Raw genomic sequence first — 57,671 nt, 5'->3', positions numbered from 1 at the left:
TCCCGACTTCATGAATTCCCGTATGTTGCTCAGTGCTGGCCGTGGAAATTTCACTGACGATCCCCGCGACCTTATTAACCGAGCTGACAATCTCGTTCATCGCCTGGCTGGCACGATCGGCTTGCTGCGAACCTTCAGCGATTTGGTTGACGGTGCCGTGGATCAGATTTTTAATCTCTTTCGCCGCCTGTCCGCTTTTTTGCGCCAGTACGCGGACCTCGCTAGCGACCACCGCGAACCCTTTACCCTGAGTGCCCGCCCGTGCAGCTTCCACCGCCGCATTCAGCGCCAAAAGGTTGGTCTGGAATGCAATACCTTCAATCACGCTGATGATGTTGATGATCTCCTTCGAACTGCCGGAAACATCACGCATATGCGCCTGCATACCGCTGACAATGGTGCCGCCCTGCAATGCCGTCTGCGACGTCGCATGTGCCAACTGGCTGGCCTCACGCGCATTCTCCGCGTTATGGCTGACGGTGGTGGTCAGGTTCTGCATATTCGCGCTGGTTTGTACCAGCGACGCCGCCTGCTCCTCGGTACGCTGCGATAAATCAATATTGCCTTGCGCAATTTCGCGTGCGGCATGATTGATCGACTCGCTACCGCTCATAATTTGATGAATGGTCTGGTTTAGTTGCTGACTCATGCTGCTCAGTGATGCCAGTAAACTGCCGTTATCACCGGGCTTAAGAATAATTTTTGTGGCCAGATTTCCCGACGCAATTTCTTGCATGATCCCCGCCGCATAAGCCGGTTCCCCCCCCAGTTGCCGGTTCAGATTACGCGCCAGCAGCAATGCCATCGCGACCGACAGCACCAAAGCAAACACCACCAGCACCAGGAATAGCAAGCTGGCGGTATGGTAATGACTGCGGGCCTGCACAGCGACCTGCTCGCTGTTGCTGATTTCATTTTTTACCAGCATGGCGAGGTCGGCCATCAGTTGTGTGCGATATTTTCGCGAGTTGTCACCGCTGATTTGAGTGGCTTGCTCAATATCATTGCGTCCCATCGCGGCAATCACCTGATCGTTCGCCAGTGAGAACTGCTCAAAGTTATGGATAATTTGCTTAAGCAAGTCCGACTGACTGCCACCGCTGTTCAGATTTTTGTAGGCGTTTTCAGCCGCTTTGAAATTGGCGACAGCCTGCATGATTTCAACCCGATGACCGTCACGCGGCGCCCCCTCTGGTGAGGCGATGTATTGCACTTGTTGTAGCCGCAACTCTGCCAGTGTGCCGCGCATCACGAGCGGATATTGAACGCCCGGCAGGCGGTACGCCCGGTAGTCTTCAATCTGCTGATTAATATTTCTCAACTGCCATGCCGACATCGCAGCCAGAACCAGCATTAGGGTAAGAACGATTGCAAATGCCCCCAACAAGCGGGCAAGAACAGAGAGATTGGTTATTTTTTTCATCAGGACACAACAAAGTGAGTGACAGGAAATAGAGATAACGGCAATAACCTGGATAACTTTACAAAAAAATGAAATAATATTTCATTTTGTTAATCATTGATATTATTGATGTAATTTTAAGGTTGCCAGACGAATTCAGAATGTTACTTAATGGGTGAACGTATAACGTCATCCACACTAAAATCATGTCAACACCCAACCGATTTACCTTGGCTGTAAATCCCAAAGCGGTCTAACGATTGCCATCAATCCTGGCGTTCCCGCCGCTACCGCCAAATCTCGAATATTTTCCGAACCAAAACTGACCACGGTTTCCAGCCCCGCTTCCTGACAGAGCACCGCGCCACCAGCAATATCCCACAGAGTGGTGCGTCGCTGCAGGTGGCCGTCAGTAATCCCTTTTGCGGCGAACACCATACCGACCGTGGTACAGCGGTAACATTGTACTGACCAGTCAGCGGCACGCAGTCCCTGATAAAATTGCGCGGCTTCATCGAGTTTGTCATCTGAACTGTCACCCAGCGACACAATCCGCACGTCACCAAAGCGGCCATCGCGCACGAAAGGCTGCCCGTTGCGAAAAATCCCTTTGCCACTTTCGGCAGCAAACTGTTCATTGAGCACCGGCAAAGCGACCACGCCAATCACCGGTTTTTTATGCTCCACCAGCCCGAGGGAAACGCCCCACAGCGGCGAGCCGCGCAGGAAATTAGAGGTACCGTCAATAGGGTCAATAACCCAGCATGCCGCATCCGTTAACACCCCACCCATCTCTTCGCCAATGATGCCATCATGCGGGAAATGTTTTGCCAGCTGAGCGCGAATAAACTGCTCGACGGCCACATCGGCCTGCGAAACAAAGTCCTGCACCTTTTTACTGCTGACCTGGATACCATCACGGCGATTAAAATAACTCAGCGCAAGTTCGGCAGCCTGCGCGGCAATCTGACTGGCCTTCACCAGACGGCTGGACATATCATTGTTGGTCATCAATTTTTCCTGTTTTGAAAATTCGCTAAAGCAGTCTGCTACCTAATCATGTCACTGAAATGACAAGGCAACATTCAAAACATTAAACGGTGGGTAACACTCTCATCCCCACTTACCGGTTCAAAACCAAGACGTTGGTAGAAGGCGTAAGCGGCTTGCGGCGCATGGGTATTCAGGTAATTGAAATAAAGGGATGCACCGTCGATCAGGTGCGCCATCAATAACTGCCCGATCCCCTGCCGACGCAAAGCATGGGTAACATACAAATGACGGATACGACCAGCACGCTGTTGATGACTGTAGGGATCAATATTACGCCCGCCGGTAGCAACCAACCGCCGTTGATGATGGTCATCCAGACAAAAAACGCCATTAAGCCTCTCTCCAGGCAAAGCGAAGCGATTCACCCCCGAATGCCAGTTGTCACGTAAGCGCACCAACATTCGCTGTCCCTCCAGCTTGCTCTCTTCCAGTAATGAGTCAAAGCTCGCAGTGAAAGGATCCAGTGGCGCGATTATTAACATAACGTTCTCCTCATTGATTTCTGAAAGCTTGCCAAAACAGTCCAAAAAGCTCTATATCGGTTGGATAATTATTTCTTAATCACCTGACTTTCAGCCGCTGGGCAGTGCGGATGCGACGTGTAGCACCTAAGTGATCTGCCGTTTAAAAAACAGTTTAATTCTAGTCACTTGATGCTGAAGTGTATCGTTATATAATCCTTTGCATAGCGAATCAGAGGATTTTTATCGTGCACATTTTCCCTTCCGTTTTTCTGCTCGGCATTACGCTGAGTTTTGCTCCCGTGTCGTCATGGGCTTCCCGGCAGGTCACTGACCAGCTTGGCCGCCAGGTCACCATTCCCGATAAAGTCGACCGCGTAGTGGTACTGCAACATCAGACCCTCAATCTGCTGGTACAGCTCGATGCCACGGACGACATCGTCGGCGTGCTGAACAACTGGAAAAAACAGCTCGGCGAGGGTTATGCTCGTCTGGCACCTTCGCTGGAAAATAAAGCGCAAGTCGGTGACCTGACCAGCGTCAATCTGGAAAGTCTGGTTGCGTTGCATCCGCAGGTGGTGTTCGTTACTCACTATGCGCCGCAGGAGATGATTGATCAGATAAGCCAGACGGGTATCGCCGTCATCGCCATCTCCCTACGTGAAGATGCTAAAGATCAGGCGGAAAAACTCAACCCGACACTGACTCATGAAGATAAAGCTTACGATGACGGACTAAAAAAGGGTATCAGACTGATTGGTGAAGTGGTAAACCGTCAAAAGCAGGCGCAGGCATTGATCAACTATACTTTTTCGCAACGCCAATGGGTGAGTCAGCGATTGAAAGACATTCCAGCGGATCAGCGCATCCGCGCATACATGGCCAATCCGGAACTGACCACCTATGGTTCAGGTAAATACACCGGTCTGATGATGGCGCACGCTGGCGCAATAAACGTGGCGGCAGCAACCGTAAAAGGCTTTAAAAAGGTGGCACTGGAGCAGGTGATCGCCTGGGATCCGCAGGTGATCTTTGTGCAGGACCGTTATCCGGACGTCGTGGATCGCATTAACCAGGATCCAAAGTGGCAGACGATCGACGCTGTAAAACATCACCGCGTTTATCTGATGCCGGAATACGCCAAAGCCTGGGGCTATCCAATGCCGGAAGCGCTGGCGATCGGCGAATTATGGATGGCGAAAAAGCTTTATCCGCAAAAGTTTACTGACATCAATATGCAAAAACAGGCCGATGATTACTATCAGCGCTTCTACCATACTCATTATATTGGTCAGTAGGAGATGATGCGTACAGGGTGTTTGCCTCACCCCTGACGCTACAAAGGTGAGGCGTCGTGGCGACCAGGAGTAATGATGACTAATTCGATAAAAGTACTGGCAGCAGGCAGTTTACGTCAAGCGTGGACACCGTTGTGTGAGGCTTTCCAGAAAGAAACAGGCTGCAAAATTTTAACCGAGTTCGGTCCCGCTGGGTTGCTGCGTGAACGTATCGAACAGGGTGAAAAAGTCGATCTGTTTGCTTCGGCTAACACGGCGCATCCGCTGGCACTGCAACAACAGGGTAAAGCCCTGTCCGTGGAAAAATTTTGCGGAAACAGCCTGTGTGTGACAGCGCGCAAAGGGCCGGAACTGGAGAAGTTGAACTGGCTGAGCGTTCTGCTCGACCCGCGTTTTCGGCTCGCAACATCAACCCCACGAAGTGATCCTTGCGGTGATTATACCTGGCAGATGTTCGAGTTGATTGAACGACGTCATCCTGATGCTGGAGCGACATTACGGAATAAAGCGTTGCGTTTGGTGGGCGGTAAAACATCGGCGAAGGTGCCGGAGGGTAAACCGGCGGCAGAATGGCTGATTTGTACCGGACAAGCCGACGTGTTTATCGGCTATACCAGTTATGCGACTCTGCTGCGGGAAAATGATGCGCTGGAAGTATTCAACATCCCGGCGGATTACAATCAGCGCGCCAATTATGCGCTGGCAACTTGCACTGATGACGCTAAGCCGCTGGCGGCATTTATTCTGTCAGAAGCAGGGCAGCATATTTTGCAGAACGCCGGTTTTTGTGGCCGCAATTCAGTCATGCGCGACTAGCCCTTTCGGACCACAACCGGCGTTTATCGCCACGTCAGTCGTTGAAGTCACGTTCCTTTAACGCACGCTGACGGTCATAGTACTCATCTTCTGCGGCGATGATCTCATCCAGCAGTGAACCCACGTCTGCTTTCGACGTGTCTTCAGCAAACTCGCCGGTCAGTACGCTTTCCGGCGTCAGTTTGCCATCTTCATACAGTGCCCAGATCTCTTTGGCAAAACGCGTTTCCAACAGTTCAGGCGCGAACTGACCGTAGTAACTGCGCATATTGTTCACGTCACGTTCGAACATCGATTCCGCATGGTTATTGGCGGAAGCATCGACAGCTTGCGGTAAATCGATGATCACCGGCCCATTAGCATCCATCAACACGTTGAACTCGGATAAGTCCCCATGCACGACGCCGGCACACAGCATACGCACAATATTGCGGATCATGGTGCCATGGTCGTCTATCGCCTCTTCCTTCGTCAGCATAACGTCGCTCAGACGCGGCGCTACCAGTCCCTCGGCATCGGTGATCAGTTCCATCAACAACACGCCATCAAGGCAAATATAAGGCTGTGGAACGCGCACACCGGCATTGGCCAGGCGAAAGAGTGCATCCACTTCAGCGGTTTGCCAGGTCTCTTCCTGCTGCTTCTTACCGAACTTCGAGCCCTTTTGCATTGCACGCGCGTTGCGAGTGTTGCGGACCTTACGCCCTTCCTGGTACTGCACCGCCTGTTTGAAACTGCGCTGGCTGGCTTCTTTGTAAACCTTGGCGCAACGGATCTCTCCACCGCATAACACGGTGTAAACGTCGGCCTCTTTGCCGCTTTTTAGTCGACGGACCACATCGTCTATCAGGCCGTCATCCACCAGAGGTTGGATTCTATTTGGGATTTTCATGCAGCCTTGTACCTTATTTACGCGCGCGAGGGAATCACCAGCTCAATATTCCCTTCAGGAACTTCGATGAAGACTCCTGATCTCATCCATTTATCGGCATCCGCTACGCTTACTGTAACACTCCGTGCGCTCTCATTTTTTGTGCGCACCTGTTTTACCCATCAGTTTATCTTAATGCAGAAGCAGTGCCTACTTCCTGCACAAAGCGGCGTGATTATGCCACACCCAAAACAGATCTCTGAGACTCAGCCTAACAAAAAACCACCGCAAGCAGACAAAGAGGATTTGACCGCTGTACTTCACTCACGCAGATAAAGCGCACATAAGCACCATAAAATTATTCCTAAGCCTGCTAATTTAAGCAGCGTCTACACCTGACGCCATTTTTATATAATTAATAAATACTCATTATTACCAGGTGTAAAAATGTGGTACTTATTATATTTATTCCTCCATATTTTCATCACTTTCGACATTTGTCACTCAATCTCGTTTAACCTCTGTTTATTTATCATCTGATTTGGTATACATGCGGTTTATAATTACAGTGATACTGTCCCGGGACTTTCTCGTTACAGGTAATCGTCATGCCAAATATTTTAATTACCGGCGCATCCGGTTTTGTCGGCGGCGCTGTGGTTGAACATATTCTTCGCCAACCTTTAGTAGACAATGTTCAATTACTCTTATTAGTCAGGGCAGACGATAAAGCGGCAGGTTTTAGCCGAATCATTAATAACCTGAAGAAATTTGAATTAAGTGAACAGCAGCTTGCCTTGATCACCGAAGATTCTATTTTAATTGGCGATCTTGCTGAACCAGAAAATTTCATTAATGACACGCGCCTGGATAATATTACACAGGTTATCAACTGCGCTGCCATCGCGTCATTTGGCAACAATCCCGTGCTGTGGAAAGTTAACGTTGATGGCACACTGATCTTTGCGAAACGAATGGCACGGGTAAAAGGCCTACAACGTTTTGTGCACGTCGGTACGGCTATGGCCTCAATGCCTGATAAAGGCAGCGTGTTCTATGAAGATATGCCCGATAATGACCACAATGAAGATCTGGTGCAGTACACTGCATCCAAACGCGCGATAGAAAAGCTGATTCGTCAGGAATGTCCGCTGATGCCATTTGTGGTTGCACGACCTTCTATCATCGTCGGTCATACACAATTCGGTTGCCGCCCATCCAGCAGTATTTTCTGGGTATTCCTAATGGCAATCAAACTGAAGAAATTCACCTGCACTTTCGATGCGAATATCGATGTTATTCCTGTGGATTATTGTGCAATGGTATTAGTGAACTTATGCCTAAACCAGGATATTCAGCATGACTTCTATCATATTTCTTCCGGTGAAGAGATGTGTACGCCATTCCATGAAATAGATACCTTTGTTGCTAAAGCCAGTAATACTAAAACAATTATTGACGAGTACAAGCAAACCTCCTATCAAGACTTCACCGGCATCAGAAAACAGTTCAAAAATATTCTGGGGCCATGTAATGATAAGATTATCTTACGTGCTATTAAATTGTATGGTGGGTTTGCCGAATTAGATGTCAAATTTGATAATCAGCGCTTAATGGATATGGGCATACCTAAACCTGCTCCATTCAGAAGTTATATTGATAAATGCGTCACGACAACACGTGGCCAGTCTATTTCAGAATTGATGATGGTAGATTTCAAATAAGCACGTTACCGTGAGAGATTGATGCCACGCAGCGAGACGGCGCAGAATTCATCATTCTGCGCCATTTTTTTGCGACCAGATAGCGACACATAACTTCGGAGCTCCCTGCAATAAAAATCACCGCAGGGCAATACCCACACCCTCGCAATAGGTTGCGTACCTTGCGGTGATCCTGCTGGATAATCGGGTCATGTTCGCCAGAAAAGCCGGGCTGAGCATGTTTCATCAAACCGAAACCATGCTGAATTGAGTCAGAATGCGAGAGCGGGGAAAATTCAGCTAGACTTTACTCCGTGAACTGTTCATACCTGACAGGCAACGCGCCGCAACGAAGACGCGCACTCTTTCGCATTCATTAAGTACTCTTTTAAGGACGTACCATGCCATTAGTTCGTGTTGATATGATTGAAGGCAAACCCGGCACCTTCCGCAAAGCTATCGGTGACGTGATTTATAACGCATTGATAAGCCACCTTAAGGCGCCGGAAAATGACCGTTTTATTATTTTTGCTGAGCACACGCCTGAAGAGATGATGATCTCGCCCGACTACCTCGGGATTGAGCGTACTCAGAACTGCATTGTGATACAGGTGACGCTGAACAGCGGCCGCACGCAAGAGATGAAGAAAGCCTTTTATCACTCGGTTGCCTATGGCCTTCACGAGCACACCGGCATGCGTCTCGAAGATGTTTTCATCAGTCTGGTCGAAGTGCCGAAAGAGAACTGGTCCTTCGGCAACGGTGAAGCACAGTACGCCTGAGGATAAAGCCTGAATGAGCATTGCGCGAGGATTGCCTAATCGAGATGAACCGGAGTACGTTGAACGATCGCTGACACATCCCGAGGCAAAGATACTGATGACCCTATCAACGGTTTTATTACATATTGGCAGCGAAGAGACCAAGGTGACGGTGCGCAAAGAAAACGGTGACGTGATAGAGCGGCTATTAACGCTGGGTTCCCAACTGACCTCGCTGGGCTATTTCCATCACACGCCGCCGACACCGGATGAAATGGAAACGGCCATTATGGTGGTCGAGGATGAGATCATGCGCATCCGTCATGACATTCCCTCAGCCGCCAGACTGGTGAGCAACGACAATGATATTCGCGCCATCGCCCGTTTGGCTGGCGTGGCAGAAAACGAAGCGATGCCGCTGTCAGTCGATGCCGTCGAACGCACATTCGATCGTCTGGCGCTGGTGATCAGCGGTCGCCCTGCGAGCTTCGAAGGCATCCCCAACGGTAACGACTTCGCCGCGACATTGTTGATTTTGCGTGAGTTTATGCATCATTTGCAGTTTGCACAAATTGTAGTGAAAGGGACAAAGTTTGTGATCTAAAATTCCGGGCTGAGGCTTTACAAGAGGTCAACCTGGCGCAATAAGTCAGTCTGGTAGGGCGTCGCGACACACCAGAAACACAAAAAGCCCCGCGAGGGGCTTTTTGTGTTTCTGACATTGATGCTCAGAGGGAAGCAATCAGAACGGGATATCGTCGTCGAAATCCATCGGAGGTTCGTTGCTCTGTGCTGGCGCGTTGTTTTGCGCAGCTGGACGAGCCTGCTGGCCACCGCTGAACTGATTACCACCTTGTGGCTGCTGAGGCTGACCCCAACCGCCTTGCTGACTGCCTGACTGGCCACCCGCTGCTGGCTGACCGCCACCCGCAGGTGCGCCACCACCGGCACGTCCACCCAACATCTGCATGGTGCCGCCAATGTTAACGACAACTTCGGTTGTGTATTTTTCAACGCCAGCCTGATCGGTCCATTTACGGGTTTGCAGCGCACCTTCAATGTAAACCTGTGAACCTTTCTTCAGGTATTCGCCTGCGACTTCGGCTAATTTGCCAAACAGCACAACGCGGTGCCATTCAGTCTTTTCTTTCTGCTCGCCGGTGGCTTTGTCACGCCAGCTTTCGGAGGTTGCCAGCGTGATGTTGGCAACGGCACCGCCGTTAGGCATGTAACGAACTTCCGGGTCTTGACCCAGGTTACCGATGAGAATGACTTTGTTTACGCCTCTGCTGGCCATGTGGATTCTCCTGATGAGGTATGTCGTGGTTGAAACCACAATTTGGGGTGTGAGGGATTCACTTCGCGTCATTATAACCACAAAACGTTGCCTTCGTACCACGGATGTAAAAGGTTGAAGCATTCTTTCCAGTTTATTCCGCAAACCATCCAGGGTTACATCGAGTACTGGATATACATTCAGGTTCCAGGGTGGCATAGACTGTGATTTGTGTCATAATTGCGCGTTACGTTCTTCTCTGTGCCCGATTCGTTGGCCGAAGTAATGCCAGATTTACCGACGGTCATCGGCACGGTGAGCTATCACGTCAATCCGGGAATAATGAATGGATAAGATCGAAGTTCGGGGCGCACGCACCCATAATCTCAAGAATATCAACCTGATTATCCCGCGCGACAAACTGATTGTTGTCACCGGCTTATCGGGTTCAGGCAAATCTTCACTGGCGTTTGACACGCTCTATGCAGAAGGCCAGCGCCGCTACGTAGAGTCGCTGTCTGCTTATGCCCGCCAATTTTTATCTTTAATGGAAAAACCGGACGTCGATCATATCGAGGGCCTCTCTCCGGCAATTTCTATTGAGCAAAAGTCGACGTCGCACAACCCGCGTTCGACCGTCGGTACCATCACCGAAATCCACGACTATCTGCGCCTGTTGTTTGCCCGCGTGGGCGAACCGCGCTGCGCGGAGCACGGTGTGCCGCTGTCAGCCCAGACCGTCAGCCAGATGGTGGATAACGTGCTGGCACAGCCAGAAGGCGCACGCCTGATGCTGCTGGCGACAATTATCAAAGATCGCAAAGGCGAGCACACTAAAACGCTGGAAAACCTGGCGTCACAAGGTTACATCCGTGCACGTATCGACGGCGAGGTCTGCGATTTGTCCGATCCGCCGAAACTGGAGTTACAGAAGAAACATACCATCGAAGTCGTGGTTGATCGCTTTAAAGTCCGCGATGACATCGCGCAGCGTCTGGCCGAGTCCTTTGAAACTGCACTTGAGCTCTCCGGCGGTACGGCCGTGGTTGCCGACATGGATGACCCAAAAGCGGAAGCGATGCTGTTCTCTGCCAACTTCGCCTGCCCGATTTGCGGCTATAGCATGAGTGAACTGGAACCCCGGATGTTCTCGTTCAACAACCCGGCCGGTGCCTGCCCTACCTGCGACGGTCTGGGTGTGCAGCAATTCTTCGATCCGGAACGCGTGGTACAAAACCCTGAACTGTCGCTGGCAGGTGGCGCCATACGCGGCTGGGATCGCCGTAATTTCTACTATTTCCAGATGCTGCGTTCGTTAGGCGAGCACTACAAATTTGACGTGGAAGCGCCCTATAACGATCTGAGCAGCGACGTGAGACACGCTATTCTGCAAGGTTCCGGCAAAGACACTATCGAGTTTAAATACATCAATGACCGTGGTGATACCTCGATTCGCCGTCACCCGTTCGAAGGTGTTCTACATAATATGGAGCGGCGTTATAAAGAGACGGAATCCAGCGCGGTGCGTGAAGAACTGTCGAAATATATCAGCAACCGCTCCTGCTCGTCTTGTAAAGGCACCCGCCTGCGCGAAGAAGCACGCAACGTATTTGTTGAAGAGACCACGCTGCCAGAAATTTCCGATTTCAGCATCGGTCACGCATTGGATTTCTTCCGCAATATGAAGCTCAGTGGCCAACGGGCACAGATCGCCGAGAAGGTGATGAAAGAGATTGGCGATCGCCTGAAGTTCCTGGTGAACGTCGGCCTGAATTATCTGTCGCTGTCCCGTTCGGCGGAAACGCTCTCCGGCGGTGAAGCACAGCGTATTCGTCTGGCGAGCCAGATTGGCGCCGGTCTGGTGGGCGTCATGTACGTGCTGGATGAGCCGTCTATTGGCCTGCATCAGCGCGATAACGAACGTTTGCTCGAGACGCTGGTCCACCTGCGCGACCTCGGTAACACCGTGATCGTGGTTGAGCACGACGAAGATGCCATCCGCGCCGCCGATCACGTGATTGATATCGGTCCCGGTGCTGGTGTACACGGCGGTCATGTCGTCGCCGAAGGGACCGTTGATCAGATCATGGCGGTGCCAGAGTCGCTCACGGGTCAGTTCCTCAGTGGCAAACGCGAAATCGCCCTGCCGGAACACCGCGTACCGGCTGACCCAACCAAAGTGCTGAAGCTTTCCGGGGCCAGAGGCAATAACCTGAAAGATGTCACACTGACGCTGCCGGTCGGCCTGTTTACCTGCATTACCGGCGTGTCCGGCTCGGGTAAATCGACGCTCATTAACGACACACTGTTCCCGCTGGCACAATGCGAACTCAACGGCGCGACGCTGGCCGAAGCGGCGCCTTACCGGGAAATTGACGGTCTGGCACACTTCGATAAAGTCATCGATATCGATCAGAGCCCAATTGGCCGTACACCGCGTTCCAATCCGGCGACCTACACCGGTATTTTTACGCCGGTACGCGAACTGTTTGCCGGTGTGCCGGAATCTCGTGCGCGTGGCTACAACCCAGGGCGTTTCAGCTTTAACGTCAAGGGCGGGCGCTGTGAGGCCTGTCAGGGCGATGGCGTGATCAAAGTCGAGATGCACTTCCTACCGGATATTTATGTGCCGTGCGATCAGTGCCGTGGCAAACGCTATAACCGCGAAACGCTGGAGATTAAATATAAAGGCAAGAGCATCCACGAAGTGCTGGAAATGACCATTGAAGAGGCCCGCGATTTCTTCGATGCCGTTCCTGCCCTGGCGCGTAAGCTGCAAACCCTGATGGACGTCGGTCTGACATACATCTGTCTGGGCCAGTCAGCGACCACGCTCTCCGGTGGTGAAGCTCAGCGCGTAAAACTGGCGCGAGAGCTGTCTAAACGCGGCACCGGCCAGACACTGTATATTCTCGATGAACCGACTACCGGCCTGCACTTTGCCGATATCCAGCAACTGCTGGCGGTTTTGCATCAGCTTCGCGATCAGGGTAATACCATCGTGGTGATTGAACACAATCTGGACGTGATTAAAACTGCGGACTGGATTGTCGATCTCGGGCCAGAGGGCGGCAGTGGCGGCGGCGAGATTTTGGTCGCCGGTACGCCAGAGACCGTCGCCGAGTGTAAAGAGTCACACACCGCGCGCTTCCTGAAACCTTTGCTTGAGCACCATAAGCAGAAGGCGAAGAAGTCGGCTTAACCGCCATGAAAAAGGCCTTCCCACCGGGGAAGGCCTTGGATTGCTGAAGTCACGCCACTTCCGCGGCATGACTTACCCATTATTTAAAAATCTTCTGCACAAACTCAGCATACGCCGGACGCCAGACATCCATCTCATGACCCAGATTCGGGTATTCGTGGTAATCGAACTTAATTTTATGCTGCTCAAGTTCTGACTTCAGCCCGGCGATATCGTTACCCGTTACCACATCTTTATCCCCCACTACTACAGTGAAGTTTTTCAGCTGCGCATTGATTTTCTGTGGCTCAGCGAAGCGTTTTTCTACCTGTTCATTCGGCACGGTCGTGGTACTGACGCCACTGAAAGTCGCCAGCCAACCGAATTTATCCAGGTGTGTCATGCCGCTGACCAATGTCTGATATCCGCCCTGTGAAAGACCGGCCAGCGCACGTCCGTCTGCATCGTCACGCACGCGGAAATTTTTCGCCACCAACGGGATAATATCCTGCATCAGCTCGCGATCAGCCGCCGCTGCGTTAGCAGGATAGAATGTCTGTCGGCGCTCTTTTGGCACAAACGCTTCCGGCACGATGTCTTTGGCATCCGTTTCCGTATCCGGGATCACCACCAGCATCGGCGTGATTTTTTTCTCCGCCAGCAGGTTATCCATGATTTGTGGAATTCGACCTTGGTCGATCGCAGAACGGCCGGTATCACCAAAGCCATGATAGAAATAGAGCACCGGTAGCGGCTTCGACACATCGCTGTAGCCCGGCGGCGTCCAGACGTAAATCTGCCGTTCGGCATTCAGCGCCTTGCTGTGATAGGTAATGGCACGCACTTCGCCGTGCGGCACGGCTTTCACATCCAGTATGCTGCCCGGCACCAGAATCAGGCTGGTATTCACCTGTCGCTGCGGCTTCGCCATGGCGCTACCGGTGTCGATTGAGCGGAAGCCATCAACGTTGAAAAAGTATTCGTACAGATTAGGTTTCATCACGGACGAGGTGAAGGTCCAGACGCCCTGAGGATCTTTGGTCATCGGATGGGAAACATAGCTTGGTGCTGTTGCACCCGTGACCACGTCGACCTGCCTGGCTGACGGTGCAAACAGCCGGAAAGTAATGGTTTTGTCAGGGTTCACCACAGTCAGATATTGATTGGCTACCTGCGCCTGATCTTGTTGCACCGGAAGCGTCTGCGCCATAACGGTGGCCAGCAACGGAAGGGGAACAGATAAAGACAGAATCAACAACGTAGCGCGATTAAGCACAGAACAATTCATTTCTTTTTCCTCAGTCAGACGGGTTGCACATCAACCCAGATGTCTGTCTGATAATGACGGATTATGCACGGTGGGTCTGCGACAGCTGACTCAATCTTTCCCACGCAAAGTCCCAGAAGGTTCTGACTTTTCTTGGGATTCGCTGAATATTCTGCACCACCAGTTGAACCGGCATCGGTGACGGCTCGGCCTCGGGCAGCAGTCTGACCAAGGTTCCGGCGGCCAGATCGTCAGCAACCTGATAACTCAGCAGCCGCGCTATACCATAACCCGCACGCACCGCTAGCAGTTGCGATTCGACATCATTGAGCAACAGGCGTGGCGACAACTTCACCCGCAGGCCATCCTCATTGGGGCCGAAGCGCCACTCATTACGTGGTGATCTCAGGGTACCAACAATGGTTTGATGTTGTGCCAACTCCGCTGGTTGTAAGGGGTTGCCATACTGTTGCAGATAGGCCGGGCTAGCGACCAGCATACGGGTGACCTGGCCCACTCTGCGCGCCACTTTGCCGGAGTCCTCCAGATGACCGATGCGCACCGCGAGGTCCAGCCCTTCGTCGATCAACTCCAAATTACGGTCATTAAGCACCATATCAATCTGTATATCGGGATGCAACCGCAGGAACTCCATCACCAGCGGCGCGACATGTTTACGGCCAAACTGCACGGGTGCGGTAATGCGTAGCAGGCCGCTAAGTTGGGTTTCAGTGGTGTCGAACAGCGCCTCTTGGTAATGGCAGAGCAGCACCTGTGCGTGCTCTGCCAGCCGTACGCCCGCTTCCGTTGGAGCCAGCCGTCGCGTGGTGCGTTCAACCAGCCGCGCACCAAAGCGCTGTTCGAGTGAGGCAATAGCGCGGGTAATCGCCGGGGCAGAACGCCGGGTTCTCCGCGCGGCTTCCGCCAGGCTACCGTATTGCAGGACGGCGACGAAAATCTCTAACTCATCCAAACGATCCATAAATTCTTCCACAAAACGAAATAGTCACTTTCAATCTTTACGGATTCGCTTCGTTTGTTGCAAGAGTAATCTGGGTGCAAATCGATAGAGGAGAAGACACATGCACCCTATTCAGCTTTATGGCACTCCGCTTTCCGGACACTGCCACCGCGTCGTTCTGTTACTCAACATGCTGAACTTGCCGTTTGAAGCCAAAGAGGCCCCGGCCAGCGTACGCCTCACCACCGAATTTCAACAATTCAGTCCAATGGGGCAAATCCCGGTACTGATTGATGATGGTCTGGTGCTGACCGACAGCAACGCTATTCTGGTGTATCTGGTGAAGCGCTATGCGCCGGACAGTCACTGGCTACCGGAGGATGCAGTACAGGCGGCGCAGGTGCAGCTATGGCTGTCGAAAGCCGCCGGAGAAATCCGCTACGGCGTGGCGGCTGCCCGCATGGTGGCACAGTTCAACGCGCCAGAAGACTACGATGCTTCCGTCGCGATCGCCGGCTTGTTCTTTCCGCATCTCGAACAGCATCTGAGTCAGCATGACTTTCTGGCAACCGGTCAGGTGACCATCGCCGATCTGGCTTGCTTCAGCTATGTTCGCGCAGCGCCAGAAGGTGGCCTCTCCCTGGAGCCCTATCCCGCCATCCGCCGCTGGCTGGCACGTATCGCAGCTCTGCCTGGCTATCAGCCTCAGCCCGAACTTCCGCTGCCGACCATCGCGCAATAGTTATCGGTATAAAAGGAGGCCGCATGAAAGACAGGGTATTTCATCCTGGTGAGCGACGGGCTCAGGCACTGGCACAGTTGGATATCGTCAGCGCCCCGATTCGCTCAGCCATGCCGGAGCAGCACCGCGATTTTTTTGCCGGTTTACCCTATGTGCTGGCCTCTACCCTCGATGAAAATGGTTGGCCGCTGGCGACGCTGCTCACCGGACAGCCGGGTTTTATCCGTTCGCCAGATGCCACCCATTTACGCATTAACGCCCCGCGCAGGCAGGATGATCCAGCTCTGGCGGCAATGCATTCCGGCAAAGAGATCGGTCTTTTGGGGATCGACTTTTCCAACCGGCGACGCAACCGCGTTAACGGCAGGATCGGCCGGATGGATAAAAACCGGATCGAGATCGTCGTCGATCAGAGTTTTGGTAACTGCCCGAAGTATATTCAGATTCGCGAACTGGTGGAGAGCACAAGGCAAAATCCGCTGCCGCTCAGAGAAGATCTGGTCACGCTGGACGATGACGCGCGCAGACTGATCGCCGGTGCCGACACTTTTTTTGTTGCCACCCACGCCCACGGCGATAAACCACAGGGCGGTGCTGATGTCTCACACCGTGGAGGAAAGCCGGGGTTTGTAAAAATTGAAGGCAACCGATTATGGATACCGGATTTCAGTGGAAATAACTACATGAACACGCTGGGAAATTTACTGGCTCAGCCGCGTGCCGCACTGCTGTTTCCTGATTTCGATAATAGCGATATTTTGCATCTGCAAGGCACCACTGAGATCCTCTGGCAACCTGGCGCACTGAACGGCCCCGACGGCGCACAACGCTATTGGTGTATGGATATCGCTCGCACGTGGCGCTTTCGTGGGGCATTGCCCTGGCGTGGTCTTCACGTGCAATATTCTCCCACGACGATGGCCACGGGAAGCTGGTGACCCGTTAAATGCCCAGCCCGTGGCGCACTGCCTCCGGCAGTGATGACACTACCATCTGATACGAACCATCGATCAAATAATAGAACTGCGAGTCCGGCAGTTCGCCATCAAGATAGATAGTATTCCAGTGGGTTTTGTTCAGGTGATCGCCGGGAATAATACAGCTGTGCTTAGCACGCAGATCGTCGGCAAGCTCAGCGCTGGTTTTGAGCGAAATCGCTTCCCGCCCATTGCATTGGCACAGCATGGCAAACATCACATCCGCCACTTTGATCTGATTGGCACCACGCTGGTTATTTTGCGTTTCCTCCGCGCCGGGCTTGGCCAGGCAATAATCAAGCAGTTCCGTACTGGTCATATTTCATTTTCTCCATTGAGGTGAGCAAAAAACAGACGTTTAATGTCTCAGCGTAGTTCAAAAAAGGCCAACATTGCTGTCAGCCCTTATTGGCATGATGAAGAGTAAATCAGACGAGAATATTACTGCACGGCGGCGAACGCATCGGCGACCTGTTTCACGTTGTGGTAATTCAGACCCGCCATGCAGACGCGGCCACTGGCAATCAGGTACACACCGAACTCTTCACGCAGACGATCGACCTGCGCCACGCTGAAACCGGTGTAGCTGAACATGCCACGCTGTTGCAGCAGGTAATCAAAATTGCGCCCAGGTAACGCGACTTTCAGGCTGTTAACCAGCGTCTGACGCATTTCCAGAATACGGATGCGCATGCTTTCTACTTCATCCAGCCATTGCGCTTTCAGATGGGCATCGCCCAGCACTTTTGCCACCACTTGCGCACCGAAATTCGGCGGGCTGGAGTAATTACGGCGCACGGTGGCTTTTAGCTGGCCCAACACACGGCCTGCGGCTTCGCTGTTTTCACAGACCACAGATAGCCCGCCCACGCGCTCACCATACAGTGAGAAAATTTTCGAGAAGGAGTTGCTAACAAAGCAAGTCACACCCGCAGCTGCCATGGCGCGAATAGCATAGGCGTCTTCGTCAATACCGGCGCCAAACCCCTGATACGCGATGTCGAGGAACGGAATTAAATCGCGTTGTTTGGCCACTTCAATCACTTGGTCCCACTGGGCTGGCGTCAGATCCGAGCCGGTCGGATTGTGGCAACACGGGTGCAGCAGCACGATGCTTTGCGCGGCAAGGCTTTTCAGGCTGTCTAACATTCCGGCAAAATTCACGCCCAGACTTTCGGGATCAAAATAGGGGTAGGTATGAACCTTGAAACCGGCGCCGCCAAAAATAGCCACATGATTTTCCCAGGTGGGATCGCTGACCCACACCTCAGAATTCGGGAAATAAAACTTGAGGAAATCAGCACCCACCTTCAGTGCGCCCGAACCGCCGACAGTCTGAATGGTCGCAATACGGTTTTGTTGCAGAGCCGGATGTTCCGCGCCGAATAACAACGTCTGAATAGCGCTGCGGTAGGCGGGCAGGCCATCCATCGGCAGGTAAACCGAGGCGGTTTGCGGCAGCGCGTTCATCTGATTTTCAGCCACTTCCACGGAGCTAAGTTGGGGAATAATACCTTGCTCGTCGTAATACAGACCGATGCTCAGATTAACCTTCTTGTCTCTTGGGTCATTTTTGAAACTGTCCATCAGCGACAGGATCGGGTCACCTGCGTAGGCATCGACATGTTGGAACACGGTATAAACCTCCTGGTTTGATTTCTGCAATACCGCGCATAGGCTGGCGCGGCTGTTGTTCGGCGGGTGATCAACATTACTTCACAGACTATCAAAGTTCGTTAAAAAAGATGACAACAATGTTGTGATTTCTCACGCAACCGAACGACATGAATATCAGACACTGTAACGCCCCGGACGATGGTTCATCGCGATAATCAGATTCACAATCACCGCGCCGAGAATCGAGGCGATCAGCATTTCGTAACTGACCACAAACAGCGATGCCAGCACAATGCAACAGTCCACGCCCATTTGCAGTTTGCCGGCGCGGATGCCGTACTTATCTTGCAGAAATAGCGCCAGAATATTCATACCCCCGAGGCTGGCTTTATGGCGAAACAGCACGATGAAGCCGATCCCCATAATGACGTTGCCGAACAGAGTGGCGTAAAACGGTTGCAGATGATCGAAGTGAATAAACAGCGGATGCAGATCGGAAAATATCGACACCAGCGCCACCGAGCTGAAAGTTTTTAGCGTGAACGGCCAACCCATGCGGCGAATAGAAAGATAGTAGAACGGTAAATTGATGATAAAAAAGGCCGTACCGAAAGACACTTGAGCCATGTAATGCACCAGAAACGCTATGCCTGCCGTACCGCCGGTCAGCGCCCCGACCTGACGCAGCATCACGACGCCAAAAGACACCATCAGCGTGCCAATGACAATCGCCAGCATGTCTTCAATCAACGTATGCGCGGTTCGTGGTGGTTCCACCGGTTTTTCAAAACTGTCGCAACTTGCCATAAATTCCAATTTCCCTGAAGAATGCACACCAAAAATCTTTTAGTGATAATTCATGAGATAGGAATACAAGGCAATATTCACGCACCTAATTTGTATTAAAAAGCGAAAATAAGATTTTCAGTCGCGTTAATTATTCTTTACATGCCAAAATCACGCATTCAAATTAATAACAATGCACTGTAAAAATGAATCTGCACCAAAACAAATCACCATAACAGTGCGGCATGAAATACCCCCCTTTTAATCCTCACGCCACTATTAATAAGCCTTTTTCTTTTCATCGGTTAAGTACGACTGACATTTTCACATGCGCGACATTTTTATAAACGGAGAGAATTTGGCTGTACAGGGTACTTTCCCTGTCGCTTTATTTTGGTTTGTCGTCATTTCACACTGTAAGGACTGTACCCTAAATAATTCAAGCTACAGGAAGACGGCAAGCGAGTGAGTCCCGATGAGCTTACACAAAGCAGTGATTTGGGTGATTGAGCGCCGCCAACGCACAATGCAGCTTTAAGTAGGCGGCTAAATACTTATCGGTTATTTTTTCTTATACTGGGCGAATTATAAACAAAGACGCATTACGCTACCCTACCGCTTGATATCAAGGAAAAGCTTCATGAAGAAAACGCTAATAACCCTGACGTTACTGGCCGCCAGCACACTGGCCGCTCACGCCGAAGGCACGCCTTCACACCTGGATCGCGTACTGCAAAAAGGGGCGATTAACGTCTGCACCACTGGCGACTATAAGCCTTACAGTTTTCTCAATAAAGAGGGTCAGTACGAGGGTATCGATATCGCTATGGCACAATCGCTGGCCACCAGTCTCGGAGTGAAGGTCAATTGGGTGCCAACGACGTGGAAAACGATGATGTCAGATATGACGTCGAACAATTGTGATATCGCCATGGGCGGGATCTCCGTCACCCTCGCACGCCAACAAAAAGCCTGGTTCGCTGAAACCCTTGATCAGGATGGTAAAATCCCGCTGGTGCGCTGTGAGAATGTGCGGAAATACCAGACGATTGCGCAGCTGAACTTACCCACAGTGCGGCTGATTGAACCTGCGGGGGGGACCAACGAGGCCTTTGTTCGCAGCCATCTCCCCGATGCCAAGTTGGCACTACACGACAACGTGACGATTTTCCAGCAACTGGTGGATAAGAAAGCAGACGTGATGATAACAGATGCGTCGGAAGCGTTGTTCCAACAAAAACATTACCCGAAACTCTGTGCGGTGAACCCGAAGAAGCCGCTGCAGTATGGCGAGAAAGCCTACATGCTGCCGCGTGACGACGTGAGCTGGAAGATGTACGTCGACCAATGGCTTCACCTGAGTAAAGCCAACGGCGATTATCAGAATCTGGTGAGTAAATGGTTAGCGGTAAAGAAATAGTCTTTGTCGCTATCGTCCATGTTGATGCGCCCTTGTCGACCAAAAGCATAGGGCGCAGCAAGCTGCGCCTATTCTCCTACATAAATGCGGACAACGCGTGAGGTCAGCTGGGTTATTAGCTCATACTGGCTGATTCCGGTCGCGGTGGAAACCTGTTCGACCGGTAAACCTTCCCCCCAGAAAATAACCTCATCACCCACAGCGTCACGAGCATCAGGACCGAGATCGACTGAAATCATGTCCATGGACACGCGGCCAACAATCGGCACAATTCGGCCATTGACCAGTACTGGCGTACCACTCGGGGCGCTACGCGGATAACCATCGCCGTATCCCATAGCGATAACACCTAATCGTGTTTCACGCTCACTTCGCCAGATCCCACCGTAGCCAACCGGTTCCCCAGCGGCATGGTCACGCACGGCAATCAGGCTGGAAGTCAGGGTCATGACGGGTTTTAGCCCATAATGCACGGCATCGTCGGAATCCAGCGGCGAGACACCGTATAAAATAATGCCGGGCCGCACCAGATCCATATGTGCGTCTGGCCATAGGAGCACACCACCTGAAGCGGCAATGGACGTCAGCCCCGGCTTACCCTGTACAAACTGCAGAAAAACGCGCAACTGGTTTGGCGTGGTTTCCGCGTCCGGTTCGTCTGCACGGGCAAAGTGACTCATGATATTCACCGGTTGCTGCACGTTAGGACAGGCACACAGACGCTGATAAAACGCCTCAGCTTCCGCGGGATGCACACCTAGCCGGTGCATCCCGGTATCCAGTTTCATCCACACGTTTAGCGGTTTAGACAACGTGGCTTGCTCAAGTGCGGCGAGCTGCTCGTGGCTGTGGACAGCCGTATCCAGCCCGTGCGCCACGACCTGAGGTAAATCCTCAGCGCTAAAAAAACCCTCGAGTAACACAATTGGCTTCACCACACCGCCTGAACGAAGTGTCAGCGCTTCGCTCAGGCGAGCCACACCATAACAATCCGCATCCTGCAAACTGTGAGCTGCATCGAGGAGGCCATGTCCGTAAGCATTGGCTTTCACCACGGCCATCACACGACTTTGCGGCGCCAAATGCCGCACCCGTTGTAGATTATGTCGCAAAGCGCGGCAATCAATCACCGCCGTAGCCGCTTTCATTTCTATTCCTTAATCTTCATCATATTGCGGACCGCCATAGTTATCAAAACGGGAGAATTGGCCATTGAAGGTCAATCTCACCGTGCCAATCGGACCATTACGCTGCTTGCCCAGAATGATCTGAGCAATACCTTTCTCTTCGCTGTTATCGTGGTAAACCTCGTCACGATAGATGAACATGATCAAGTCAGCATCCTGCTCAATAGAGCCAGACTCACGTAAGTCGGAGTTCACCGGACGTTTGTCAGCGCGCTGCTCCAGACTTCGGTTAAGCTGTGACAACGCGACGACCGGGACCTGCAACTCTTTCGCCAGTGCCTTAAGCGAGCGAGAGATCTCGGCGATTTCCAATGTACGGTTATCAGACAAGGCCGGCACACGCATCAGTTGAAGGTAGTCGATCATGATCAGACTCAGCCCACCGTGCTCACGGAAAATACGCCGTGCACGCGAGCGAACTTCGGTGGGAGTCAGCCCGGAGGAGTCATCGATATACATGTTCCGTTTCTCCAGCAAAATACCCATCGTACTGGAGATACGCGCCCAATCTTCGTCGTCAAGCTGACCCGTACGGATTTTGGTCTGATCCACGCGCGACATGGATGCCAGCATACGCATCATGATCTGGTCACCGGGCATTTCGAGGCTGAAAATCAGTACCGGCTTTTCCTGCATCATCGCAGCATTTTCACAGATGTTCATCGCGAAGGTCGTTTTACCCATCGATGGACGGGCTGCGATGATAATTAAGTCGGACTTTTGCAAGCCTGCGGTTTTTTTATTGAGATCGGCATACCCAGTGTCGACGCCAGTCACACCATCATGCGGGCGCTGGAACAGCTCCTCAATACGTGAAACAGTGCTTTCCAAAATGCGGTCAATGCTTTTCGGGCCTTCATCTTTACTGGCACGGCTTTCGGCAATCTGAAAAACGCGTGATTCGGCCAGATCCAGCAGATCTTCACTGCTGCGGCCCTGCGGGTCATAACCCGCATCGGCGATTTCATTGGCGACCGAAATCATTTCACGCACTACAGCACGTTCACGAACGATATCAGCATAAGCACCAATATTCGCGGCACTTGGGGTGTTTTTCGATAATTCGGCTAAATAAGCGAACCCACCCACGGAGTCTAAATCGCCCTTCTGCTCCAGGGATTCAGACAGCGTGATCAGGTCAATCGGCTTGCTCATTTCCAACAAGCGCTGCATTTCGGTAAAAATCAGACGATGCGGACGGCTAAAGAAGTCATTACTGACCACGCGTTCCGCTACGTTATCCCAGCGCTCATTGTCCAGCATCAGGCCGCCCAGAACGGATTGCTCAGCCTCCAGCGAGTGCGGCGGAAGCTTGAGGCCTTCCATCTGGCGGTCGCGGTTTTCGTTCTGTTGATTGGTCGGTTTTTTTGCTGCCATCAGTCGATTAATTCCTGGTCTAAGAGCCTGTTTTCAGAACATGCAATGGAAATGGGTTATCAAAATGGGGCATATGATAACGCGTCAGTATACGCAATTATATTTCCTTGTAATGCCTCATTTCCAATTGGTCTTAGCCGCGCTGGATTGTCTCAATTAAATAGCCTAGGGTTACCACTGGCCCGATAACGAGGAAGCAAAATGGCTAAGCGCATTCAATTTTCCGCCATCGGCGGACCCGAGGTTTTGCAATATGTCAGTTTTCAACCACCAGCCCCCGCAGCAGGCGAAGTGCAGGTCGAGAACAGAGCAATAGGGATAAATTATATTGATACCTATATGCGCAGCGGTCTGTATCCAACGGCTTCGCTACCGTCAGGCTTAGGGACGGAGGCGGCGGGGATAGTGAGTAAAATAGGCAGCGCGGTGACGGGCATTAAGGTCGGAGATCGCGTGGTGTATGCGCAGTCCGCACTCGGCGCGTACAGCGAAATCCATAACGTGCCGCAGGAGAAGATCGCCCTGCTGCCCGATGCCATCAGCTTTGAACAAGCTGCAGCCTCCTTTCTGAAGGGCCTCACAGTCTATTATCTGCTGCGTTTGACGCACACCGTTAAAGCGGGCGAAACCTTTCTGTTTCATGCCGCAGCCGGCGGTGTTGGGCTCATTGCCTGTCAATGGGCCAAAGCGTTGGGGGCTAAACTCATCGGCACTGTCGGCTCAGACGAAAAAGCCGAGCGTGCTAAACAGGCGGGTGCATGGGCGACGATCAATTATCAGAAAGAGGATATCGTGGCACGCGTTAAAGAACTGACCGCCGGAGAGAAAGTTGGGCTGGTGTACGATTCCGTCGGCAAAGATACCTTTGAGCGTTCGCTCGATAGTCTTAAGCCACGCGGATTGCTGGTCAGTTTCGGCAATGCTTCTGGGCCGGTGGAGGGCGTTAATCTGGGGATCCTCACGCAGAAAGGCTCGCTATACGTGACTCGTCCGTCGCTGAATGCTTACATCACCACCCGCGAAGAGCTGAAAACTGCCAGCGATGAACTGTTCTCTATGATCGCCAGCGGCGCAATCAAGGTCGACGTTAGCGAAGCACAAAAATTTCCGCTGTCCGAAGCCAGGCGCGCACATGAAACGCTGGAGAGCCGCTCCACGCAGGGTTCCAGCTTGCTGATCCCAGGGAAATAGTTAAGCCCAAGTTTATGAGCGTTACAGCAAGCCAGAATGAGAAGGCATCGAGATAAGTTGACTCAGGTAAGCGATTCCTGTGAATGAGTGCCGCTCACACCGTGGCGGCGTCAAGGGAAACGGGGATGATGGATGCAAAAAGGGCCTCCAATATGGAAGCCCTTTTATGCTGTCTGTCTCAGACGACCTCTGATTCAAGACGGGTACTGCTGTAGGGTACTACCTGGTAAACCCGAAAGGCGATGTCACTTCAGTGACTATTTTATAGCTTATCGGACTTGATGAATTCAGCGCTGCGGCCTGATAACCACGCATTGATTTCATCCTAACAGCCACCCATGTTAAAAAATATGATAAATACCGTTTTACCGCACATTCTGATCCAGCTTGTGATCGCTAGCACATAAGTAAAAGTTATAGATGTAACAATTACATTTTTATGTGCTCAGGAGTAGACCACTAACCATCTTAATTTCATGAAGTTATGATAATACTTTGGAGTCTACAACTACGGCAGGCGGCGGCGACGATATTTTGGCTGGTCCGGCTTAATAAACTTCCGGTAAACCCAGACGACGAGCACGGCAAAAACCAACCATGGCAACATTTTTATAACAATTGCCAAAAATCCACCAAACATCATCAAAGCAAATGCCACAATCAGTGCGGCGATCATCCCTAGCACTGAAATGCCGGTCAGTATCAGCATAAAGAAAAAACCAAGCACAAAGAGAATTTCCAGCATCGCATGCTCCTTACAAACAGCGAGAAAACGGAATCAGCCTGACAAGTGCCATTCTGAGGTATAGATGATGTTACAAGAAACATGCCAGAGCGGCGGGGAAATTAACTTATTGAAAAACAAGAATAATCATAACCGCCTCGGGGAATGAACCTGGCGGTTATGTAGTAACTCAGACTAACCTTTGGCGATTTTCACTACTTTACTCAGGCCTGAATCAGTGCCCTTTGTGCCTGGGTAACCCGTTGCAACGCCTGTTCAACCACATCGATGCCCGCTCCCGGCTTGTGAGCATTTTCGCTGAGATGGCGACGCCACTGCCGGGCGCCAGGTACACTCTGGAAGATCCCCAAAATATGGCGGGTTATATGCCCGAGATAAGTCCCTTTCGTCAGTTCCATTTCAATATAGGGATACATGGCACGGATGATGTCCGGCGCAGTGCGCGGTGGGGCATCAATACCAAACAATTCATGATCCACGTCCAGCAGCATACCCGGATTTTGATAGGCTTCGCGCCCAACCATCACACCATCCATATATTTCAGATGGGTTTTGGCCTCTTCCAACGTTTTAATCCCACCGTTAATAGCCATGGTCAGGTGCGGGAAATCTTTTTTCAGCTGATAAACGCGAGGGTGATCCAGCGGCGGGATCTCACGGTTCTCTTTTGGGCTGAGGCCGGAAAGCCAGGCTTTACGTGCGTGAATAATAAAAGTCTCGCAGCCGCCATTTTCAGCGACTTGCTGTACAAAGTCACAGAGAAATTCATAGCTATCCTGCTCGTCAATACCGATTCGGGTTTTGACGGTGACCGGAATCGACACCACATCACGCATGGCTTTAATACAATCGGCAACCAGCGAAGCCTGTGCCATCAAGCAGGCACCGAACATGCCGTTTTGTACGCGGTCAGATGGGCAACCGACGTTCAGGTTGATTTCATCATAGCCACGCTCTTCGGCAAGTTTAGCGCACTGGGCCAGATCGGCAGGATGACTTCCGCCCAGTTGCAGCGCCACTGGATGCTCGGCATCACCAAAGCCAAGGTAGTCACCTTTACCGTGGATAATCGCCCCGGTAGTCACCATTTCTGTGTATAGCAGCGCCTGGCCGGTCATCAGTCGATGAAAATAGCGGCAATGACGATCGGTCCAATCGAGCATCGGCGCGACGGAAAAACGTTGCGCGGAAAATGGCATAGCATGAGTTTTGGGATTTTGATTTTCTGACATCGACCTGAAATTCGCTGAAGAAGGTGTGCGGGACGCGCCTTCCAGCATTATGCCTGGAAGGGAGTTAATCGGTGATTATACCACAGAACAAAGATTAGGCACTCCGCCTCGCCAGCACCTCATGGAACAACGGAAAACCGACGCACACCAAACAATGACACACGGGAAAGACGGCGCATAATTCGTCGATTCCATCGAAGCATGATAAAATCCATCTTCGCCTTGTTCAAAGCGCTCAACCCAGCAGCGTACTCAGAGAACCTTTTATGACCCTGACCAATCCGGATCAATTACTTGCACAGGCCGAAAAACTTTGTGTGCAACGAAATGTGCGTCTGACGCCACAGCGACAGGAAGTACTGCGTCTAATGACGCAACAGCCTGGTGCCATCAGTGCTTACGATCTATTGGATTTATTGCGCGTCAGCGAACCCCAGGCAAAACCACCGACCGTTTACCGGGCGCTGGATTTTCTTCTGGAACAGGGGTTTATTCATCGTGTGGAGTCGGCCAATAGTTATGTACTTTGTCTCCACTTTGAGGAGCCCAGCCACACTTCGGCACTATTTATCTGTGACCGCTGTGGATTAGTGACAGAGAAAACGACTGATGGTATCGAAGAGCGGCTGGCAAAACTGGCGGCGGATTCCGGGTTTGAGTTACGCCATTCCGTAGTTGAAGCGCATGGCATGTGCGGCGAATGCAAGGTCGTTGAACAATGTGACAGCCCAGACCATTGCGAACATGACCACAGCATCGTCACTAAAAAACGCTAAAGTGTTTATGTTTTACAGTGAGGTATTTGAAATAGTGCGGGGAGCGAGGTAGCGTTACAAACTTATATCCTATGAAGAGTGGTACATCCCTGTACCATGCATCCTGAAAGCATTCCCGGGTAGGAGCAGCGTATTTCTCAGGACACATCATTGATGTGCAAGGGAAATGACGACTTACCAGTGATATTTGTTATCCGCTTCCCAAGACTTGAGTTCTTTCTCGGCTTCTTCTTTCTTATAGCCGTAACGTTCCTGGATTTTACCCACCAGCTGATCACGCTTCCCTTCCACCACCGTCAGGTCATCATCAGTCAGCTTGCCCCATTTTTCTTTCACTTTGCCTTTAAACTGCTTCCAGTTACCTTCGGTTTGATCCTTATTCATAACAAATTCTCCTATTACCTTGGGTTAGGTTGTCGTGCTTTATGAAACACTCTAATTGCTTACCACATGAATAAGAGTAGTTGATAATTTGGCTTTTACCTCAGATAACAGCGATACACGCCATGATTAGGATTATTCCAGAGTGATAAGTAACGATAACCGCTGGATAGTTAACTTAAGGCGGTAAAGGAAATAGTTTACCGCCGCAGGAAATGAGAGATGGGAATTGGAGGTGGGAATTAGATCTCGCAGATCAACAACGATAGGCTCAAAATCGCTATTTTCAGGCAGAAGCTGAACAATACTACCTTGTTTTTTCAAGCGTTTAACCGTCACTTCATCATCAATACGAGCGACGACAACCTGACCATTTCGCACATCCTGTGTTTTATGCACAGCCAGTAAATCACCGTCGAGAATACCAATATCGCGCATTGACATACTTGGCTTAAACATTGCGGGATCAACCTGATAATGCCCTTCAATATGTTGCTGTGCCAACAGAGGTTCACCGGCTGCGACGCGACCAATCAGTGGCAAACCCTCTTCTTCTTCCATCAACAAGCGAATGCCACGCGACGCACCAGAAACAATCTCAATAACACCTTTGCGTTGCAGTGCTTTAAGGTGCTCTTCCGCTGCATTAGGTGAGCGGAAACCCAAACGCGCGGCGATCTCAGCACGGGTTGGTGGCATACCGGTGGTGGCGATATGATCGCGAATGAGGTCGTAAACCTCTTGTTGTCTGACTGTTAAAGCTTTCATCCCGCCCCCTGATTTTTTATACAGTATTGCTGTGAGTATATACAGGTACTCTCTGAATGAAAACCTAAGAGTGAATAAAAACAGATGCTAAAGCAAAATATGGAATCTTGATTCCGCTTTAGAACCAACGCGGCCAAAACACGCTGACCCAGGTGAAAACCGCCAGTATAATAGTGAGCAGAACCGCCGCAGAGCCAATATCTTTGGCGCGCCCTGACAGCACGTGAAATTCGTGCCCAATACGGTCAATAGCACATTCCACGGCGCTATTTAATAATTCGACGATGATCACCAATCCCAGAACCCCGACTAACAGGATGCGTTCAATGCTGGTTACATCAAGGAAAAATGTCAATATGATGAAGGGCAGTACACCAATCACTTCCTGGCGAAAAGCCGCTTCGTGTTTCCATGCAGCGCTTAAGCCTTTGAGCGAAAAGCCTGCAGCCTTAGCGATGCGGGTTAACCCGGTAGATTCATTTTTCATGTGTTATTCGTCTTAACGGTAAAGTTGCGGCATTTTATACTTAAAAGCTCTCAGGTTGCAGCAGGACGGCAAAGGAATGACTCTCTAAAAACTTAATTAGGCAGGTGATTGAAGTGAGTGAGAGAAAGCAATGCCGCGGCAGCTTGAAGGATGAAGAGTATCACCACAGACCCCATACCCACTTTCTGGTATCCTTTCGACGAATTGCTAACAAAGAGGCTTCACGTTTTTATGTCAGGTTGGCGTAGACTTTATTATACCTTATTGAATTTACCACTAAAATTACTGGTAAAGAGCAAGGTCATTCCAACAGATCCGGTTACCGAGTTGCGCTTAGATCCAACTCGGCCGATCCTGTATGTTTTGCCTTATCATTCAAAGACAGATTTACTGACCTTGCGCACCCAGTGCCTGGCGCAGAATCTGCCCGATCCCCTTATTCCATTGGAAATTGACGGCGTACAGCTGCCTAGCCACGTATTTATCGCTGAAGGACCACGCGTATTTACTTATTACACGCCGAAACTTGAGTCGATCAAACTGTTCCACGACTATCTGGACTTGCATCGCAACAACCCACTGCTGGACATTCAAATGTTACCTGTATCGGTAATGTTTGGCCGTGCACCGGGTCGCGAAGGGCAAGATACACCCCATCTGCGCGTGCTGAACGGCGTGCAAAAGTTCTTTGCTGTGTTGTGGCTGGGCCGTGACAGTTTTGTGCGCTTCTCCAATACGGTGTCACTACGCTATATGGCAACCGAACACGGTACCGATAAAACTATCGCCCAAAAACTGGCCCGGGTCGCGAGGATGCACTTTTCACGTCAGCGGCTGGCCGCGGTGGGGCCACGTTTGCCGGTGCGTCAGGATCTGTTCAATAAATTGCTGGCATCCAAAGCCATTGAGAAAGCCGTCGAAGACGAAGCGCGCAGCAAAAAGATTTCCCACGAAAAGGCCCAGCAAAACGCCATTGCTTTGATGGAAGAGATTGCCGCTGATTTCTCCTATGAAGCCGTTCGCCTGTCCGATCGCGTATTAAGCTGGACCTGGAACCGCCTCTATAAAGGCATCAACGTCAATAATGCTGAACGTGTCCGGCAGTTGGCGCTGGATGGTCAGGAAATCGTGTATGTGCCCTGTCATCGCAGCCATATGGACTATTTACTGCTCTCTTACGTGCTTTACCATCAGGGGCTAGTCCCGCCACATATCGCTGCGGGTATCAATTTGAATTTCTGGCCAGCAGGGCCGATTTTCCGCCGTCTGGGCGCGTTCTTTATCCGACGTACCTTTAAGGGTAATAAGCTTTACGCAACGGTATTTCGTGAATATCTCGGCGAACTATTCACTCGCGGTTATTCGGTTGAATACTTTGTTGAAGGTGGACGTTCACGTACCGGCCGTTTGCTGGAACCGAAAACCGGCACGCTGGCAATGACCATTCAGGCGATGCTTCGCGGCGGTTCACGCCCCATCACGCTGGTCCCGATTTACATCGGTTACGAGCACGTGATGGAGGTCGGTACCTATGCCAAAGAGTTGCGCGGTGCGACAAAAGAAAAAGAAAGTTTTATGCAAATGATCAACGGATTGCGCAAACTGCGTAACCTCGGTCAGGGTTACGTTAATTTCGGCGAACCGCTGCATCTCACCACCTATCTCAACCAGAATGTACCGACATGGCGTGAGTCCATCGATCCTATCGAAGCCCACCGTCCAAGTTGGCTGACGCCAACGGTGCAGGATCTGGCGGGGAAAATCATGGTGCGTATCAATAACTCTGCAGCGGCCAACGCCATGAACCTGTGCTGCACGGCGCTGTTAGCCTCGCGTCAGCGTTCACTGACGCGCGAACAGCTAACCGAACAGCTCGATTGTTATTTGCAACTGTTGCGCAATGTGCCTTACACGGCTGATTCCACCGTGCCAAACCTGAACGCAGAGCAGCTCCTCGACCACGCACTCAACATGAATAAGTTCGAAGTCGAGAAAGACAATATTGGCGATATCATCATTCTGCCGCGTGAACAGGCCGTATTGATGACATACTACCGCAATAATATTCACCATCTCCTGGTACTTCCCTCACTGATTTCTAGCATTATCATGCACCATCAATCAGTCACTGGTGTCGAATTACTGCGTCAGGTCGCACTCATTTTCCCGATGATGAAAGCCGAACTCTTCATGCATCACAGCAAAGAAGACCTTCCTGTCGTGCTGGAAGTCCTTTGTGCTGAGCTGGCACGTCAGGGGCTGATCAAGCTCGATGGTGAAACGCTGTCGCTGAATCCGACGCGTATACGTCCGCTGCAACTGCTCGCTGCTGGTGTGCGTGAAACCTTGCAGCGCTACGCCATTACCCTCTCCTTACTGACCAACAACCCAAGCATCAGCCGCGGTGCGCTGGAGAAAGAGAGTCGAATTATGGCTCAGCGTTTATCTGTACTGCACGGCATCAACGCACCTGAGTTCTTCGACAAAGCCGTGTTCACCACGCTGGTTGGAACGTTACGTGCGGAGGGTTTTATCAATGATATTGGTGATGCTATCCCTGAACATACGCGTGAAATCTACACCATCCTCAGTGATTTATTGACTCCGGAAATCAAGCTAACGATCGAAAGCGCAGGTATGCCGTCTGAGCTTCCGCAGGCTTCTGCACCGCTCGCTGAACCGAAAGTAGATGTACGGGATACTGACCATTAGTTAAGCCTTTGGGGGGGTTAAAAACCCCAACTCACACCACGATAAAAATAAAACGCCCGGCACTCTTTACTGAGAGCCGGGCGTTTTATTTTATGAATAAAGTCAGCGTCAGAAACTGAAGTGCGACAGGCTCATCAGGATGCCGAGGAACAACACCAGCCCGACATAGTTATTCTGGCGAAAAGCGAGGAAACAGGCATCACGGTCGCGCTTAGCGGTGAGTTTATGCTGATGCGCAAACAGTGCCGCAGCGAGTAGCAACGACCAGTAGAACGGTGCACTAAGCTGTGCCAGATACCCCACCATCGCCATCAGCGCCAGCATGGCTAATTGCAGAATACCGTTGATAAGATTGTCAAAACGACCAAACAGGATCGCCGTCGACTTGACGCCTATTTTCAGGTCATCGTCACGATCGACCATCGCGTATTGCGTGTCATAGGCGACGGTCCAACAGATATTGGCGGCAAACAGCAGCCAGCAGCTAAGTGGTACAGATACACTCACCGCCGCATAGGCCATTGGAATCGACCAACCAAAGGCGGCTCCCAAGACCACCTGCGGCAAATTGCTCACCCGTTTAACGAACGGATAGATCCACGCCAGTGCTAATCCGGCCAACGATAACAAAATCGTCATGCGATTGAGGGTCAGTACTAACAGGAAAGAAGCCAGAACCAAACTGACAAACAAGATTTTGGCCTGTTTACTACTAATAGCGCCACTCGGCAGTGGGCGGTTGGCAGTACGTTTAACGTGACCATCAAACTTGCGGTCGGCGTAATCATTCACCACACAACCGGCTGCACGCATAAAGAACACGCCGAGTACGAAAACCAACATAATTTTCAGCGATGGCATAGCGCCACCCGCCAGCCATAGCGCCCATAGCGTCGGCCACAGCAGCAGCAGAGATCCGATGGGTTTATCGATGCGCATCAGGCGGCAGTAATCACGCCAATGTCCCTGAGAAAGGCTCGCAGACACCTCTTGATCCCCTTGTTGATTGGCCTGATTCATCCTTTCGGCACCTTGTTTTCGGGGCGATGAACAGGCGATTCAGGCAGAAAGATTTCGGTCAGTAGCAGGGGTTTGTCGGAAAGGCGCAGTCTGGAACGCCGAGCCCACAGATCACCCTGTTCATGCTGTAAGAGACCGAGATGAATATAGTCGCGGGTCAGTGTGTTACCACCGAACAGGTAACGACCCAGCGGCACCGTACCAAGATCCACCAGCGCCAGATCGGGACCCGTCAGTGTTTCCTCCGGGATCACCGTGCGCCCCAGCAGCCATGGCTCATCATCGCCAAATAGCACCACTTCGCGTACCCAATAGCGCTCACTCGTAGGTAACTGTTGGGCTTCGCTTTCGCCCAGCTCTTCACGGCTGACGAAGCATTCGCGCTTGGGTTGTACTGTTACGGTTACGCCTTGCTTTTCAAAACGGCGGGTCATGGAGCCCATTTCCATCAGCCAGTCGGTAACATCAGCAGGAACATGCTGCGGATCGTCAAACCAGTGAATGGGCGGCTGTGTGGGGGAGTGAGACTCAGACATTACGAACTCCGTGACGGGAAATATTGAACTCCCCTATTAATCATTAGCTTCGCATTCTAGCGCAGAATACGTCAGCAGCAATCAGCTTGCTGGCAACCCGTTACTCACGGCGCAGGCGTTCGCTATTAGCCATGAACAATGTGATCACCAGAACCAGAATTGCACAGGCATAAACCAGCGTATCGTACGGGCTTTTGTGGTCAACGATAATCAGCCGAATAATTGCCGTTATTCCTATATAAATAAAGTAACGCAGCGGGAAATGATACCCGGATGAAAAGTACTTAACAATCAGCGCGATAAACTCAAAATACAAGAAATAAATGACGATACCTTCAATCAATAAATAGGAGGATGACTGGTCATTATTGACGAACAGCACCATGGACAAATGGTAAGTTTCACGCCCCAAAAAGAGCATTAAGATCGCCGCCAGTCCCAATAAAAACATGTTCAAAATTCGCTGCATAATGACGGCTATCATAGTTCCACGTTTAGAACCTGCCATGTGATCTACATCCCACTTTTGTTATTAATACTCGCAGAATACCACAGTGCCAGCGAAGAAAAAGTGGCATTAAAAAAGGCTAGCCTGCAACGGCTAACCTTTTATTTTCGATGTATTACTCACGCTCTAATGCCCTAAATCATTCGAGTTGCATCAAGGTAGCAACTGAAAGAACGATGGAAGCACACATCAGTATGTGACCGGCGTTCTTAGCCAACGCAGAAGCGTCTCGAAAGATGATGAGAATTAGCGCCAGTTTTTGAAGCGATTAATGAGCCCATTGGTTGAGCTATCATGGCCAACCACGTCTTCATCGCCTTTTAGTTCTGGCAGAATACGGTTCGCCAGCTGTTTACCCAACTCTACACCCCATTGGTCAAAGGTGAAGATGTTGAGGATTGCACCTTGGGTGAAGATTTTGTGTTCATACATAGCAATCAACGCACCTAAGCTGTACGGCGTGATTTCGCGCAGCAGGATAGAGTTGGTTGGACGGTTACCCTCAAACACTTTGAACGGCGCAACGTGTTTTACGTCTTCAGGTTTCTTGCCCTGCTCCGCAAATTCTTTCTCTACGACGTCCAGAGACTTACCAAATGCCAATGCTTCAGTCTGTGCAAAAAAGTTAGACAGCAGTTTGGCGTGGTGATCGCCCAGTGCGTTATGACTGACAGCGGGAGCGATGAAGTCACAAGGGATGATTTTGGTGCCCTGATGAATCAACTGATAGAACGCGTGCTGACCATTAGTGCCTGGCTCGCCCCAGATGATCGGGCCAGTCTGGTAATCCACTGGGTTGCCGTTTCGATCGACAAACTTACCGTTAGACTCCATGTTGCCTTGCTGGAAGTAAGCAGCAAAACGGTGCATATACTGGTCGTATGGCAGGATAGCTTCCGTTTCTGTGCCATAGAAATCGTTGTACCAGATACCGATCAGTGCCAGCAGAACCGGCAGGTTTTTCTCCGCTGGCGTATTGGCGAAGTGTTTGTCCATAGCGTGTGCGCCACTGAGCAGTTGTTCAAAGTTTTCGAACCCCACAGACAGTGCGATAGACAAACCGATGGCGGACCATAAGGAGTAACGTCCGCCGACCCAGTCCCAGAACTCGAACATGTTGTCGGTGTCGATGCCGAATTCGCTGACAGCTTTACCATTGGTAGAGAGCGCGGCGAAATGTTTGGCAACGTACTTGTCTTCGCCCGCCGTTTTCAGGAACCAGTCACGCGCACTGTGCGCATTGGTCATGGTTTCTTGCGTCGTGAAGGTTTTTGATGCCACCAGGAACAGGGTAGTTTCCGGGGACAGGTCTTTCAGCGTTTCGGCGATATGCGTACCATCAACGTTGGAGACAAAATGCATATTCAGGTGGTTTTTGTATGGACGTAGCGCCTCGGTCACCATGAATGGGCCAAGGTCAGAACCACCGATACCGATGTTGACCACGTCGGTAATTGGCTTACCGGTGTAACCTTTCCAGTCACCGCCAATCACGCGCTCGGTGAAGCCTTTAATCTTCGCCAATACTGCGTTAACTTCCGGCATCACATCTTTGCCATCTACCACGATCGGCGTATTGCTGCGATTACGCAGGGCAACGTGCAGCACGGCGCGGTCTTCGGTGCGGTTGATCTTCTCACCAGAGAACATCGATTTTATTGCGGCCTGTAGATCAGTTTCTTTCGCCAGTGCCTGCAGTTTATCCAACGTCTCGCTGGTAATGCGATTTTTGGAGAAATCAACCAGCATCTGGTCTTCAAAGGTTGCAGAAAACTTGAAGAAACGGTCGCCATCTTCAGCAAACAGATGGCTAATCTGCACATCTTTCATCGTATCGAAATGCTGCTGCAGTGCTTGCCAGGCAGCGGTCTGAGTTGGATTGATATTTTTCATAGCAATACTCTTAGGCTGAGAATAAATTTGAGGTAACTATACCGATTGTATCCTGAACTTCCTGAGATGAGATGCCTTTTCTTGCGATAGGTCCGATCTGTGAAATCACAATGACAGATAACAAGATTAGATGAGAATTACTCAAAATGTGGCGTGATTGGCCGTCAGACCGTTGACAGACGGGCGATAACCCGTTATTCCTAAGCGCCTAACTCGCACGCGTGCTCATGCACGGTGTGTGAGCCAGAAGAGGCGCGTCGCCCAGGCAGTGTACCGGAGGAGCCGGATTCCTACGAAGGTGCATCAGGGGGAGCGACGCCGAGGTCAAACGCTGACGGCAGGCGAACGATCGACCACAGGGGCTGAATCCTCTGGGTTGTCACCGAGATATCTGCAAGGGTATCGGCAAGGTGGAGCGCTTCTGGGTGTATCGTAGCTTCTCTACGTCTGCTCCCGTTTCCCGCTCTTCCCTAGTGCCAATTCTTATGGAATAGATGGTCGTGTTTTTACGCGACCCTGACACGAGGTTTACCATGAATCACGCTGTATCCCGCAACGCCAACGCCCCTTCTAAGGGCACCACGGTTGTCGCCAAATTTGGCGGCACCAGCGTAGCGGACTTCGACGCCATGAACCGTAGCGCCGAGGTTGTTCTCGCCAATTCCGATGTGCGCCTGGTGGTACTTTCAGCCTCTGCGGGCATCACCAATTTGCTGGTTGAACTGGCTTTAGGCCAGGACGTCGAGCGTCGGATATTTCTGCTCGACGAAATCCGCCGCATCCAGACCGCCATCATCGACAGGCTTGATAAGCCGGATGTGATCCGCGATGAGATCAGCCGCATGCTGGATAACATCGGCATGCTGTCAGAAGCGGCGAGCCTGGCGACGTCAACAGCGCTGACAGATGAACTCGTCAGCCACGGCGAGCTGATGTCCACCTTGCTGTTTGTTGAAATTCTGCGTCAACACAATGCCCCGGCAGAGTGGTTTGACGTGCGTAAAGTCATGCGCACCAACGACCACTTTGGCCGCGCCGAGCCGGACACGGATGCCCTGTCTGAACTGGCTATTCAACAATTGCAACCCCGTCTACAAGAGGCACTGGTGATCACTCAAGGCTTTATTGGTAGCGAAGGTAAAGGCCGGACCACCACGCTAGGCCGGGGCGGCAGCGATTACACCGCCGCCCTGCTAGCCGAAGCACTGAGTGCTGCACGTGTTGATATCTGGACCGACGTCCCCGGCATATATACCACCGATCCTCGCGTGGTACCGGATGCCAAACGCATCGACCGCATCGCGTTTGAAGAAGCGGCTGAAATGGCCACTTTTGGTGCTAAAGTGTTACACCCAGCCACGCTGTTACCGGCAGTGCGCCGCGGCATTCCAGTGTTTGTCGGCTCAAGTAAAGACCCATCAGCTGGCGGCACATTAGTGTGCAATACCACCGACAACCCGCCGCTATTCCGCGCCCTGGCGCTGCGCCGCAAGCAAACATTGGTCACGTTGCACAGCCTGAGCATGTTGCATTCGCGCGGTTTTCTCGCCGAGGTATTTGGCATTCTGGCGCGTCACAATATTTCAGTCGATTTGATCACCACGTCAGAAGTCAACATAGCACTGACATTGGATACCACGGGTTCAACCTCTTCGGATGACAGCCTGCTCACGACATCGCTGCTGACTGAGCTGTCCTCACTGTGTCGCGTGGAAGTCGAAGAGAACCTGGCGCTGATCGCCATCATCGGCAACAAACTGTCACAAGCCTGTGGCGTCGGAAAAGAAGTGTTCGGCGTGCTCGATCCGTTCAACATCCGCATGATTTGCTACGGAGCAAGCAGCTACAATCTCTGCTTCCTGGTACCGGGCAATGATGCTGATCAGGTGGTTAAAACACTTCATCGCAACCTATTCGAATAAGAACGGGCGCGGTGCATGTCAGTGCCGGGCCTTTGTGCCCGGTTTTTTTATGCGCCCGGTTTTATGCTACACCCCAAATGCTATGGCAAAGCTTTACCTGCAACATCACATAATTAAAAACAACAAAGACCAATAAGGGATCCTCACCATGTTAGCCAAAATAACCCGCCTGTTCCCGCTGTGGGCCGTGCTGCTCTCCGTCGCCGCCTACTATACGCCGGGCACCTTTACGCCCATTGCCCCACACGTCGCGACACTGCTAATGCTGATCATGTTCGCGATGGGCGTCACGCTGGAGTTCGGTGATTTCAAACGCGTGCTGTCACGCCCGGCGCCGGTGGCCGCCGCTACGTTCCTGCACTATCTGATTATGCCGCTGGCGGCATGGGGGCTGGCTAAACTGTTTCATATGCCAGCAGATTTATCGGCGGGGATGATTCTGGTGGGCAGCGTGGCGTCAGGTACCGCATCCAACGTAATGATTTATCTCGCCAAAGGGGATGTCGCCCTGTCGGTGACGATTTCTGCCGTCTCCACTCTGGTCGGTGTTTTCGCCACCCCGCTGCTGACGCGCTTCTACGTCGATACCCACATTAAGGTCGATGTGGAAGGCATGCTACTGAGCATTTTGCAGATTGTGGTGATCCCGATTTTAGCCGGTCTGATTATTCATCATCTGTTCACCAAAACCGTGAAACGCATCGAACCGCTGCTGCCGCTGTTTTCTATGGTGTGCATTATCGCCATCATCAGTGCCGTCGTGGCGGGCAGTCAGGGCTTTATCGGTTCTGTCGGTCTGGTGGTGATTGTGGCCGTGATCCTGCATAACGGTATTGGTTTGCTGAGTGGTTACTGGGGCGGGAAACTGTTTGGTTTCGACGAAACCACCTGCCGTACGCTGGCGATGGAAGTCGGTATGCAGAACTCAGGGCTGGCGGCAACACTCGGCAAAATGTACTTCAGCCCGCTGGCGGCGTTGCCAGGCGCTCTCTTCTCGGTATGGCACAATCTGTCAGGTTCTTTGCTGGCCGGTTACTGGTCCGGTAAGCCGGTCAAAAAAGACTGATTTCCAGACTAAAAAGAATATGAAAAAGAAACGGGCGCCTTCCTCAGCGCCCGTTTTGATTCGTACTACACCCGTTGCACATCATCATTCGGTTCGCGCTGCTCATCTTCCTGCTCATCCTGATCCAGCACGTTATAGGCCACCGCACAGAACAGTGAGTTCAGACGTTTCATATCCCCCAGCAACCCGAGGTGCAGCGAGCTGGTTTCGATACTCTGCACATTATGCTGATGCAGGCGATCAACGTGCGCATGCGCATAACGGCGGTCGAGAATGCGGAAACGGTGTTTGGAGCGGCGCAGACGGCGCGCACTGGTCAGATCGTTCGACAGGAAAACGCCCAGACTCAGACGCAGGTTATCCTGCAATTTTTCATGTAAGCCATCCAGCTCCACCAGTCCTTCCGGCGAGAACGCGCGGCGCGTAGCGTGGGATTTGGCGGTGATATCGCCGGTCATGCGCTCGATAATGTCACCGGCCTGTTCGAGGTTCAGCGCCATTTCGATGATTTCGGCCCAGCGGCGGGAATCATCCTCGCCCAGTCCTTCCTTGTTGATTTGCGCCAGATACAGTTTGATGGCGGTATAGAGCACATCAACGTCATCGTCGAGACGCCGCACTTCGCGATCCTGCGCCAGTTTACCGTGCATCACTTCCCGGTTGAGAATCAGCATATGTTCGACCACGTCGCCCATGCGCAAGGTTTCACGGGCGGCATTGGCCAGCGCCAGCGTCGGGGTATCAATTGCGCTGACATCCAGATGGCGCGGACGCAGACGGGGATCATCTTCAGGTACATCGGCAATCATCATCTCGCAAACCTTCGCCATCGGCGCAGTCAGCGGCACCAGCGCCAGGCAACGGATCAGGTTGTAGAACATGTGGAAGTAGATCACCAGTTCTTCATCCGGAATGCCAAGCCGCGCCAGTTGCGTCGACAACAGTCCGACAAACGGCAGCACAATCACCAAACCAATCAGTTTAAACAGCGTGCTGCCGAGCGCCACACGTCGCCCCGCCGCATTCTGTTTACTGGCGTTAATCATTGCCAGCAGCCCGCTGCCGAGGTTGGCACCGATGACCAGACAAAGTGACACTTTAAGCGAAATCACGCCGGTCGCGGCAAGGGTTGCCGTCAGCAAAACAGCCGCCAGACTGGAATAGCTGATGATGGCAAACACTGCGCCGGTCAGGGCATCGAGCAGCACATCACCGGTCAGGGACGAGAATAAAACCTTAACGCCGGAGGCCTGCATGATCGGCGTCGCTGCGCCCACAATCAGCTCCAGCGCCAGTAAAATCAGCCCCAGCCCGATACCGACACGGCCCATTTGCCCCGCGCGGGTTTGTTTACGGCTGAGGAAGAACGCGACACCGACGAAAATCAGCAGCGGAGAAAGCCAGGAGAGATCGAAGGTCAGGATACGCGCCATCACGGCGGTCCCGACATCTGCACCGAGAATAATCACCAATGCTGGAGCCAGTGCCACCAGCCCCTGCGATACAAACGACGTGACCAGCAGCGCGGTAGCATTACTGCTTTGCACCAGCGCAGTAACGCCAATGCCCGCTACAAACGCTAGCGGTTTTTTCTCGACACTGTTACTCAGAACACGGCGCAGATTGGCGCCAAAGACACGCATGATGCCGGTGCGCACGATGTGCGTACCCCATACGAGCAGAGAAATAGCAGACAACAAATGTAAAAGGGTTAACACGAAAGAACAGCTCCATTAACGCCAGGCATAGACCGGCCATCCTGCCTGCCGGGCGTGTTGGTGCAGGATAGCGTCCGGATTGACTGCACACGGCTTGCCAACCTTAGTCAGCAAGGGCAGATCATTATGAGAATCCGAATAAAAACTGGCGTGCTGCAACTGTGAAACATCTTGATTAAGCAGTTCCATCAGCCGCGTGACTTTCCCCTCACGGTAAGTCATCACGCCTTGCGTCGTGCCCGTGAAAATTCCCTTTTCAATGCCAACACTGATCGCCAAAGTGTCGTTAACACCGAGATAACGCGCGATCGGGGCAACCAGATGAGCACCTGAGGCCGAAATCACCACGATGCGATCGCCGCGTGCACGATGCTGTTCCAGACATTCACGAGCATCATTATAGACGCGCGGAGCGATCACTTCCTGGATATAACGCTCGATCATTACTGCAACATCTAATTCACAGCGACCTTTCAGCGGTACCAGCGTACAGGTCATGTATTCCTGCATGTCCATCTGACCTGCGGCATATTGCTGCATCAGTAGAGTGTCGCGTTGCAGGAAGGCCTGCTCATCCGCTACCCATCCCTGTGCCACCATATAGGCAGACCACAGGCTAGAACAGTCGCCGTTAATCAGAGTTTCATCGAGATCAAACAGCGCCAGACTCATGCCACTTCCCGTAACGTAACAAGATCTAACTGAAGACCAATTTCAATGCCATCGGCGAGAAGAGAGGCTACAGATCGGTTTAATACATCCACTGACAGCTCAACATTATTCGCCAGCACGCGATAACGTACGACGTTGCCAAGCAGGCTGTGATGTAAGATTCGGGCAGGAATGCCCTGTTCAGGCGCACATATTACAATCGATTCAGGGCGAATTGCCACCTTACCACCGTAGTGCTGGCCGGTCAGCGCTTGCGCATCAGTGGCATTGAGTAAGTTATAACTGCCGATGAAACCGGCGGCAAAGGCATCAACCGGCTCAGTATACAGGGTTTCGGCATCCGCATTTTGTACGATTTTTCCTTTATTCATCAGCACAATGCGATCTGACATCGTCAATGCCTCTTCCTGATCGTGGGTCACGAAAATCGCTGTCAGGTTCATCTCACGCTGAATGCGACGGATTTGTTCGCGCAGATGTTTACGGATCCGCGCATCCAGTGCAGACAGCGGCTCATCCAGCAACAGTAGGCGTGGCTCAGTGACTAATGAACGGGCCAGCGCCACGCGCTGACACTGCCCTCCGGAAAGCTGATGCGGGTAGCGCTTTGAGTACTCATTCATTTCGACCAGCGCCAGCACGTCGCCGACTCGCCGATGAACTTCACTGGACGATAATTTCTGCATTTTCAGGCCGAACGCCACGTTGCCTTCCACCGTCATGTTAGGAAACAACGCATAACTCTGGAAGACCATACCGATGCCGCGCTGCTGCGGGCTGAGCGGAACGATATCCTGCCCCTGCAAAATAATCTGCCCACTGTCCACAGATGTCAGCCCAGCCAGACAACGTAGCAATGTCGATTTTCCACAGCCGCTGGGACCCAGCAGAGTAACGAATTCGCCCTCTCTGGCACTGAAATCGATGTTGTTGAAAATCTGCGTCTGACCATAATGCTTGTTGAGTTGTGTGACCTGCAAATAGGACATATCAGCTCTTTCCTTTATTCAGCACGTTAGCCATCCAGGTAAATGCCAGGACAACCACGAAATAGGAGATAACCAGTGCACTGGTGAAATGACCGCTACCGTTGCGCATGTTGTAGAGATAAACCTGCAACGTTTCATAGCGGCTGCCGGCCAACAGATTCGCGAACACGAACTCACCAATTAAAAATGAGAAAGACAGCAACACAGCGATCGTCATCCCCTTACGTAAGTTTGGCAAAACCACCAGCAAAGCCGCTTTCCAGGTACTGGCCCCGAGCAGGTGTGCGGCGTCCATCAAATCACGTAAATTAATCGCCTGCATATTGTTGGAGATAGCACGATAGATAAACGGTAGCGCGATAGTGAAATAGCAGCCGATGAGGATCCACGGCGTCCCGGTCAGCGCCAGCGGCCCTGACGAATAGAGCGACATTAAGCCGACAGAGGAGACTACCGGTGGCACGGCAAAAGGCAAAAGGATGAGCACATTCATTATCGCATCAAGTCTGGGGAAGTAGTAAGCGATCACAAACATCAGAGGCAAAATCAAGACCAGCGACAGCAACAGCGTACCAAAGCAGATCAACAGCGAGTGCCCAAGTGCGACCAGAAAGCGCGGATCACTCCACAGTGCCGTCATCCATTTAAGGGTGAACCCGCTGGGTAAAATGGTCGCTCCCCATTCGTTCACCAACGCATAAACCAGCGTGGCTGCCAGCGGCAACAGTAGGGTGATCATCAATACCCAGACAATCAGACGATGATATAAACCTTCAGCGCGTGACATGGGCCTCCTCCCGGCAATTAGCCAAATTTTCAGCGCACATTCAGATAGCTCCTGCGTAAAAACCACTGATGTATCAGCGTGATAAAGGCCATGAGCACCACCAGCAGCATCGCCAGCGCACTGCCCATGTTCGGATCGAGTGAAATATCACCGGACACCAATGCGGCAATTCGCACTGGCACCACGTTGAAGTTACCGGTAGTCAGGGCGTACACCGTGGCATAAGCCCCCAGTGCATTGGCCAACAGAATGACAAACGTCCCCATCAACGCAGGAAACAACACCGGTATACCAATATGCCGCCAGTAACGCCAACGCCCGGCACCAAGCAGCGCCGCCGACTCGCGCCAATCGTCACGGAGCGCATCAAAGGCTGGATAGAGCAACAGCACGCCGAGCGGGATCTGGAAATAGGTGTAAAGCACAATCAGTCCGTCTTTCGAATACAGATTGAAGCTTTCCATCAGCCCATACTTCTTCAGTAACAGTGTCAGACAACCGTTCAAGCCAAGTAAAATCACAAAGGCAAACGCCAGCGGGACACCTGCGAAGTTGCTGGTCATATTGGTAAAGGACATCACAAAGTCATGCAGCTTTGTCGGACCGAGCTGACGAAGTGAGTAACTACTTACCAATGCAATCAGTAATCCCAATAAACTCGACCAAACCGAGATATCGAGCGAGAAGCGCATCGCTTGTAAATAGAAGGGCGAAGTGAGGATATCGCTGTAATTTCCCCATCCCCAGGCTTCGTAGGTATCACTGTAAAAACTGCTGACCGCTACCCAAATTAGCGGAGCCAGCTGAAAAGCCGTAAAAAACACGGCAAACGGCAGCATGAATAACACGGCTATCCACTTGGCTTTCATCGGCACTCCTCAAAAAGTGGCAGGGTTCAGGCCAGCAATTCCGCGCAGTGCGGTTTATCGTGCGCAATGTTCAGCAGTTGACACAGTGTGCCGCATAGCTCAGTTTGCAGCGGTTCGGCCGCTTGCAAGCTGAAGGCTGATCCAAAGACAAACAGCGGGACCAGACGCTCTTCTGGCAAAATACCGCCGTGGCTACGGTCATCATTCATTCCGTGATCGGCGGTGACAATGACCTGATAACCCGCGGACAGCCAGTCGCCTAAATAGTGCGACAGGATACCGTCAGCTATGCGGGCTTTGTTGCGGTACTGTGGTGTGGAGAGACCGAATTTGTGACCGGCATCGTCGATATTCATCGAATGGATCAGCAGAAAATGCGGGTCATGGCGACGGCGCAGGCTCTCGGCGTCATCAAATAGATGCGAGTCGGGATAGCTGTCATCGTAATAGAAGTGCCCGTGTTGGATCGCCAGCGTTTCATCACTGGTATGGCGGTCGCGCGGCGGGTCAAACGGCGTGCGATTATACAGCTCGCTGACCCAATGATACGCCGCTGCCGCGGTGGACAGCCCCGCATCTCGGGCGTAGTGAAAGATGCTGCGCTGCGTTGAGAGTCGGTCAACCTGGTTGTGTACGATGCCACTCTCAACCGGCGTGATGCCGGTGAGGATGCATTCGTACAAAGGCCGAGACAGCGAAGGCAATGCGCATTCCAGTTGATACAAGCGGCCGCGTCCAGCAGCGCACTGTGCCTGTAAATATCCCATTGCATCACGAGCAACCTGATAATTCAGGCCGTCCAGTACCACTAGAATGCTTTTCATCAACGCTTCGCCTTTATCACTCAATTTTAGTTGTTATTGCTGCATGTTAATCATGACGTTTTCCTGCCACAGACGCGGCAGCGTTTTAGCGCTTTTATCCCACGCAGCAGTGTCAGCAATCGGATGGGCGTTTTTGTATTCTTCGGATGGCAGCAGTTTGACTTTCACATCATCAGGCAAAGTGATGTGATCAGCTCGGATTGGGCGGGCATAACCACGAGCGAGATTTATCTGACCGGCATCGGAGAAAATATATTCACGAGCCAGCTTCGCGGCATTAGGGTGTTTGGCAAATTTGTTGATAATAGTCGTGTAGCCGGAGGTGATGGTGCCATCTGAGGGGATGAGCACATCAAAGCGGGTTTTGTCGATCTTGTCGCGATAGCTCAATCCATTGAAGTCCCAGACCACGCCAACCTGCACTTCACCTTTTTCCAGAGAAGCAATCACCGGATCTGTCAGGCTTAAACGCCCGGCTTTCGCCAGCTTGGCAAAGTATTCCAGACCAGGTTTCAGATTCTTTTCATTTCCTCCCATGGCGTAAGTTGCGGCCAGTACGCCATTTGCCGCCTGCGCTGCAGTCCCCACATCACCGATGGTCACTTTATAGTGACTTTTCAGCAGTTCAGCCCAGCTATGGGGTTCATCTTTCACCTGAGATTTGTCGATAATGAAGGCGATAGTTCCTGTATACGCAAGCGCCCACATACCGTCTTTGTCTTTCGCCCAGTCAGGCACCTGATCCCACGTCGTGGGTTTATAGGCCTGGGTCACGCCTTTCTGGACAGCAATGGGGCCAAAAGCAGCACCAACATCACCAATATCTGCGCTGGCATTGTCTTTTTCAGCCAAAAATTTAGCGATTTCCTGCGCGGAACTCATATCAGTGTCGCTGTGTTTCAGGCCGTACTTCGTGTTCAGGTCACTCCAGGTACCTTTCCAGTTAGCCCAGTCATCAGGCATACCGACACTATTCACCGTTCCTTCAGCTTGGGCAGCCTTGAGAAGTGCCGCTGGAGGCTCAGCAGCAAAAGCCACTGAGGTCGAAAGAACGAGTGCACTGGTAAAGACAGAAGTGAACAACTGTTTCATAACGAATGCTCCAAATGGTAGTGTGAGAGGACTGGTCTAGTCCAGCAAGAACTAAGCCAATCTAGCGACCAATTGTGATAATTATATTACAGTGCGAAAAACCAGCATTTTTAAACCGAAAGCTGTTAATAAGCGCACACAAATTCAGCACAAGATCACCTTGGTGGTGCAAAAAATGCACTGTAATGAGACCTGTACCCATGAGCGAAGCCTTAACAACCGTTGCAGTGATTTGCCTGACACTGAGCGAAAAAATTGCCGCTGGCGTTTTTTCTGTCGAGGGACGTCTGCCTTCTGAGCGCCATCTGAGTGAATATTTTTCCACCACTCGCATCACACTTCGTGAAGCCCTGAGTCAGCTTGAGGGACAGGGTTTAATTTACCGGGAAGTCCGGCGCGGCTGGTTTGTTTCTCCGCCCCGCATTATCTATAACCCGCTGCAACGCAGCCATTTCCATGCCATGGTGCGTGAGCAAGGGCGCAGTGCCCGAACAGAAGTGATTGATGCAGCAGTGCTGACGGCCAGCGACACGGTGTGCAATAAGCTGGCATTACCACTCGGAAGTGAGGTTTATTGCATCCGCCGTTTGCGTTACATCGACGGGAGACCCGTGTTGTATGTTGAGCACTACCTAAATCCGCAGTTCTTTCCAAACATCCTCAATGCTGATCTGACCCAATCGCTGACCGACCTTTATTCAACTCAGTATGGCGTGAGCTACGGCCGGGTTCGTTTCGATATGGTGCCAACTCGCTTATCAGAGCAAGCCTCGTGGGCGTTGAAAGTCGCACCAGGTAACCCGGCGCTGTTCATCACTCGCGTTAACCGTGATCAACATCACCGGGTAATTGACTGTGACCTGGAGTATTGGCGCTATGACGCGTTACAGATTGATGTGGAAGTGAATTGATTAGGGACGAGGCCTGGAAAAAGGCCGAGTAATGTGGCAACTGCGGGAACGCCAGTCAGTGACTGGCGTTCGTGATGGTAGCCAACGCAGAGTCAGCGAGAAAGATGACAGGTATTAGTCTGCGTCGTAACCTAAGTTAGGCGACAGCCAGCGTTCGACTTCAGCTATTGGCATATTTTTACGTGCCGCATAGTCCTCCACCTGGTCACGCTGAATTTGCGCTACAGCGAAATATTTACTGTCAGGATGGCTGAAATACCAACCGGAAACTGCCGCACCCGGCCACATAGCAAACGATTCAGTAAGTTGCATACCAGTGTTCTTTTCCACATCCAGTAACGTCCAAATCTGGCCTTTCTCCGTATGTTCCGGACAGGCCGGATAGCCGGGTGCAGGGCGAATACCTTGATAATTTTCGCGGATAAGTTCTTCGTTACTCAAGTTTTCATTAGCAGCAAAGCCCCAGTATACCTTGCGCACTCGCTCATGCAGGTATTCAGCAAACGCTTCGGCCAGACGATCAGACAGGGCCTTAATCATGATTTTGTTGTAGTCATCATGTTGTTTGTCATAAGCATCGGCTAAGGCGTCCTCCTCCAGACCACCGGTTACCGCAAAAGCCCCCATATAATCTTTTTTACCGCTGGATTTAGGTGCCACAAAATCAGCCAAACAGTAGTTGGCAAAATCAGTTTTTTCAGTTTGCTGCCGCAGGTGATGGCTGACCACCAGCACCTCATTACGTCGCTCATCACTGTAGATTTCAATATCGTCGCCAACACGATTGGCAGGGAACAAGCCTACAACTCCGCGCGGGTTCAACAGTTTTTCACGCGAGAGTTTGTCGAGCAGGTCGTTGGCATCCTGAAATAAACGTTTGGCCTCTTCACCGACGACTTCATCTTCCAGTATTCGCGGATATTTCCCGGCAAGTGACCAGGTCATAAAGAACGGCGTCCAGTCGATATAATTACGCAACGTTTCAACACTGGCTTCCACTTTCTGGATACCCAAACGATGTACCGCAGGTGGTGTGTAGCTCTCCCAGTCGATGCTGGTAGCATTGTCCCGGGCTACTTCCAGGCTGACAGGTGGGGTTCGAGGTTTCTTGCGCCCATGCTGAATGCGTACAGTTTCGTACTCTTTGCGGGTACGCTCGACGAACGCATCACGTTGAGTGTCCGACAACAGTGCTGAAACGACGCCAACTGAGCGCGAAGCATTCTGCACATAGGTTGTAGAGCCGCTATAGTTTTGCTCTATTTTCACCGCCGTATGTGCCTTAGAGGTGGTGGCTCCACCAATCAACAGCGGGATGGTAAAACCACGTCGTTGCATCTCTTTGGCAACGTTCACCATTTCGTCAAGGGAAGGCGTTATCAGGCCAGACAGCCCGATAATATCGACCTTTTCTTCAATCGCGGTTTTAAGGATCTTATCGGTGGGAACCATCACGCCGAGATCGATAATTTCGTAGTTATTACACTGCAATACGACACCCACAATATTTTTACCGATGTCATGCACGTCACCCTTCACGGTCGCCAGCAGAATTTTACCGTTGGTTTTTCCTTTCTCTTTGCTGGCCTCAATGTAGGGTTCCAGATAAGCCACCGCCTGCTTCATCACACGGGCTGATTTCACCACCTGCGGCAGAAACATTTTGCCCTCACTGAACAGGTCACCAACAACGTTCATACCGTCCATCAGTGGGCCTTCAATGACTTCGATTGGGCGCGCCGAAAGCTGGCGAGCCTCTTCGGTGTCCAGCTCAATAAATTCGGTGATTCCCTTAACAAGGGAATATTGCAGACGCTTACGGACGTCCCAGCCGCGCCATTCCGCCTGCTGTTTGTTGGCTTCACCGTCGTCTTTAGTGCCACGGTATTTTTCCGCAATATCCAGCAGACGCTCAGTACTATCATCACGACGGTTGAGGATCACATCTTCAACGGCATCACGCAGTTCGGCGGAAAGATCATCGTAGATGGCCAACTGACCCGCATTGACGATACCCATGTCCAGGCCGCTGCGGATCGCGTAGTAGAGGAACACCGCGTGAATAGCTTCACGTACCGGATCATTACCGCGGAAAGAGAATGAGACGTTAGAAACCCCACCGGAGATCAGCGCATGCGGCAGCTCAGATTTAATATCAGCACAGGCCTCAATGAAATCCACCGCATAATTGTTGTGCTCTTCAATGCCCGTTGCCACGGCGAAAATATTGGGGTCGAAGATAATATCTTCCGGTGGAAACCCCACCTCTTCGGTGAGCAATTTGTAAGCACGACGACAGATTTGAATTTTGCGCGCACGCGTGTCCGCCTGACCCTCTTCGTCAAAAGCCATCACGACCATAGCTGCGCCGTAACGACGAACTTTGCGGGCCTGTCTAAGGAAAGCCTCTTCGCCCTCTTTCATTGAAATAGAGTTAACGATGCCTTTGCCCTGAATACACTTCAGTCCTTTTTCAATAACGTCCCATTTTGAGGAGTCAATCATTATAGGCACACGAGCGATATCAGGCTCACCGGCAATCAGATGAAGGAACCTCACCATGGCTGCCTCGGCATCAAGCATGCCTTCATCCATGTTGATATCGATGATTTGCGCACCGCTTTCTACCTGCTGGCGCGCAACGGCCAGGGCCTCAATATACTTCTCTTCTTTGATCAAACGCTTAAACCGGGCGGAGCCGGTGACATTGGTTCGCTCACCCACGTTAACAAACAGCGTACTGGCATCAATGGTTAATGGCTCGAGTCCGGCCAGACGACACGCGACTGGAATATCTGGCAGCTCGCGTGGGGCGACGCCTTCGACGACTTCTACTATTGCGGCAATGTGCGCGGGTGTCGAACCGCAGCATCCCCCAACAATGTTCAGAAAGCCGGAACGTGCCCATTCGCCAATGTGTTCCGCCATCTCTTTGGCATCCAGGTCATACTCCCCAAAGGCATTCGGCAAGCCGGCATTGGGGTGTGCCGTGACATAACATTCGGCAATGCGAGAAAGCTCAGCCACATATTGACGCAGCTCGTCTGGCCCCAGAGCACAGTTCAGACCGAAAGTGAGCGGTTTAACATGACGCAGTGAGTTATAGAAGGCTTCAGTGGTTTGCCCTGAAAGCGTTCGGCCTGATGCATCGGTGATTGTGCCGGAGATCATGACCGGCAAAATGACGCCCATGGCCTCAAATTCGGTCTCTACCGCAAACGTGGCAGCTTTCGCATTCAAGGTGTCGAAGACCGTTTCAATCATGATCAGATCAGCGCCGCCTTCAATCAGAGCACGCGTCGATTCACGGTACGCTTCAACGAGTTGATCAAAAGATACGTTACGAAACGCAGGGTCGTTAACGTCTGGGGAAATCGATGCTGTGCGGTTAGTCGGCCCAAGCACGCCTGCAACATAGCGCGGTTTATCGGGTGTGCGGGCGGTCCATTCATCGGCGCAAATACGTGCCAGTCGCGCAGCTTCGTAATTGATTTCGGCCGATATCGACTCCATGTGGTAATCCGCCATAGCAATGCGGGTGGAGTTGAAGGTGTTAGTTTCGAGGATATCGGCACCCGCTTCCAGGTAGCCATAGTGGATCGCGGTGATCACTTCAGGTTTCGTCAGTACCAGAAGATCGTTATTGCCTTTGAGATCACTTTCCCAATCGGCAAAACGCTCGCCGCGGTAGTCCTCTTCTTCCAGGCGATAGCTTTGGATCATGGTTCCCATGCCGCCGTCCAATACCAAAATACGCTGTGCCAGCTGCTTACGTAGCGCCTCAACTTGATTCGTCACTCTCACCTCTTCACCTGTCTCTCACCACCGGCAAACCCAACGCACAAGCCGGAAATCATGGTCAACATCCTAGCATACCTTGCTTAGTGGAAAGCTCAGCCCAACGTGAGACTTTTTCAATTCGGGAATACATCCCGCAGTCTGAATGCAACACATCGGATGAGCGAAAAGCCCCGTTGCGATCCATACTGTAGAAACGAAAATGAATTCCAAAAAAACTTTTATTCATCGCTAATTCGCGCATCTTACTAGGAAAAGGCCCATGCCAACGTCCACGTCAACCCCAGCCAAACGCGTTAAGAAAACCAAAGCCGCTGCCAACTCTGGCAGTGCCGCCACCGGACAGGTGCAGTCCCTGACCCGTGGCCTGAAATTATTAGAGTACATCGCTGAAGCACAGGGCAGCGTCGCACTGACCGATCTGGCGCAACAGGCAGGTCTGCCCAATTCCACCACACACCGCTTGCTGAGCACCATGCAGCAGCAGGGATTTGTTCGTCAGGTGGGGGATTTAGGTTTATGGACTATTGGTTCGCATGCTTTCGTCGTGGGGAGCAGCTTCCTGCAAAGCCGTAATCTGCTGGCAATGGTGCACCCGATGCTGCGGCGTTTAATGGAGGAATCAGGTGAAACGGTCAATTTAGCGGTACTGGATCACAGCGATTATCAGGCGATCATCATTGATCAGGTGCAATGTAATGCGCTGATGCGAATGTCAGCCCCGATTGGCGGCAAGCTACCAATGCATGCTTCAGGCGCAGGTAAAGCGTTTCTTTCTACGCTCCCGGAAGAACGGCTGGTAAAGCTGTTGCATAAAATCGGGTTGCACAGCTATACGCCGCTGACCAAAACCTCACCGGTGAACCTGAAGCAGGAGCTGGCGGAGACGCGTAAGCGAGGTTATGCCTTTGATGATGAAGAGCATGCACTGGGATTACGCTGTGTAGCGACATGCATCTATGACGAACATAACGATGCCTATGCGGCGATCTCAATTTCAGGCCCCATTTCCCGTATTACAGATGACCGCGTCACTGAATTAGGGGCACTGGTTATTCATGCTGCCAAAGAGATCACGCAGGCATATGGCGGTGGTAAAAATTAACGAGTCGTCATTGTTACTTCCGAGTGAGAGTCGCATCAACGGATGGGCTCTCATCAAGCCGCAGGCTGAAACGTTGTCTGCGGCGGTATGCGTAGACATCTTCGACATAACCGCCGAGGATACGACGTTGCACTGCCTGCCAGTAACTGGCTTCAAACAGATCGCCATGCAGTTTTTCAAATAAAGGTTTGAGCCGTTTATCGCTGCACAGAAAATAGCGGAACTCCTCAGGGAAGACATCGTTCGGGGAGATGCTGTACCAGGGTTCGCTTGCCAGCTCATCTTCCGGATAGCGTGACGCAGGAATATGGCGAAAATTCACCTCAGTCATGTAGCAAATCTCATCGTAGTCATAAAATACGACACGCCCGTGACGGGTGACACCAAAGTTTTTAAATAACATGTCGCCGGGGAAAATATTAGCGGCTGCAAGTTGCTTTATCGCGTTGCCATACTCTTCAATCACGTCATGCAATTGCTGGTCACTGGCCTGTTCCAGATAAAGATTCAGCGGCGTCATACGACGTTCGATGTACAGGTGCCGCAGAATAATATTGTCACCAGCCTGTTCAATTTTACTGGGAACTTCACGCATTAATTCCGCCATCAGTTCTGCGCTGATATGGTTCTTCGCCAGACTGAAGTACTCAAACTCCTGGGTATCCGCCATGCGTCCCACCCTGTCATGTTCTTTGACCAGTTGGTAGCAGGCCATAACCTGCGCTTCGGTTACCTCTTTTGGCGGAGCGAAGTGGTCTTTAATCACTTTAAAAACGCGGTCACTGCCTTGCAAGGTGAAGACCAGCATCACCATTCCTTTAACGCCAGGAGCAATAATAAACTGCTGGTCATTTTGTGCGATAAAACGCAGATGCTCGCGGTAACACTCTGTTTTTGCATGTTTCTGGCAACCGATGGCGCTATACAGTTCCGCTGTCGTTTTACCGGGCAGGATCTCACGTAGCCACTCCACTAACGCACCAGGCTGGGGTGCATAAACCATAAAGTAGGAACGGGCAAAACCAAATACAATGCTGGCGTCATTACGATCAGTCAAACAGGCGTCAACAAACAGCTGACCGCTTAGGCTACGGTGAATAGGTAAAAGAAACGGTAAAACCTCTCCGGCAATACGGATTTTACCGACCAGCCAGGCCGCTTTATTGCGATAAAAAAGTTCGGTGGCGACGTCAAAAACAGCAAGGGAGAGCTGCTCAGACGTAGCGATGGCTTGCAGGGCGTGACTGATATAGCGAGCATCACGTTCACTGTCCTCCCATTCAAGTCGCAGTGGGAGATCGGCCAGCAACATTTTTATCATTCGAAGAAGATTACCCTGTCCTTCATATCGGCGAAAAAGCGGACGGGGAAATATGCTGTGATTGCCGTCCGTTTGTTCACTGAAAATAAACAGTTTTTCAGCAGCTAAATCACGATGTTTAAAAATGCGGCAGTAGACGGAATTAAAAAAACTTTCGGCAATTTCAGCCCTTGGGTAATCAGGTAACAGCTCGCCGTAGGCGCGTTTAACCTTTGCCAGAAAGGTTGTGTCATAGAAATTAGAGCCGGTGATACATTTGAGTTGGGTAACGACCAACCCTACATGATGGTCGTACAAGTGGATCCGCTGTTTCATTGCCGTTTGCACGGCGACCCAGTCGGCTTGTTCAAATCGATGTTGAGCGCCTGAAGTGACCTCCAGAAAGCGTCCATACTGGGCATCAAACCCTTGCAAAATAGTCTGAGCGATCAACAATTCAATACGCATAGGCTGCGCTCCTAAACAGGAAACAGGCCTGGGGATACCAGACCTGTAGACATCAAACGCCGAATTGTTGTTCTTCAGTAGAGCCGGTTAACGCCGTCACTGATGAGCGACCACCCTGAATAATGTTAGTGACTTTATCAAAATATCCGGTGCCAACCTCCTGCTGATGAGAAGCAAAGGTATAACCGTGTTGGATAGCGGCAAACTCGGGTTCCTGTACTTTTTCAACGTAATGCTTCATACCTTCGCCCTGAGCATAGGCATACGCCAGATCGAACATGTTGAACCACATGCTGTGAATGCCGGCCAGGGTAATGAACTGATATTGATAACCCATCGCGGCAAGCTGATCCTGGAAACTGGCGATGGTTTTATCATCAAGATTCTTTTTCCAGTTAAAGGATGGTGAGCAGTTATAAGCCAACAGTTTGCCAGGGAATTTGGCATGAATGGCGTCTGCAAAATGCTGAGCCAGAGCCAGGTCTGGCGTGGAAGTTTCGCACCATACAATGTCAGCATAAGAGGCATAGGCCAATCCGCGGCTGATCGCCTGCTCTATTCCCGCACGAGTGCGGTAGAAGCCTTCGGGAGTGCGTTCACCGGTAATGAATGCGCTGTCATATGGGTCGCAGTCGGAAGTCAGTAAGTCAGCAGCGTCAGCATCGGTTCGCGCAACCAATAGAGTGGGTACGCCTAACACATCAGCCGCCAAACGGGCCGAAATCAGTTTATGGACCGCCTCCTGGGTAGGTACCAGCACTTTTCCGCCCATATGCCCGCATTTTTTTACGGCGGCAAGCTGGTCTTCGAAATGCACCGCAGCAGCACCCGCTTCAATCATTGATTTCATCAACTCAAAGGAATTGAGTACACCACCGAAGCCCGCCTCTGCATCGGCAACAATCGGTAGAAAGTAGTCGGTATAGCCTGCCTGCCCAGGCTCAATACTGTTCGACCACTGGATCTGGTCAGCGCGACGGAAAGTATTATTAATGCGCGCCACGACTTCCGGGACCGAATTCACCGGATAGAGAGATTGATCCGGATACATGCTGGAAGCGGTATTGGCATCTGCTGCCACCTGCCAGCCTGAAAGATAGATAGCCTCTATACCCGCTTTAGCCTGCTGTAGCGCCTGCCCTCCCGTCAAAGCACCGAGGCAATTTACGTAACCTTTACGCGATGTCCCATGCAACAGATTCCATAAACGTTTAGCGCCATTCTGCGCCAGAGTGCATTCGGGATTGACCGAGCCACGTAGGTTTACTACCTCGGCAGCGCTATAAGGACGGCGGATACCCTGCCAGCGTTGTTGTGACCAGATCTCTTCAAGCTGCTGAATTTGTTCAGTACGGGAGTTTTTCATGGCGCGGTTTCCTGTTCTTAATATTATAAGTTTGCCGTTTGTAGGGTAAGACGACTTCAAGCCAATAAGGCGTAACCTGGCAGCGTGAGGAAATCGATCAGCTCATCCTGTGTAGTGATACGTTCCATTAAAGCTGCGGCTTCATCAAACCGGCCTACGCTGAAGCGCTGCTCACCCAGTTCCTGTTGAATAATCTGCATCTCCTCACACAACATCTGACGAAAGAGCGCTTTAGTGACCGATTGACCATCACTGAGCGTTTTGCCATGGTGGATCCACTGCCAGATGGATGTGCGGGAGATCTCAGCCGTCGCCGCATCCTCCATCAATCCATAAATCGGCACGCAGCCATTGCCGGATATCCAAGCCTCAATGTATTGCACTGCGACACGAATATTGGCGCGCATGCCCTCTTCGGTGCGCTCCCCCTGACAGGGTTCAAGCAGTTGGCTCGCAGTAACAGCAGCATCTTCCTGGCGTAATACATCGAGCTGATTTTTGTGCTCACCTAATGCTTGATTGAAAACAGCCATTACGGTATCTGCGAGGCCTGGGTGCGCTATCCAGGTTCCGTCGTGACCGTTTGCCGCTTCAAGCTCTTTGTCCGCTTTAACTTTATTGAGCACCCACTGATTACGTTCGGTCTCTTTACTGGGAATAAAAGCCGCCATTCCCCCCATCGCCAAAGCGCCGCGGCGGTGACAAGTTTTGATGAGCAGACGAGAATAAGCACTAAGGAACGGCTGCGTCATCGTAACGGCTTGACGGTCAGGCAATACGCGATCAGCGTGATTCTTAAGGGTCTTGATATAGCTGAAGATATAATCCCAACGCCCACAATTTAAGCCAACGACGTGATCCCGCAAATGGTAGAGAATTTCGTCCATTTGAAAGACCGCAGGCAGAGTTTCGATCAGCACGGTGGCTTTAATGGTTCCGCGTGGCAGGTCGACATAATCTTCCGCAAAACTGAATACGTCACTCCACCAAGCCGCTTCCTGATATGACTGAGTTTTGGGCAGATAAAAATAAGGACCGCTGCCCTTTTCCAGCAGTGCGCGGTAGTTGTGAAAAAAGTAGAGCGCAAAATCAAACAAGCCACCGGGTATCGATTCTCCTTTCCATAGCACATGCTTTTCCGGTAAATGGAGACCACGAACCCGGCACACCAGTACCGCAGGATTTGGTTTTAACTGATAAATCTTGCCCGATTCATTGGTGTAACTGATAGTCCCATTGACAGCATCACGCAGATTGAGCTGACCCTCGATGACTTTATTCCAGTCGGGAGAGAGCGAATCCTCAAAATCAGCCATGAATACCTTCACGTTAGCATTGAGCGCATTGATCACCATTTTCCGTTCTACCGGCCCTGTGATTTCAACCCGGCGATCCTGGAGGTCGGCAGGTATACCGCGAATACTCCACAATTCCTCTTTAATGGAAGTTGTTTCCAAAATAAACCCTGGCAAATGGCCCTCATCAATACGCTGCTGAACAATATCTCTTTCCTTCAAGAGCTGATTTCGAGCATCGGTAAATCGACTTACCAATTGCGCAAGAAAATCGACGGCATCATCAGTTAATATTTGAGATTCTTTTTCAGTAAAACCGCGCGTGAAATCCAGTATGGAGCGAGTTACTTGTTGATTCATCGATAATCTCCCGACTTATCTCTCTTATCAGCCAGGATAATAAACGTCCGGCTGGCTCATTACTGGTGGCTGATAGTTAAGTGCTAAAGAACTTTTTACTTAAAGGATCTTTACCTAAACATAAGCCTCCATAAGATCTAAGCGTAACCAATAAAATGATAAAATCAAAAACGATTTCCATTTTATTTTTAAAATAAATTTTTAATTATATTAATCATATGGATACACTGAAAAATATTTTTACAGTAATAAGATAGGTTTTCATTTTCGAAAATCAGGAGGAGAAGGATTTGCCAGGAGGTATTGAGGAAACAGACTGAGGACTATGGAAGTACTTTGGCGGGCGACCCATAAGATCACCCACGAGATCAAACAACTACTCGAAGCTTGGGTTCATCTGCCGTAAGTCGAATGGTGTGATCTGATAAACGTAATAGTTCAACCAGTTAGTGAATAACAGATGCCCATGACTACGCCATGTAGCCTTCGGTGATAGCTCAGGGTTATCTTGAGGGAAGTAGTTGAATGGCATATCCGGCGATAGCCCGGCATCGCGATCACGCATGTATTCGCCCGCCAAAGTGCTCGCGTCATATTCCGGATGACCCGTAACAAAAGCCATCCGCTTGTCTTTTGTAGCAAACAGATAGGCACCGGCTTCTTCAGATTCAGCCAAAATATCGAGATCGGTATACTTACGCAGTTCTTCTACAGGAAAATCTGCATAGCGAGAATGTGGGGCTAAAAAGCTCTCATCGAATCCACGTGTCAACAATGCCAGAGGCTGCAATATATGGTGATGGTAGACACCCGATAGTTTAGTCTCTCGCGTCATTTTGGATGTCCCGTAAAGTACATTTAGTGCCGCCTGCACAGCCCAGCAAACAAACAGAGTAGATGTGACGTGTTCTCTCGCCCAATTAACCACGCGTTCAATTTCCGGCCAGTAAGCGACATCGCAGAAATCAACCAGACCGAGGGGGGCTCCGGTAACAATCAGACCATCAAAATTGTCATTCTGGATATCTTCGAAGTCACAATAAAAGTTATTCAAATGTTCAGCAGGCGTGTTTTTTGACTCACGGCTATCAATGCGCAGTAACTGCACATCGATTTGCAGAGGCGAGTTGGAAAGAAGACGCAAAAACTGATTTTCAGTCTCGATCTTTTTTGGCATCAGATTCAGGATCAGTACCTTTAAAGGACGAATTTCCTGTGTTTTTGCACGTGAAGACGTCATAACAAAAACATTTTCATTCCGCAGAAAATTCACGGCAGGTAACTCATCTGGAACCCGAATAGGCATAACAACTTCCTCACTACATCCATTTATACGTTTAGACTTCTAGATGCCTGAAGATAACGTTTTTACGCTTGAAAGTCGATAACAGTATTATCAAGGTGAAAAATCTTCAGCTTTAAGGAATATTTTTAGATGTTTTTGCTATATGGCAGCCGGTAACCAATAGTCATTGATCTGTTGAGAAGAATGTTCACCCCTTTATTCTATAAATTCCATATAGCAAAAAGCCCTGTACGTCAGTACAGGGCTTTCTACTTATTTGATGCCTGGTTGTTGATGACCCACGCCGTGGCTCACCCTGCGGGCCGTTGCTGCGCAACGTTCAAAAGGCGTCCCCTTTTGTCCTACTCTCTGTTCGTCTAGCCAACCACCTGATAGCAATAAAGACAAAAGCCCCGTACTTTCGTACGGGGCTTTTGTC

Annotated in this window: 49 protein-coding genes and 1 riboswitch (1 of these 50 running past the window's edge); of the genes, 16 read left to right on the top strand and 33 right to left on the bottom strand. The window is 51.3% G+C overall.

Annotated features, from left to right (window positions below):
- The 3 genes from IEV89_RS18545 to IEV89_RS18535 all read right to left on the bottom strand — a co-directional run.
- Positions 1-1,423 carry the 5' portion of a methyl-accepting chemotaxis protein gene (locus IEV89_RS18545; RefSeq protein WP_188475002.1) on the bottom strand. The gene continues 140 nt to the left of window position 1, outside the view, so the window shows 1,423 of its 1,563 coding nt (coding positions 1-1,423); it begins with the start codon at positions 1,421-1,423; its stop codon lies beyond the left edge, outside the window.
- A gap of 204 nt (positions 1,424-1,627) precedes the next feature.
- Entirely contained in the window at positions 1,628-2,413 is a 786-nt protein-coding gene (locus tag IEV89_RS18540; RefSeq protein WP_188475001.1) for an inositol monophosphatase family protein, read from the bottom strand.
- Between the two features lie 74 nt (positions 2,414-2,487).
- Complete coding sequence (locus IEV89_RS18535) at positions 2,488-2,937, bottom strand: GNAT family N-acetyltransferase (RefSeq protein WP_188475000.1); 450 nt, start codon at positions 2,935-2,937, stop codon at positions 2,488-2,490.
- Positions 2,938-3,164: 227 nt separating this feature from the next.
- On the opposite strand from IEV89_RS18535, the gene IEV89_RS18530 reads away from it, so the two are divergent.
- Together IEV89_RS18530 and IEV89_RS18525 are read left to right on the top strand one after the other, a co-directional pair.
- On the top strand, positions 3,165-4,214 hold the full coding sequence (locus IEV89_RS18530; protein ID WP_373283418.1) for an ABC transporter substrate-binding protein: 1,050 nt from the start codon (positions 3,165-3,167) through the stop codon (positions 4,212-4,214).
- A gap of 75 nt (positions 4,215-4,289) precedes the next feature.
- Positions 4,290-5,030 carry a molybdate ABC transporter substrate-binding protein gene (locus IEV89_RS18525; RefSeq protein WP_188474999.1) on the top strand — a complete coding sequence of 247 codons (741 nt, stop codon included), beginning with the start codon at positions 4,290-4,292 and terminating at the stop codon, positions 5,028-5,030.
- Positions 5,031-5,064: 34 nt separating this feature from the next.
- Here IEV89_RS18525 and IEV89_RS18520 read toward each other — a convergent pair whose 3' ends face one another.
- Entirely contained in the window at positions 5,065-5,922 is an 858-nt protein-coding gene (locus IEV89_RS18520; protein WP_188474998.1) for a PA4780 family RIO1-like protein kinase, read from the bottom strand.
- Positions 5,923-6,509: 587 nt separating this feature from the next.
- Here IEV89_RS18520 and IEV89_RS18515 point away from each other — a divergent pair.
- The 3 genes from IEV89_RS18515 (at position 6,510) to IEV89_RS18505 (ending at position 8,969) form a co-directional block, all read left to right on the top strand.
- Complete coding sequence (locus IEV89_RS18515; protein ID WP_188474997.1) at positions 6,510-7,625, top strand: SDR family oxidoreductase; 1,116 nt, start codon at positions 6,510-6,512, stop codon at positions 7,623-7,625.
- Between the two features lie 380 nt (positions 7,626-8,005).
- Positions 8,006-8,386 (top strand): tautomerase family protein, encoded by a 381-nt coding sequence (locus IEV89_RS18510; protein ID WP_188474996.1) that lies wholly within the window; start codon positions 8,006-8,008, stop codon positions 8,384-8,386.
- A 13-nt stretch (positions 8,387-8,399) separates the two neighbouring features.
- On the top strand, positions 8,400-8,969 hold the full coding sequence (locus IEV89_RS18505; protein ID WP_229746529.1) for a hypothetical protein: 570 nt from the start codon (positions 8,400-8,402) through the stop codon (positions 8,967-8,969).
- 138 nt (positions 8,970-9,107) lie between these two features.
- On the opposite strand, the gene IEV89_RS18500 is transcribed toward IEV89_RS18505, so the two are convergent.
- Positions 9,108-9,662 carry a single-stranded DNA-binding protein gene (locus IEV89_RS18500; protein WP_188474995.1) on the bottom strand — a complete coding sequence of 185 codons (555 nt, stop codon included), beginning with the start codon at positions 9,660-9,662 and terminating at the stop codon, positions 9,108-9,110.
- A 325-nt stretch (positions 9,663-9,987) separates the two neighbouring features.
- On the opposite strand from IEV89_RS18500, the gene uvrA reads away from it, so the two are divergent.
- Complete coding sequence (uvrA, locus tag IEV89_RS18495) at positions 9,988-12,843, top strand: excinuclease ABC subunit UvrA (protein WP_188474994.1); 2,856 nt, start codon at positions 9,988-9,990, stop codon at positions 12,841-12,843.
- 79 nt (positions 12,844-12,922) lie between these two features.
- Here uvrA and IEV89_RS18490 read toward each other — a convergent pair whose 3' ends face one another.
- On the bottom strand, positions 12,923-14,032 hold the full coding sequence (locus tag IEV89_RS18490; RefSeq protein WP_229746536.1) for an alpha/beta hydrolase-fold protein: 1,110 nt from the start codon (positions 14,030-14,032) through the stop codon (positions 12,923-12,925).
- A 139-nt stretch (positions 14,033-14,171) separates the two neighbouring features.
- Positions 14,172-15,071, bottom strand: coding sequence for a LysR family transcriptional regulator (locus IEV89_RS18485; protein WP_188474992.1), 900 nt, complete (start codon positions 15,069-15,071; stop codon positions 14,172-14,174).
- A gap of 100 nt (positions 15,072-15,171) precedes the next feature.
- Here IEV89_RS18485 and IEV89_RS18480 point away from each other — a divergent pair, with 100 nt between their 5' ends.
- Together IEV89_RS18480 and IEV89_RS18475 are read left to right on the top strand one after the other, a co-directional pair.
- Entirely contained in the window at positions 15,172-15,792 is a 621-nt protein-coding gene (locus tag IEV89_RS18480) for a glutathione S-transferase (RefSeq protein WP_188474991.1), read from the top strand.
- Between the two features lie 23 nt (positions 15,793-15,815).
- Entirely contained in the window at positions 15,816-16,730 is a 915-nt protein-coding gene (locus tag IEV89_RS18475) for a pyridoxamine 5'-phosphate oxidase family protein (protein WP_188474990.1), read from the top strand.
- 4 nt (positions 16,731-16,734) lie between these two features.
- Here IEV89_RS18475 and IEV89_RS18470 read toward each other — a convergent pair whose 3' ends face one another.
- The 3 genes from IEV89_RS18470 to IEV89_RS18460 all read right to left on the bottom strand — a co-directional run bounded on the left by IEV89_RS18470 (position 16,735) and on the right by IEV89_RS18460 (position 19,193).
- Positions 16,735-17,088, bottom strand: coding sequence for an MmcQ/YjbR family DNA-binding protein (locus tag IEV89_RS18470; RefSeq protein ID WP_188474989.1), 354 nt, complete (start codon positions 17,086-17,088; stop codon positions 16,735-16,737).
- Between the two features lie 122 nt (positions 17,089-17,210).
- A complete protein-coding gene (locus tag IEV89_RS18465) occupies positions 17,211-18,404 on the bottom strand; it encodes an amino acid aminotransferase (protein ID WP_188474988.1) in 1,194 nt (397 codons plus the stop codon).
- A 156-nt stretch (positions 18,405-18,560) separates the two neighbouring features.
- Positions 18,561-19,193, bottom strand: a complete 633-nt coding sequence (locus tag IEV89_RS18460) for a YitT family protein (RefSeq protein WP_188474987.1) — start codon at positions 19,191-19,193, stop codon at positions 18,561-18,563.
- A gap of 619 nt (positions 19,194-19,812) precedes the next feature.
- On the opposite strand from IEV89_RS18460, the gene IEV89_RS18455 reads away from it, so the two are divergent.
- Positions 19,813-20,592: a transporter substrate-binding domain-containing protein gene (locus IEV89_RS18455; protein WP_188474986.1), complete on the top strand. Its 780-nt coding sequence runs from the start codon at positions 19,813-19,815 to the stop codon at positions 20,590-20,592.
- Between the two features lie 68 nt (positions 20,593-20,660).
- On the opposite strand, the gene alr is transcribed toward IEV89_RS18455, so the two are convergent.
- Both alr and dnaB read right to left on the bottom strand, forming a co-directional pair.
- The gene (alr, locus tag IEV89_RS18450) at positions 20,661-21,740 is read right to left on the bottom strand and encodes an alanine racemase (RefSeq protein WP_188474985.1); all 1,080 of its coding nucleotides are present in this window, start codon (positions 21,738-21,740) and stop codon (positions 20,661-20,663) included.
- Between the two features lie 9 nt (positions 21,741-21,749).
- Positions 21,750-23,156, bottom strand: coding sequence for a replicative DNA helicase (gene dnaB, locus IEV89_RS18445; RefSeq protein ID WP_188474984.1), 1,407 nt, complete (start codon positions 23,154-23,156; stop codon positions 21,750-21,752).
- 201 nt (positions 23,157-23,357) lie between these two features.
- Here dnaB and IEV89_RS18440 point away from each other — a divergent pair, with 201 nt between their 5' ends.
- Positions 23,358-24,347, top strand: coding sequence for a quinone oxidoreductase (locus IEV89_RS18440; protein ID WP_188474983.1), 990 nt, complete (start codon positions 23,358-23,360; stop codon positions 24,345-24,347).
- Positions 24,348-24,855: 508 nt separating this feature from the next.
- Here the strand turns inward: IEV89_RS18440 and pspG are convergent.
- Both pspG and dusA read right to left on the bottom strand, forming a co-directional pair.
- On the bottom strand, positions 24,856-25,092 hold the full coding sequence (gene pspG, locus IEV89_RS18435) for an envelope stress response protein PspG (protein WP_188474982.1): 237 nt from the start codon (positions 25,090-25,092) through the stop codon (positions 24,856-24,858).
- A gap of 203 nt (positions 25,093-25,295) precedes the next feature.
- On the bottom strand, positions 25,296-26,324 hold the full coding sequence (dusA, locus tag IEV89_RS18430) for a tRNA dihydrouridine(20/20a) synthase DusA (protein WP_188474981.1): 1,029 nt from the start codon (positions 26,322-26,324) through the stop codon (positions 25,296-25,298).
- A gap of 266 nt (positions 26,325-26,590) precedes the next feature.
- On the opposite strand from dusA, the gene zur reads away from it, so the two are divergent.
- Positions 26,591-27,100, top strand: a complete 510-nt coding sequence (gene zur, locus IEV89_RS18425) for a zinc uptake transcriptional repressor Zur (protein WP_188474980.1) — start codon at positions 26,591-26,593, stop codon at positions 27,098-27,100.
- Positions 27,101-27,274: 174 nt separating this feature from the next.
- On the opposite strand, the gene IEV89_RS18420 is transcribed toward zur, so the two are convergent.
- The 3 genes from IEV89_RS18420 to IEV89_RS18410 all read right to left on the bottom strand — a co-directional run bounded on the left by IEV89_RS18420 (position 27,275) and on the right by IEV89_RS18410 (position 28,736).
- Positions 27,275-27,484: a CsbD family protein gene (locus IEV89_RS18420; RefSeq protein ID WP_188474979.1), complete on the bottom strand. Its 210-nt coding sequence runs from the start codon at positions 27,482-27,484 to the stop codon at positions 27,275-27,277.
- Between the two features lie 132 nt (positions 27,485-27,616).
- The gene (lexA, locus tag IEV89_RS18415; RefSeq protein ID WP_229746528.1) at positions 27,617-28,249 is read right to left on the bottom strand and encodes a transcriptional repressor LexA; all 633 of its coding nucleotides are present in this window, start codon (positions 28,247-28,249) and stop codon (positions 27,617-27,619) included.
- 118 nt (positions 28,250-28,367) lie between these two features.
- A complete protein-coding gene (locus IEV89_RS18410) occupies positions 28,368-28,736 on the bottom strand; it encodes a diacylglycerol kinase (protein ID WP_188474978.1) in 369 nt (122 codons plus the stop codon).
- Positions 28,737-28,967: 231 nt separating this feature from the next.
- Between IEV89_RS18410 and plsB the strand changes: the two genes are divergently transcribed.
- Complete coding sequence (gene plsB / locus IEV89_RS18405; protein ID WP_188474977.1) at positions 28,968-31,448, top strand: glycerol-3-phosphate 1-O-acyltransferase PlsB; 2,481 nt, start codon at positions 28,968-28,970, stop codon at positions 31,446-31,448.
- A gap of 108 nt (positions 31,449-31,556) precedes the next feature.
- On the opposite strand, the gene ubiA is transcribed toward plsB, so the two are convergent.
- The 4 genes from ubiA to pgi all read right to left on the bottom strand — a co-directional run bounded on the left by ubiA (position 31,557) and on the right by pgi (position 35,405).
- Positions 31,557-32,468 carry a 4-hydroxybenzoate octaprenyltransferase gene (gene ubiA, locus IEV89_RS18400; protein WP_188474976.1) on the bottom strand — a complete coding sequence of 304 codons (912 nt, stop codon included), beginning with the start codon at positions 32,466-32,468 and terminating at the stop codon, positions 31,557-31,559.
- On the bottom strand, positions 32,465-33,004 hold the full coding sequence (gene ubiC / locus IEV89_RS18395) for a chorismate lyase (RefSeq protein WP_188474975.1): 540 nt from the start codon (positions 33,002-33,004) through the stop codon (positions 32,465-32,467). Before ubiC ends, ubiA begins: the two co-directional genes overlap by 4 nt.
- A gap of 100 nt (positions 33,005-33,104) precedes the next feature.
- A complete protein-coding gene (gene psiE / locus IEV89_RS18390) occupies positions 33,105-33,512 on the bottom strand; it encodes a phosphate-starvation-inducible protein PsiE (RefSeq protein ID WP_188474974.1) in 408 nt (135 codons plus the stop codon).
- A 246-nt stretch (positions 33,513-33,758) separates the two neighbouring features.
- Positions 33,759-35,405, bottom strand: a complete 1,647-nt coding sequence (gene pgi, locus IEV89_RS18385) for a glucose-6-phosphate isomerase (RefSeq protein ID WP_188474973.1) — start codon at positions 35,403-35,405, stop codon at positions 33,759-33,761.
- 239 nt (positions 35,406-35,644) lie between these two features.
- Positions 35,645-35,834, top strand: a riboswitch (Lysine riboswitch).
- Between the two features lie 104 nt (positions 35,835-35,938).
- Here pgi and lysC point away from each other — a divergent pair.
- Together lysC and panS are read left to right on the top strand one after the other, a co-directional pair.
- Positions 35,939-37,327 (top strand): lysine-sensitive aspartokinase 3, encoded by a 1,389-nt coding sequence (gene lysC, locus IEV89_RS18380; protein WP_188474972.1) that lies wholly within the window; start codon positions 35,939-35,941, stop codon positions 37,325-37,327.
- A gap of 148 nt (positions 37,328-37,475) precedes the next feature.
- Positions 37,476-38,393, top strand: coding sequence for a ketopantoate/pantoate/pantothenate transporter PanS (panS, locus tag IEV89_RS18375; RefSeq protein ID WP_188474971.1), 918 nt, complete (start codon positions 37,476-37,478; stop codon positions 38,391-38,393).
- Between the two features lie 65 nt (positions 38,394-38,458).
- Here the strand turns inward: panS and IEV89_RS18370 are convergent, their stop codons facing one another.
- The 7 genes from IEV89_RS18370 to IEV89_RS18340 are packed head-to-tail and all read right to left on the bottom strand — an operon-like array spanning position 38,459 to position 45,344.
- Positions 38,459-40,111 carry a Na/Pi cotransporter family protein gene (locus IEV89_RS18370; protein ID WP_188474970.1) on the bottom strand — a complete coding sequence of 551 codons (1,653 nt, stop codon included), beginning with the start codon at positions 40,109-40,111 and terminating at the stop codon, positions 38,459-38,461.
- Between the two features lie 15 nt (positions 40,112-40,126).
- Complete coding sequence (locus IEV89_RS18365; protein WP_188474969.1) at positions 40,127-40,783, bottom strand: HAD family hydrolase; 657 nt, start codon at positions 40,781-40,783, stop codon at positions 40,127-40,129.
- The gene (locus tag IEV89_RS18360) at positions 40,780-41,772 is read right to left on the bottom strand and encodes an ABC transporter ATP-binding protein (protein WP_188474968.1); all 993 of its coding nucleotides are present in this window, start codon (positions 41,770-41,772) and stop codon (positions 40,780-40,782) included. Before IEV89_RS18360 ends, IEV89_RS18365 begins: the two co-directional genes overlap by 4 nt.
- 1 nt (position 41,773) lies before the next feature.
- Positions 41,774-42,559: an ABC transporter permease gene (locus tag IEV89_RS18355; RefSeq protein ID WP_188474967.1), complete on the bottom strand. Its 786-nt coding sequence runs from the start codon at positions 42,557-42,559 to the stop codon at positions 41,774-41,776.
- Positions 42,560-42,588: 29 nt separating this feature from the next.
- Positions 42,589-43,428: an ABC transporter permease gene (locus IEV89_RS18350; RefSeq protein WP_188474966.1), complete on the bottom strand. Its 840-nt coding sequence runs from the start codon at positions 43,426-43,428 to the stop codon at positions 42,589-42,591.
- A 26-nt stretch (positions 43,429-43,454) separates the two neighbouring features.
- Entirely contained in the window at positions 43,455-44,252 is a 798-nt protein-coding gene (locus IEV89_RS18345) for an alkaline phosphatase family protein (RefSeq protein WP_188474965.1), read from the bottom strand.
- A gap of 33 nt (positions 44,253-44,285) precedes the next feature.
- Entirely contained in the window at positions 44,286-45,344 is a 1,059-nt protein-coding gene (locus IEV89_RS18340) for an ABC transporter substrate-binding protein (RefSeq protein ID WP_188474964.1), read from the bottom strand.
- Between the two features lie 200 nt (positions 45,345-45,544).
- Between IEV89_RS18340 and IEV89_RS18335 the strand changes: the two genes are divergently transcribed.
- Positions 45,545-46,255 (top strand): UTRA domain-containing protein, encoded by a 711-nt coding sequence (locus IEV89_RS18335; RefSeq protein WP_188474963.1) that lies wholly within the window; start codon positions 45,545-45,547, stop codon positions 46,253-46,255.
- 114 nt (positions 46,256-46,369) lie between these two features.
- On the opposite strand, the gene metH is transcribed toward IEV89_RS18335, so the two are convergent.
- A complete protein-coding gene (gene metH, locus IEV89_RS18330) occupies positions 46,370-50,053 on the bottom strand; it encodes a methionine synthase (RefSeq protein ID WP_188474962.1) in 3,684 nt (1,227 codons plus the stop codon).
- 262 nt (positions 50,054-50,315) lie between these two features.
- Between metH and iclR the strand changes: the two genes are divergently transcribed.
- A complete protein-coding gene (gene iclR, locus IEV89_RS18325; RefSeq protein WP_188474961.1) occupies positions 50,316-51,158 on the top strand; it encodes a glyoxylate bypass operon transcriptional repressor IclR in 843 nt (280 codons plus the stop codon).
- 13 nt (positions 51,159-51,171) lie between these two features.
- Here iclR and aceK read toward each other — a convergent pair whose 3' ends face one another.
- The 4 genes from aceK to metA form a co-directional block, all read right to left on the bottom strand.
- Positions 51,172-52,926: a bifunctional isocitrate dehydrogenase kinase/phosphatase gene (gene aceK, locus IEV89_RS18320; protein ID WP_188474960.1), complete on the bottom strand. Its 1,755-nt coding sequence runs from the start codon at positions 52,924-52,926 to the stop codon at positions 51,172-51,174.
- A 52-nt stretch (positions 52,927-52,978) separates the two neighbouring features.
- Entirely contained in the window at positions 52,979-54,292 is a 1,314-nt protein-coding gene (gene aceA, locus IEV89_RS18315; RefSeq protein WP_188474959.1) for an isocitrate lyase, read from the bottom strand.
- 56 nt (positions 54,293-54,348) lie between these two features.
- Positions 54,349-55,947 (bottom strand): malate synthase A, encoded by a 1,599-nt coding sequence (gene aceB, locus IEV89_RS18310; protein WP_188474958.1) that lies wholly within the window; start codon positions 55,945-55,947, stop codon positions 54,349-54,351.
- A 376-nt stretch (positions 55,948-56,323) separates the two neighbouring features.
- A complete protein-coding gene (metA, locus tag IEV89_RS18305; RefSeq protein WP_188474957.1) occupies positions 56,324-57,253 on the bottom strand; it encodes a homoserine O-acetyltransferase MetA in 930 nt (309 codons plus the stop codon).
- Positions 57,254-57,671 lie beyond the last annotated feature (418 nt).

It is taken from the genome of Hafnia psychrotolerans, assembly GCF_014639435.1.
GTDB classification, from domain to species: Bacteria; Pseudomonadota; Gammaproteobacteria; order Enterobacterales; family Enterobacteriaceae; genus Ewingella; species Ewingella psychrotolerans.
The sequence above is the reverse complement of the archived record's forward strand: the minus strand, read 5'-3'. Positions and strand labels throughout refer to the sequence as shown.

What these genes read in the sequence shown, in the direction of transcription:
- IEV89_RS18540 (WP_188475001.1), bottom strand. Translation starts at nt 2,413, where the DNA reads ATGACCAACAATGATATGTCCAGCCGTCTGGTGAAGGCCAGTCAGATT.
- IEV89_RS18535 (WP_188475000.1), bottom strand. Translation starts at nt 2,937, where the DNA reads ATGTTAATAATCGCGCCACTGGATCCTTTCACTGCGAGCTTTGACTCA.
- IEV89_RS18525 (WP_188474999.1), top strand. Translation starts at nt 4,290, where the DNA reads ATGACTAATTCGATAAAAGTACTGGCAGCAGGCAGTTTACGTCAAGCG.
- IEV89_RS18520 (WP_188474998.1), bottom strand. Translation starts at nt 5,922, where the DNA reads ATGAAAATCCCAAATAGAATCCAACCTCTGGTGGATGACGGCCTGATA.
- IEV89_RS18515 (WP_188474997.1), top strand. Translation starts at nt 6,510, where the DNA reads ATGCCAAATATTTTAATTACCGGCGCATCCGGTTTTGTCGGCGGCGCT.
- IEV89_RS18510 (WP_188474996.1), top strand. Translation starts at nt 8,006, where the DNA reads ATGCCATTAGTTCGTGTTGATATGATTGAAGGCAAACCCGGCACCTTC.
- IEV89_RS18505 (WP_229746529.1), top strand. Translation starts at nt 8,400, where the DNA reads ATGAGCATTGCGCGAGGATTGCCTAATCGAGATGAACCGGAGTACGTT.
- IEV89_RS18500 (WP_188474995.1), bottom strand. Translation starts at nt 9,662, where the DNA reads ATGGCCAGCAGAGGCGTAAACAAAGTCATTCTCATCGGTAACCTGGGT.
- uvrA (WP_188474994.1), top strand. Translation starts at nt 9,988, where the DNA reads ATGGATAAGATCGAAGTTCGGGGCGCACGCACCCATAATCTCAAGAAT.
- IEV89_RS18490 (WP_229746536.1), bottom strand. Translation starts at nt 14,032, where the DNA reads ATGGCGCAGACGCTTCCGGTGCAACAAGATCAGGCGCAGGTAGCCAAT.
- IEV89_RS18485 (WP_188474992.1), bottom strand. Translation starts at nt 15,071, where the DNA reads ATGGATCGTTTGGATGAGTTAGAGATTTTCGTCGCCGTCCTGCAATAC.
- IEV89_RS18480 (WP_188474991.1), top strand. Translation starts at nt 15,172, where the DNA reads ATGCACCCTATTCAGCTTTATGGCACTCCGCTTTCCGGACACTGCCAC.
- IEV89_RS18475 (WP_188474990.1), top strand. Translation starts at nt 15,816, where the DNA reads ATGAAAGACAGGGTATTTCATCCTGGTGAGCGACGGGCTCAGGCACTG.
- IEV89_RS18470 (WP_188474989.1), bottom strand. Translation starts at nt 17,088, where the DNA reads ATGACCAGTACGGAACTGCTTGATTATTGCCTGGCCAAGCCCGGCGCG.
- IEV89_RS18460 (WP_188474987.1), bottom strand. Translation starts at nt 19,193, where the DNA reads ATGGCAAGTTGCGACAGTTTTGAAAAACCGGTGGAACCACCACGAACC.
- IEV89_RS18455 (WP_188474986.1), top strand. Translation starts at nt 19,813, where the DNA reads ATGAAGAAAACGCTAATAACCCTGACGTTACTGGCCGCCAGCACACTG.
- alr (WP_188474985.1), bottom strand. Translation starts at nt 21,740, where the DNA reads ATGAAAGCGGCTACGGCGGTGATTGATTGCCGCGCTTTGCGACATAAT.
- dnaB (WP_188474984.1), bottom strand. Translation starts at nt 23,156, where the DNA reads ATGGCAGCAAAAAAACCGACCAATCAACAGAACGAAAACCGCGACCGC.
- IEV89_RS18440 (WP_188474983.1), top strand. Translation starts at nt 23,358, where the DNA reads ATGGCTAAGCGCATTCAATTTTCCGCCATCGGCGGACCCGAGGTTTTG.
- pspG (WP_188474982.1), bottom strand. Translation starts at nt 25,092, where the DNA reads ATGCTGGAAATTCTCTTTGTGCTTGGTTTTTTCTTTATGCTGATACTG.
- dusA (WP_188474981.1), bottom strand. Translation starts at nt 26,324, where the DNA reads ATGTCAGAAAATCAAAATCCCAAAACTCATGCTATGCCATTTTCCGCG.
- zur (WP_188474980.1), top strand. Translation starts at nt 26,591, where the DNA reads ATGACCCTGACCAATCCGGATCAATTACTTGCACAGGCCGAAAAACTT.
- IEV89_RS18420 (WP_188474979.1), bottom strand. Translation starts at nt 27,484, where the DNA reads ATGAATAAGGATCAAACCGAAGGTAACTGGAAGCAGTTTAAAGGCAAA.
- lexA (WP_229746528.1), bottom strand. Translation starts at nt 28,249, where the DNA reads ATGAAAGCTTTAACAGTCAGACAACAAGAGGTTTACGACCTCATTCGC.
- IEV89_RS18410 (WP_188474978.1), bottom strand. Translation starts at nt 28,736, where the DNA reads ATGAAAAATGAATCTACCGGGTTAACCCGCATCGCTAAGGCTGCAGGC.
- plsB (WP_188474977.1), top strand. Translation starts at nt 28,968, where the DNA reads ATGTCAGGTTGGCGTAGACTTTATTATACCTTATTGAATTTACCACTA.
- ubiA (WP_188474976.1), bottom strand. Translation starts at nt 32,468, where the DNA reads ATGAATCAGGCCAATCAACAAGGGGATCAAGAGGTGTCTGCGAGCCTT.
- ubiC (WP_188474975.1), bottom strand. Translation starts at nt 33,004, where the DNA reads ATGTCTGAGTCTCACTCCCCCACACAGCCGCCCATTCACTGGTTTGAC.
- psiE (WP_188474974.1), bottom strand. Translation starts at nt 33,512, where the DNA reads ATGGCAGGTTCTAAACGTGGAACTATGATAGCCGTCATTATGCAGCGA.
- pgi (WP_188474973.1), bottom strand. Translation starts at nt 35,405, where the DNA reads ATGAAAAATATCAATCCAACTCAGACCGCTGCCTGGCAAGCACTGCAG.
- lysC (WP_188474972.1), top strand. Translation starts at nt 35,939, where the DNA reads ATGAATCACGCTGTATCCCGCAACGCCAACGCCCCTTCTAAGGGCACC.
- panS (WP_188474971.1), top strand. Translation starts at nt 37,476, where the DNA reads ATGTTAGCCAAAATAACCCGCCTGTTCCCGCTGTGGGCCGTGCTGCTC.
- IEV89_RS18365 (WP_188474969.1), bottom strand. Translation starts at nt 40,783, where the DNA reads ATGAGTCTGGCGCTGTTTGATCTCGATGAAACTCTGATTAACGGCGAC.
- IEV89_RS18360 (WP_188474968.1), bottom strand. Translation starts at nt 41,772, where the DNA reads ATGTCCTATTTGCAGGTCACACAACTCAACAAGCATTATGGTCAGACG.
- IEV89_RS18355 (WP_188474967.1), bottom strand. Translation starts at nt 42,559, where the DNA reads ATGTCACGCGCTGAAGGTTTATATCATCGTCTGATTGTCTGGGTATTG.
- IEV89_RS18350 (WP_188474966.1), bottom strand. Translation starts at nt 43,428, where the DNA reads ATGAAAGCCAAGTGGATAGCCGTGTTATTCATGCTGCCGTTTGCCGTG.
- IEV89_RS18345 (WP_188474965.1), bottom strand. Translation starts at nt 44,252, where the DNA reads ATGAAAAGCATTCTAGTGGTACTGGACGGCCTGAATTATCAGGTTGCT.
- IEV89_RS18340 (WP_188474964.1), bottom strand. Translation starts at nt 45,344, where the DNA reads ATGAAACAGTTGTTCACTTCTGTCTTTACCAGTGCACTCGTTCTTTCG.
- IEV89_RS18335 (WP_188474963.1), top strand. Translation starts at nt 45,545, where the DNA reads ATGAGCGAAGCCTTAACAACCGTTGCAGTGATTTGCCTGACACTGAGC.
- iclR (WP_188474961.1), top strand. Translation starts at nt 50,316, where the DNA reads ATGCCAACGTCCACGTCAACCCCAGCCAAACGCGTTAAGAAAACCAAA.
- aceK (WP_188474960.1), bottom strand. Translation starts at nt 52,926, where the DNA reads ATGCGTATTGAATTGTTGATCGCTCAGACTATTTTGCAAGGGTTTGAT.
- aceA (WP_188474959.1), bottom strand. Translation starts at nt 54,292, where the DNA reads ATGAAAAACTCCCGTACTGAACAAATTCAGCAGCTTGAAGAGATCTGG.
- aceB (WP_188474958.1), bottom strand. Translation starts at nt 55,947, where the DNA reads ATGAATCAACAAGTAACTCGCTCCATACTGGATTTCACGCGCGGTTTT.
- metA (WP_188474957.1), bottom strand. Translation starts at nt 57,253, where the DNA reads ATGCCTATTCGGGTTCCAGATGAGTTACCTGCCGTGAATTTTCTGCGG.